We start from the raw sequence: 57671 nt of genomic DNA on the forward strand, positions 1-57671 counted from the left end.
GGCAAGGGCGGCAAGGGGCGGACGTTCACCGGGATCGCGGCCGCGGCCGTGACCACCGTGCTGGCGGTCGTGGTGACCGGGCAGGTCGCCGACCGGGGCGACGCCTCCGCCCTGGGCACCCAGTCGGCCGCGGACCAGGAGCGCGGCGTCCATGACGCCGCCTCGCGCGGGGACGGGCGGCCGACGCCGTCCACGTCGCCGACCGTGGTGCCGCAGCTGACGTACGAGCAGAAGATGGCGAAGAAGTACCCGCTCGACCCGGAGCTCGCCGGGTCCGGGAGGTTCGACGCCATCCCCGGCATCGACAAGGCACCGGGCCGGGGGCAGAAGTTCACCTACCGCGTGGACGTCGAGCAGGGACTCGGGCTGGACGGCGAGCTGTTCGCGCAGGCCGTGCACAAGACGCTGAACGACGACCGCAGTTGGGCGCACGGCGGCGGCCGTACCTTCGAGCGCATCCACTCCGGTCGGCCCGACTTCGTCATCACGCTGGCCAGCCCCGGCACCACCGCCAAGTGGTGCGCCAAGTCCGGCCTGGACACGACCGTCGACAACGTCTCCTGCGACTCCGCCGCCACCGAGCGGGTGATGATCAACGCCTATCGCTGGGCGCAGGGTTCGCGGACGTACGGCGACAAGATCCACGCGTACCGGCAGATGCTGATCAACCACGAGGTCGGCCACCGGCTCGGCTACCACCACGTGACCTGCGACAAGGACGGCGACCTCGCGCCCGTCATGCAGCAGCAGACCAAGTTCCTGGAGCACGACGGCGTGCGCTGCCGGCCCAACCCCTGGGCGTACCCGGAGAGCTGACGCTCCGTGACGTTCCGTAGGGCCATGATCTCATAGCGCGACGGAACGCGGCCCGCGCGGGAAAGTTACGACCGTTCACCCCTTTTGGTGGTGCGACGGACAACCGTCCGCCGCACCACCGCCTTGTCCGCATACGTTCTTCCCGCTGCGAGCCGCCGGGTCAACGGCGGCTCCCTATACGGGAGATCGGGGGTGCACTCGTGCGCATCGGACTGCTTACGGAGGGTGGCTATCCGTATGTGAGCGGTGACGCCAGGCTCTGGTGCGACCGCCTCGTGCGCGGACTCGAGCAGCACGAGTTCCATGTCTACGCGCTCAGCCGTGACGAGCGGCAGGAGGACGCGGGCTGGGTGCCGCTGCCGCCCCAGGTCAGCCGGGTGCGGACGGCATCGCTGTGGGTGGCCGAGGACGACGGGGTGACATACGGCCGCCGCACGCGCCGGCGCTTCGCCGAGGCGTACGGCGAGCTGGTCGCCTCCCTGTGCGCACCCGGCGCTTCGGCACAGCCCCGCGCCCTCGGCGACGCCCTTGAGGCGGACCGTTTCGCCAACGCGCTCCACGCCCTCGCCGAGCTCGCCCGCGACGAGGGCGGACTGGCGTCGGCGCTGCGCTCCGAGACCGCCGTACGCGCCGTTGAGCGCGCCTGTCGTGCGCCGGGCGCCCCGCGCGCCGCCCACGAGGCCGACGTGCCGGATCTGCTCGCCGTGGCCACGCACCTGGAACGCGCCCTGCGCCCCCTGTCCCTCGACTGGTACGAGGACGACGGGCTCGGCGCGGTCGACCTGTGCCACGCGGCGTCCGGCGGCCCCGCCGCGCTGCCCGGCCTCCTCGCGCACCACTTCTGCGGAGTGCCGCTGCTGGTCACCGAGTACGGGGTGCGGCTGCGCAGCCACTACCTCGCCTCCGGCGCACAGGAGGCCCCCGTCGTACGGGCCCTGCTCGCCGCCTTCCACGGCCGGCTCGCCGCCGAGACCTACCGGCGGGCCGCCTACATCACCCACGGCAACGCCCACGCCCGCCGCTGGCAGGAACGGTGCGGCGCCGACCGCGCCAAGCTGCGCACGGTCCCGCCGGGGCTGGACGCGTCCCCGTTCGCCGAGGTGGGGGAGGCGCCCGAGGGGGCGGATCCCGACACGCTGGTGTGGGTCGGGCGGGTCGAGCCGACCAAGGACCTGGTGTCGCTGCTGCACGCCTTCGCGGAGGTCCGCAAGGAGGAGCCGAAGGCGCGGCTGCGGGTGATCGATGCGGGGGGCGCCGGAGGTTCCGGGGGTGTGGGGGCTTCCGGGGGTGCCGGGGCTTCCGCGGCCGCAGGGGGTTCGCGGGGCGCCGAGGGCGCGGCGTATCTCGCCCACTGCCGGGCGCTGGCCGCGCAGCTCTTCCCCGACGAGGCCGACGGGCTGCACGCGGTCGGCGACAACCCCGTCTCCTTCGAGGAGATCGGCGGCCCCGATGTGCCGGACCTCGCGGAGGCGTACGCGTGCGGCGCGGTGGTCGTGCTGTCCAGTGTCGTCGAGGGCTTTCCGCTCGGGCTCGTGCAGGCGATGCTCTGCGGCCGGGCGACCGTCTCGACGGACGTCGGCGCGGTGGTGGAGGTCATCGGCGGTACGGGGCTGGTGGTGCCGCCGCGCAATCCGCGGGCGCTCGCGGAGGCGTGCGTGGCACTGCTGCGCGACCCTGAGCGCCGTGCGCGCCTGGGGGCCGCGGCGCGTGCTCGGGCGCTCGAACTGTTCACCGTCGAGCAGAACATCGCGGCATTTCACGGCATTTACCTGGAGATCGTCGCGCAGTGTCCGGTTCGGCGGGTGCTCGTGGATGACGCCGGTGAGCCGCTGCCGTTCGGGGTGCCGGCGGAGGCGCAGGTGGTGGGGGGATGGGTGGGGGGTCGTGGGGGTGGCCGTGGGGGTGGCGGTGCGGCTGGCCGTGCGGGTAGTGACGGGGGCGGTGCGGCTCGCGGTGCCGGTGGTGGTGTCGGGGGCGGTGCGGTGGGGGTGCCTGGATGGGCGGTTGTTTCTGACGAGGATCCAGGGGCTGACGGGGGTGCCGGTGCTGGAGGGGCGGCGGGGCTGCCTGTGCGGGCCACGGCGGTGGTCGGCGTGCCCGCGCCCGCCGGTTCTGGGACGGAGGCGGGGCGATGAGCGGGGCCGAGGGGCGTCTGGGGGTGCCGATGGGGGCGGGGGCCTGGGACGAGCGGTCGGAGAGGTGGCTGGGGGAGGGGGCGGCTGCCAGAGGATCGGGTTCCGAGGAGGCTGCTGGGCGGGCTGAGGGTTTCGGGGCCGGCGAGAGCGCCGGGGCCGGTGAGAGCGCCGGGGCTGGTGAGGGTGTCGGAGGCCGCGAGGGCGTCGGCGTCACCGACACCGCAGGTGTACGGCGGTCCGCTCCCGCGCCCCGGCGAGGTGCCGCCGATCCGGTGAAGGCCCTGATGCACCGGCACCGGGACCTGTGCGAACGAGCCGTGGACCCGCTGGAGATCGCCGCCGGGCTGGAAGCGCACGGGTTCACCGACCGCACCGCCGCGCGCTTCCGGCACCGGGACGTCTTCTCGCTCGCGGAGGAGATGTTCGCCCGCGTGCCCCGTGACGTGGACACGAAGGCACGGCCCGCTGCCGGGAGCGGGACCGGCGCCGGGGCCGGAAGCGGGGCCGCCGTTCCGCCGGTGCGCGGAGCGGACTGGGCGCTGCGCTCCCTGCTGCCCGGCCTCGCGTGCGGGGCGGCGCTGGCCGGGCTGAGGCTGACCCACGGGCAGACGCGTCTGCTGGTGGCCGTCGCCGGTGTGCTCGCCGTAGGACTGGCGCTGCGCCTCGCCCTCGCCCGCGGCCCGCTGAGCCGGCACCGCGCTCCGTCGGCCGCCCGCCACTCCACCGGCGTCTGGACCGGGTGGCTCCTCGGATACGCCGCCCTCGGCGACGGACTGCTGGAGGCCGCCCTCACCGGAGGCCCCGACACCCTGCCGACCGGCGCCCCGGACGGCCCCTGGCCGCTGGCCGGCGCGTCCCTGCTGGCGCTCGCCCTGGCCTGCGCGCCGGCCGCGCTCAGCGCGCATCTGCTCGCCGCCCGGGCCCGGCGCCGGCTCACCGCCAGCCGCGGCCTGGAGGAGTTCGCCTCCGCCGTACGGCCGTTGCTGCTCGGCTCGTTCGCCCTGTTCCTGGGCGCGCTGGCGGCGCTGCTCACGCTGTGCGCCGCGGTCCTCGGGGAGCACGCCGCGTACGCCCAGACCTTGACGCTGGGGGCCCTGCTGCTGCTCGCCCGGCTGCTGACCGTGCACGGCTTCGCCCACGCGCCCGCGGTCGTCCTCACCGCGTGCGCGACAGCCCAGGGCCTGGCCCTGGCCACCGTCTTCGCCGGCCGACTGCCCGGCTGCGGCTTCCTCTCCGTTCCCGTGGAGGAATGCGTCGCCGTCCTCGGACCGGGCGGTGTCCCGGCCCTGACCTGCGCGGCCGGGGCCGTGACCCTGCTGATCCACGCGGGCCGCACCCTGACCCGCGCCTCGGCCCACGCGCAACCGGCCGCGGCGCGGTGAGCGACCGCGCCGCACCGGGCGACACCGCAACGCGCCGGACCGGCCGGCCACGCGGCCCGAGGCGCCCGTACTCGCACCACCCCTTTGAAGGAGAACACCAGATGACCACCTCCCGAGCAGGAGCACTCGGCGCGCCCGTCGCGTCAGGGGCGTTCGACGCGTCCGGGACGTCAGGAGCGACCGCGACCGGGCTGCTCGGGCCGCTCGCCGCGGCCGCCAGGATCCGCACATCCGGCGTGACCGGAGCCGTCGGAGCCGGCCGCGTGACCGGAACCGCCGGAGCCGGCCGAGTCGCCCGTGCGTACACCCCGGGAGCCGCGCGATGAGGGTTCTGCTGATCGGAGCCAATGGCTACCTCGGCCGGTTCGTGGCCGACCGCCTGCTCGCCGACCCGGCCGTCCAGCTGACCGCGCTGGGCCGCGGGGACGACGCCGACGTCCGTTTCGACCTCGCCTCCGGCAGCCCCGGAGCGCTGACCCGCTTCCTGGACGCCGTACACCCCGGCGTCGTCATCAACTGCGCGGGCGCCACCCGCGGCGGAGCGCGTGAGCTGACCCGGCACAACACCGTCGCCGTCGCCACGGTCTGCGAGGCGCTGCGGCGCAGCGGCTGCGGGGCGCGCCTCGTCCAGATCGGCTGTGCCGCCGAGTACGGCCCCAGCCAGCCCGGCTCCTCCACGGCCGAGGACGCCGTCCCGAGGCCCGGCGGCCCCTACGGCGTCAGCAAGCTCGCCGCCACCGAACTCGTCCTCGGCTCCGGCCTGGACGCGGTCGTGCTGCGCGTCTTCTCGCCGGCCGGCCCCGGCACCCCGGCAGGGTCACCGCTCGGCCGGCTCGCCGAGGCCATGCGGCGGGCCATGCAGTCCGGCGACGGCGAGCTCAAGCTCGGCGGACTGGGCGTCCAGCGCGACTTCGTCGACGTACGCGACGTGGCCCGTGCCGTGCACGCGGCCTCCCTGTCGGCGGCCCAGGGCGTGATCAACATCGGGTCGGGACGTGCCGTGCGGCTGCGCGACGCCGCGGCCGTCCTCGCGCGGGTGGCCGGCTACGGCGGCGCCCTGCACGAACTCGACGGGCCGCCCGGCGCCCTGCGCCCCGCCATCGGGCATCCGCGCGACGCCGACCACAGCGGCCACGCCGCGCCCGTCACCTTCCCCTACCCCGACGGCTGCGGCAGCTGGCAGCAGGCCGATGTGCGCACCGCGCGCGACCGGCTCGGCTGGCGGCCCCGGATCAATCTGGAGGAGTCGCTGGCCGACATCTGGATGGAGGCGGCATGCCGTATCTGACCAGGTCCAAGGCGGGCACGGCGAGCACCGGCGTCCGTACCGGCCTCGGCGCCCCCGGCTATGCGCATCCGCTGCTCGCACCGGCGGAGTGGGCCGAGCTCACCCGGCCGGGCAGGCCCGTGCACTGGGCCGTCCTCGATGTGGCGGACGGGCCCGGCGTACGCCCCGACCCGCACTGCCTCCAGGCCGCGGGCCGGCTGCACGCGGCGGGCGTGCGGGTGCTCGGCCGCGTCGATGCGACGTACGGAGCCCGGCCCTTCGGCGAGGTGATCTCCGACGCGCACCGCTATCTGGAGTGGTACAAGGTCGACGGCTTCCTCCTCGACCGCTGCCCCACCGAACGCGGCGCCCTCCCCGAGACCCGCCGCACGGTCACCACCCTGCGCGCGATCGCCGAGACCCCGCACATCGTCCTCGGCCACGGCACCCACCCCTACCCCGGCTATGCCGAGAGCGCCGACCAGCTGATCACCTTCTCCGGCCACTGGAACGACTACCGCTGGTCACAGGCGCCCGAATGGACCGCCGACTATCCGCCCGACCGCTTCTGCCACCTCGTCCACGGCGTCCCCGGCGTCCATCTGGAGGAGGCGCTGCGCATCGCCCGCTGGCAGGGAGCGGCCACGATCTGGTTCACCGACCGCACGGACCGGGGCGGTGAGGCCGATCCCTGGGAGGCCATGCCCGGCTACTGGGACGAAATCGTCTCGCTGATTGGAACAGGTGTCTCGGAATGAAAAAGCCCATGGCAGTGTTACGGGGAGAACAACCGTAGTGATTGACCGACCAACGGAGTCCCCGTGTCGCTGCCACCCCTGGTCGAGCCGGCTGCCGAGCTCACCGTAGACGAGGTTCGCAGGTACTCCCGCCACCTGATCATCCCCGATGTGGGGATGGACGGGCAGAAGCGGCTGAAGAACGCCAAGGTGCTCTGTGTGGGCGCCGGCGGCCTGGGCTCGCCGGCGCTGATGTACCTGGCCGCCGCGGGCGTGGGCACCCTCGGCATCGTGGAGTTCGACGAGGTCGACGAGTCGAACCTGCAGCGCCAGATCATCCACAGCCAGTCCGACATCGGCCGCTCCAAGGCCGAGTCCGCGCGCGACAGCGTCAAGGGCATCAACCCGTACGTGAACGTGGTCCTGCACGAGGAGCGGCTCGAGGCCGACAACGTGATGGACATCTTCAGCCAGTACGACCTGATCGTCGACGGCACGGACAACTTCGCGACCCGCTACCTGGTCAACGACGCGTGCGTGCTGCTGAACAAGCCGTACGTCTGGGGTTCGATCTACCGCTTCGACGGCCAGGCGTCCGTCTTCTGGTCCGAGCACGGCCCCTGCTACCGCTGCCTCTACCCGGAGCCCCCGCCCCCCGGCATGGTCCCCTCCTGCGCCGAGGGCGGCGTGCTCGGCGTGCTGTGCGCGTCCATCGGCTCCATCCAGGTCAACGAGGCCATCAAGCTCCTCGCCGGCATCGGCGAGCCGCTGGTCGGCCGCCTGATGATCTACGACGCCCTGGAGATGCAGTACCGCCAGGTCAAGGTCCGCAAGGACCCCAACTGCGCCGTCTGCGGCGAGAACCCCACCGTCACCGAACTCATCGACTACGAGGCATTCTGCGGCGTCGTGTCCGAGGAGGCCCAGGAGGCGGCCGCCGGCTCGACGATCACTCCCAAGCAGCTCAAGGAGTGGATCGACGACGGCGAGAACATCGACATCATCGACGTCCGCGAGATCAACGAGTACGAGATCGTCTCGATCCCCGGCGCCCGCCTGATCCCCAAGAACGAGTTCCTCATGGGCACCGCCCTGGAATCCCTCCCCCAGGACAAGAAGATCGTCTTGCATTGCAAGACGGGCGTCCGCAGTGCGGAAGTCCTCGCCGTCCTCAAGTCCGCCGGCTTCTCCGACGCCGTCCACGTCGGCGGCGGCGTCATCGGCTGGGTCAACCAGATCGAGCCCCACAAGCCGGTCTACTAAACGGCCCCCTGGCTGACCAGTACGACTGAAGAAGCCCACGGCTCTGACCAGTTCAGATGCCGTGGGCTTCTGTCGTTGCCGGTCGGTGTCGAGCGACCTCGCACGGCCCGGGGACGGCCCGGCTCAGACCTTGATCCATGGGGTCGCAACTGGTGCGTTGGTGGGACATGTCTTGGGTGTCGCTGGTGGGATGGCGCCCTACAGCTCCGGCCACGTGTGCGGCTCCATGTAGGAGTGCTCCCCTCGAAAGAACCAGTCCGCCAGATCCGTGAGCCGCTCGATGCATGCCGCGTAGTAGCCCGCCGGCTCCGTCCGAGGGAAGGCGGGGTGCGCTGTCATCGCGGGAACGTCCGTAGCGACCACGTAGTAGCCCTCTGCCAACCATCGGGGCAGCTCCTCGGCGTCCTGCAAGCGTTCGCAGACAGTGCGCATGGCTTTCTCCAGAGTGGAGAAGGCGGCTCGGTCCCAGACCCCGTCTATTCGCAGTCCCAGCAGGAAGCTTCCCGGCTCGGAACCGAACTCGCGTTGCAGGGTCTTCAAGGCTTGGTCCATGGGCAAGCATGTTGCCAGGCCGACCATCGCGAACCCTGGTGCATCCATGATGGCGGGTGCGTCGGCCAACTAGTGCGCGTATGCCTCGCCTCATCCAACCGGCTACACCACGCAGTCGGCGTTGTTGACCACCGACACAACTTCACCGACCGCGCCGGCAGTAGCTGGACTCAATGCCAAGAGCCTCACTTCACGACCTGCGCCACACCCCAGGAGCGTGATGTAGGACCCTGATATGGAGAAGAACCTCATGTACGAGCGCGTTAGTCACATGGACGGCTCCCACGTCGCTGTCGGATGCGACGGCGACGCATTGGCAGACTCACCTAACAGTGGGTAGCGGCATTTGATGCTCACCTGGCAGGGCGCGTTTGGTCATTCACCGAACGATTCCTACTCTGTGCCCTCCCCGCGGTGGCCGTGGAGGCGGTAGCCCATCTCGTCCGGATGCCGCATTACGCGAGCAAGGCGCCAGGCAGCGTCATAGGACAAACGGTCGCGCTCTCGCACATGCAGCCGCAGAGCCAACACGCTGGTGACAGGGTCGAGCAACCAGCGCAGCACAGCGCTCCTCACCGTGCCTCGCCCGCGAGGAGGGCGAGACGGTGGGCTGTGCGCTCGTCGCCGAACGCGCGCACAGCATCGGCGAGGAGGGTGAGCAGCTCTTTGCGCCCTTCCTCGGTTAGGCTGGCGACGAAGTCGTGGAGTAATTGCGCGACTGTCACCCATTGCTGTCCCGGCTGCCATTGCTGGACCTCGCGCACCAGGTCATCGAGGTCGGTGCCCATCGGCGGACCGCCGAGTCGGGACCAGTGCTTCGACGCTCCCTCCAACAGTCCGTAGAGGCGGGCGGCGGCCGGGTTGGCGAGGATCTCCTCCCGGAGGAACGTCTCGCGGGCGCGGACCTGTCGCCGTGCCAGCTCGTCCAGCTCATAGTCTCGTCGGATCCGCTCTTGTTGCCGCTGGTACTCCTGACGCAGGCGTTCCGTACGGAGAGCGGCCTCCCGGACGTTGTCCTCCACAGTGACGCGCACGTCCACATCAGTGATCACCACACCGTCAGCGACGAGAGGCAGCTGATCTCGGACGGCGACGGTGATGTCCTGCTCGGCGGCCACGGGGCGGAGGACGTCACAGCGCTGGGCCGTCTTTTCGATCTCCCTCCTCGCGAGGCGCGATGCTGTGTGACGACTCGCTGGCGCGGTGGCATCAGTGCGGCGCCAGGTCACCCGGATCTCAGCGGTGAAGGACAGCACCGGGTCGATGCTCTTGAGACGATCCGTGAAGATGGATGTCCAATTGGCGTTGGATGCTGCCACGGGGGCAGGAGCTTTGGTGATCCGGCGTCTCATGCGGCGGCTTCCGCATCGGCATCGGGCTCGTCACCTGCGGCACCTGACGGCGGGGGCTGAGACGATGCTGGCTGACTGCGCCGAGCGATGAGGTCTTGGTCGAGCAAGGCAGACAGCTCGCGCTTGAGGGCTTCCTTCTCCGCGGAGTATGGACGGTCCTGTCCCTGAACCCACCACTGGGCGGAAGTGCGGAGGTTTTCGCGAAGGATCGGCCCTTCGGCGCCAGGAACGTTCACGGCCTGGCGCAGGGTGTCGAAGACGATGGACTTGAGCTCATTCCGTTCCAGGGCCGCATCGAGCCATGTGAAGACGGCCTTGTCGAGGTCTCGTTCCCCTGTCGGCCCCGCGGCCTGGCGCAGCAGTGTGCGCCACCCTGTTACGAGTCCTTGCACGGTGGGGCGGAAAGCGTCCTCTTCGTCGGGGCTCTCATCGACCATGGCTTGGAGGAGTGGCGGGAGGCCGGCTGCCTCGGGTGAGGCGTTGAGGGCCAGCGCGGTGAACGTGCGGTGCCCAACGGTCTGGGTGGTTGTCTCCGACTTGCACCAATCGACGACGTACCCAAACAGCATCTGCCGTACGGTGCTGTCCTCCCACAGGACGCGTACTGCCTCGCGCAACGTGTCGATCACGTCAGGATGACCTTGCGCGGCCACATTCCTGAGTCGCCGCAGCGCCTTGGCGGTATGCCGGCGGCCGAACACGCCCGTACACACCTCTACCACGGCTCTTTGCAGGTGGGGCTGGCTCCGGCTCGACCAAGCCAGCAGCATGGAATGGATGTACGGCGCGCTGGCAGCGTGAATGGCCGCGGAATCCAGGAGTTTAACGGCCATAGGCCACAGTTCCTTGGCCGTTCCATGCTTGTACCACTCCTCGACGATCCGCTCCAGCGGCGTCTGGCGTCGATGGCGAACGGCCCATCGCACTGCGAACTGCCCCACGCGTTCTGCCAAGGCAAGTCGACCATCCCTGCTGATGATCTCCAGTGCTTCCCTGCTCGTGCTTGTGTCGGCGACAGGCGCCTGTGCGAGCCAGTTGAGGAACGTCGTACGAGCCAGGGGACGGTCGTTCCAGAAGTACTCGATGACGGCGTCGTCCCAGTGCGGGCGGGTGAAGGTGAGGGTGCCGTCCTCCTCGCGCCGTGCTTCGATGGCCCTCGTCATGGCGATGACCCCAGGTTCCCGCTGGCCGTCCACCTCGACTGCTACGCTGTCGAGCTGCTTGGTCAGCTCCGCCGCCCTGGCGTAGACGTGCCCGACCGGGTCGCCGCGCAGAACAGCTGCGGCCAGCAGGAAGTTGCGCTGAAAGCTGGTGCGGGAGCGCCCTTCGGGTTCGTGCCAGAGGTAGAGCGCTTCTTCCCAGTTGCTGTGGGCAGCCACAACGTAGGCCACTTGTTCCTCGAACGTCCGGCGAGGAGAACCGTCTCGCTGATGCGCGAGCTCCTGGTCTGGGGCGGACGCATCTGCCGCTGCGGACTGGCCTGCCCGGTGCTCGTCCAGCATGAGGTACACGAGGTTGAGCACATCGGTCGGGGCTTGGCGGGCAAGGAGGGGCTTGATGTCATGGTGATCAAGCCACTGGTCTACTGGAAAGTCAGGCTCCTGCCCGACCAGCCACCGTTCGGCGATGTCGCGCGAACTCACCGTGCCCAGCTCCGGGGCGACTCCGCCCGGTGCCCCGTGGCTAATACGCCTCCACTGCTCGGGTCGGGTGAGGACGATGAGTCGGCAGTCCCGTCGCTGGAGGCGCTCGACGAGCTTGTTCAGGTTGCCTCCGAAGGAGTCGTCGACTGCGAAGTCATCCTCGTCGGGCGGGAGTTCCAACAAGTAGCCGCATTGGCGGTCGTGCGGCAGACGCCTGGTCGGGAAGTGCTTGGAGCCGCCGAAGGATAGCGGGCGCACTTCGGTGATGAGGCCGTCGTCCAAGAGATGGGCGAAAAACGCGTATGCGGTGAAGGTCCGGCTGCTGTTCGGCGGGCGGCTGATAACCAGTACAGAGCCTGCCGCACGCAGGGCTTCAAGAGCCTGCTTGAAGGGGCTAGGCGTCAGTCGATCCTCACGGCGGGGCTCGGCGTACACCTCGCGCACTACGGACAGGTACTCGGGCGAGATCGGGGCGTGCGAGTCGAGCGTCTGCTCGTAGACGTACTTGGTACCGATCTGCTCGCCGTAGTTGTTGAAGGCTCGTTGCAACACGGCGGCCTGCCCGACTGCCTCCACCACGTCTCGCGTCGGTACCCCTGCTGGAGACCGTCGCCGGAACTGGTCGTCGGAGGCATCCTTGGCGGCTCCAGCCTCGGCCGACCTTCCAAGGGCTGGTGCGGTTGATGCAGGGATGCTGGGCGGCACAGGAGGTGGCGGGGGCAGCGCTGGTAGGCTGTTCGGCTCGGGATCAGAGGTCTGCGAGGCCGGCGCGGGCTGAGCGTGATCTGCTGGCTGCTCGTCCCTCTGCTTCCCATTTCCCTTGGAAGTGGGGGGTGTCTGCGGTAGACGGTCTCCGGTACGGCTGTCATCGAAGCTCATGTTGTTGTCGCCCTGCCTCAGCCGATGCTGCCCTCTACCTCGATGCCGACCTGTTCACCTGTTTCTTCGATGGTCCCGGCATTCTGGTCGACTCGCGCCCGACCACCTTCTGTGACGTCGCCGCCGACGCGCACACCGACCTGCCTGCCATGGAGGGAGTCGGCCCGCTGGGAGACCTCCACCCCAGGCCGGTCTTTCTCCTGCTCGTCACCGAAGGGCAGGCGGCGCCCGTATACCTCCTCCAAGTCCCGGCGTAGGCGTCCCAGGACGTTCCTCAATTCAGTGTCATCGCCCTGGAGAAACTCGGGCCGCGATAGGTAGACGCGCAGCGCGCCGTGGGCCCCAGTGATGCGTGCGACGCGCTCGTCGGTGAGTGCTGGGGCCATGACCCGCAGGGGCTGTGTCTGACCCGGCACTTGCTCCGGCTCTTCCACCGGCACACGACCCGCGCGCCGGTCCAACACTGCACTTGCTCGGTCGAAGAGAAACCTGACCGCTTCGGTCAGCAGCGTTCCGGCAAGTACGGGAAATGCCAACGGATCCATGTGTGTGTTTCCTCCCCCTGAGCCCGCACGACCGCCGCATTTCCCATCGGTAGGTGCGACCAGCAAGTACACGGGCAAAACGGGATCCACCGTACGTAGGTGATCAAGGGTGCGGACAGAGGGGAAACCGGTCGCTCGCAGACGTGGCCGAAGAGTGATTATTGACAGTGCGTAACAGATCCGTCTTGCCTGAGTGATGAGCTGGCGGCTTCAGGCGCATGTCAGGGCAGTTCTCGGCCTCGGCTGGAACCGCACGATGTTCGATCTGTGTTCGTACGGGGTCGGTGTCCGATTCAGGATGCCTGGTGCCCATACTGCTGGCGTCGCCCCTGACAAGGATGAGCTGGATCAGTTTGAGCAGAGCGATCCGCCCCGCTCGACAGGTCTGGATGGCGTTACCGAGGACCGCCGAAGAGCGGTCACGAGCTGTCAGCAGGATTGCACCCCGAGGCGTGGTGGCCCAGACTTCCGAACTCGGCACCCACACGGCCTCCAAGGTGACCCCTGGGCACGTCAGCGGCCTGATCCGTTCGCGCGGAGCAGGCTTCTGACGGGGTGTTTCAGCTGTTTGCTGCGGCGGGATTGAACCCGCGACTTCTTCCTCCCAAAGCAACATGAGTAAGGCCATGACCAGGAGCCGGTGTGCCTCTCCGCTGCTGTGATGGTCCACAGAAGTGCGTAGGTGTCCCCCGCTGTCCGTCGGCGTTGTCACGCAGTCAGACACTCACTGCGTATCGCCAGAAGGTGTCTCCGTGTCTGTCGGCAGCTCCCTGCTGTCCTCCATGGCTTGGCCGAAGCTCTTGCAGAACTCGGTGAAGCCCGACTGGGCGCTGGGGGCTGGAGCGAACGAGGCGAAATCCAACCTGCTCGCCACTCACGGCTTGTCCAACGTGCCTTGCTCGCCGATGCGCGCACCCGGACACTCTCGAAGATCTTGCGCGAATATGGGGCTGGTCTGTCTGCCCTGTCCTAGCCAAGCACCCCAGTAGATAGTCCGGTCCGTGAGGAAGAGGACTCCATCCTGATGTCCGTCCCACAGGTTCCGTGCGGGCGCACTGGCAATCTTGCGCTCTCCAGGCTCAAGCAGGGGCTCAAGGCTCTGCCAGTACTCCGCCTGAGCTTTGTCGTAACGCCGCTGTGCGCACCGTCGCAACATCGTCTATAGCCCCTCTCCCTCAGCTGCGCTCAGTATCGTGCGCTGTCCAGGACCCAGCGCTCTGTTCGGGTGATGTCGCATCGGGAGGGCGCATGACTGCCAAGTAGCCGCGGCCGCCGACAGGGGCAGGCACTTAGAAAGCGCTTCGGGGCTGCGTGCCGACCTCCTCTTGACCTTTCACTCTTCCCCAGCTGAGCCGCTTGCCGGTAGAACTTCGACACGGATTCGACACGCAGTGTCCTGGTGGCTCTGTACGGTGCCAACGACACACGCTGAGTATCAACTGTTGGGGGCGGGCATGACGGAGTATCTGTCTGAGGTTGATCCGCGATGGGGTGAGCACTCGGGCGAAGCGGGGCACTACGACGCCCCGGAATGGGGTCCAGAGGACTTGCAGCGCGCCGCAGTCTTCTCGGCTGAACTGGCACCGCAGGCCCGGCAGGTGCTCGAGTACCTCGCGCGCAACCCTGGGCGGAGGATCCACTGCACGGAGCTGGTGGACAAGGCCTTGGGCGGGCCGAACGAGAGTGATCCGGCGCGGCGCGTGGCAGGGGTGCTGTCCGGGATGGGCAAGGGACACAGCAACAGTGGGCGGCGGCTTCCGTTCTATTGGTGGGAGGCACCCGAGGGGAGCGCCGGCGCGACGTACGCAGTCCGCCCCTCGGTGGCAGCGGTTTTTCTCGCCGCTCAGCTCGGCTATGGGTGATCTGCACAACCACAACTGATCGTCGGCGGCCGTGACTGCGGCCGCCTTATCGATCAACATCCTGACCTGCTGCTGAGCTGTCGGCAGTTGTCAGCGTTGGTCATCGCTGAGCGCCCCTCCACGGCCCGAGGACGGCCCGGGAGGGCGCTGATGTGTGTGCTCCGAGGCATGCCCACCTGTCAATGCTCAGCAGCCGCCTGTGCGGAGTTTGCCCAACCGCTGGTCGTCGTCGGTGCGGGGTAACTACAGTGGATGCGTGCTTAAGAAGCTCCGCCTGTCTCATTTCAAGGGTTTCGCCGAGTTCGAAATCACCTTCGGTCAGCAAGTGGTTCTCGTCGGCCCCAATAACGCCGGTAAGAGCACCATTATCTCTGCACTCCGGCTTGCAGCCGAAGAGGTTTCCTTTGCGCGGCGCCGGAATTGCCGAGACCGTTTTAATCTAGATGGGAATAGGTGGGCTCTCGGGCATCAGCTTACTGGCAGCATTGGAAATCCGTCCGGTTTCGTCGGTGAGAATATCCGACATGAATTCCGTGAATCGGAAACGCGGCTTGAGCTGACATTCAGCTCCGGTGCGACCCTCAAATCAGTTTGGCCGGTGGAGGAGACGGCATTCTTCTGCTTGCTGAATGATGATGGGTCACTCGTGAGCACAAGTGCTGTCGCTCGATCTGTCACACCGTCAATCGGGGTGGTGCCGACGCTGACTCCGGTTCAGCATCGGGAGCTCTTGCTGACGGAGAGATATGTCAAGGAAAGCCAGACTACACGCCTGTCGAGTAGTCACTTTAGGAACCAGCTTTACTATCTTAAAAGGGAAGATGCTGACGCTTATTTCGATCTGACCTCCTTTATTCTGGAGAATACACCTGAGATTCAGGATCTCAGTATCGAGGTCAGTTCGACGGGCGACGCTGCTGAACTTGATTTGTACTTCACCGAAACTGCCACAAGGTCAGTCAAGGAGCTATTCTGGGCTGGTGATGGTCTGCAGATTTGGCTCCAATTCTTGCTTCACCTCTTCCGGCATAGGACCGCGAGGGCTCTTGTCCTAGACGAGCCGGACGTCTTCCTGCACCCCGACCTCCAGCGCAGGTTGGTTAATGTTTTAGAAGAGAGGAATCAGCAGTGGATCCTGGCTACTCATGCACCTGAGATTCTTGCTGAGGCTCGACGGGACTCGGTGATCCTTGTAGATCGGACCCGTAAGCGTGCTCGACACCTGCGCGACTCCAAGTCGCTGGAGCAGGCTAGCCAATCCCTCGGAACGGGCTTCAACTTGGGTCTTGCCCGAGCCCTTCGGTCTAAGGTGGCCCTCTTTGTCGAGGGGCAAGATATGAAGATCCTGAGGAATGTAGCTCGCGGAATCGGGGCTAAGAGGCTAGCCGGAGAAAAAGGCGTTGCGGTTATCCCGCTTGGTGGTTTCGATAAGTGGGCTCAAGCGGGATCATTCGCTACGTTGAGCGAAAGCCTGCTCGGTGACTCGGTGAAGGTGTACGTCATTCTAGACCGTGATAATCGAACGGAAGGTCAGGCATTCGATGTAACTAGCGCGCTATCGCGATCGGGAGTGCAGTGCCATGTCTGGCAGAAGAAGGAGCTTGAGAGCTATTTCTTGCTCCCAGGCGTCATTTCCCGACTATCGGGTGCGGACCTGTCTGTAGTTCGTTCGCTTCTGGACGAGGCGATCGAGGAGCAGAAAGTCGACACGCAAGCGCAGTTCCTTTATCGCCGCCAGACTGATCTCGTGAGTGCGAGTGCTCATGCCATGGAAGTTACGCGTGCTGCCATCCCTGAATTCGAGGCGTGGTGGAACGACAAGGAGACCAGGGCAGGAATGGTACCTCCTAAAAAAGTGCTCTCATCCCTGAATGTCAAGTTGGTGGCTGGGGGATACAAGACTGTTAGCGTGCGTGCGATTTCAAATAATATGAGAGCCGAAGAAGTCGTTCCTGAGCTCAGAGATCTGCTCCTGAAGATTGAGTCAGCTATCGTCGGTTACTAAAGGAGCGCACTGCTGCAGTAATTGCGTAAAGGTCGGCCGCCGGTGCGGCACCGCTCCTCCGACCGCTTCCGGCGTTCCCTCCGGCAAGGCGGCAAGGCTGCCTACCTTGCGGAGTCTGCCCAGTCCGTGCCACGGCAAAGGTGAGCGTCCTCTTCATCGGTCCCCCAGGGAGAGGCATGACGACGGAAACCAGCAGGTCACTGGGCGCATCGCCTGACTTGCCCGTCTACTAAACGGTCCCTCGGCTGACCAGCACGACGGAAGAAGCCCGCGGCTCTGACCAGTTCAGAGGCCGTGGGCTTCTGTCGTTGCCGGTTGGCGCCGGATGACCTCGCACGGGCCGGGGACGGCGGACGACTCCCTCTACTTCTGGCGAGCCGTGGGGTGAGGGGTGATGGTCAGGGCGTTGTAGTCGTAACCGTCCTGCTTGAAGTCGAGGGGCTGCCAGGTGAGGTTGACGCGTTGGCCCGGGGTGAGGGTGCGGTAGCCGGGCATCTCGATGGCGGAGTAGTGGCCGAAGCAGCCGCCGGGGGTCTCGGGGGAGTCGAGGACGCCCCAGCCTTCCTCTTCGTGCCACTCGCGGACGATCGCAGTCACCATGACCGCACTCTAGGGGCCGTGCGCGTGCCGCCGTCAGGCGGGTCTGCCGGTGTCATGAGCAGACCTTGCCGTCCTGTGGGACCTCGCCGTCCAGGAGGTAGGCGTCCACCGTGGAGTCGACGCAGTCGCTGCCGCTGCCGTAGGCGCCGTGGCCCTCGCCCTTCCAGGTGAGGAGGACTCCGACGTCCTTGCCCAGTTCGTCGGCCATGATGCGGGCGCCCTCGTAGGGGGTGGCCGGGTCGCCGGTGTTGCCGACCGTGAGGATCGGGGGCGCGCCGGGGGCGCTGACCTCGGGGGTGTCGTGCTGTCCGGGTACCGGCCACTCGTGGCACCAGCCGGCCGTGTCCCAACCGAGGAAGGCGCCGAAGACGGGGGATATGCGCTCGAACTTCGGCAGGGCCCGCCTCGCCTGCTCCGGTGTCGGGCGCTGCCGGTCGTCGAGGCACGATATGACGCGCTGGGAGTGGGTCGAGGTGCCGTAGCGACCGGAGTCGTCCCGGTCGTTGTAGGCGTCGGCCAGGACGAGGAGCTCGGATCCGTCGCCGTCCCGCGCCGCCTCGAGCGCGCTGGTCAGGCTGGGCCAGCTGGACTCGCTGTACAGCGCCAGCGCGATGCCGGTGAGGGCGAGGGACTGGGTGAGCTCGCGGCCGGAGGACGCCGGCAGCGGCTCGGCGTCGAGCTGGTCGAGCAGATCCACGATCCGCGCCGTGCCCTGCTCGGGGTCCTCGCCGGTGGAGGTGAGGTAGTCGTCGAGCGCGCGCTGGAAGCCGCGGGTCTGGTTCTCGGCGTGGCCCACGGCGTCGGCGGACGGGTCGACCACCGCGTCGAGGACCATGCGGCCCACATGACGCGGGAACAGATGGGCGTAGACGCCGCCGAGTTCTGTGCCGTAGGAGAAGCCCAGGTAGTGCAGCTTGGCGTCGCCGAGCACATGCCGCATCAGGTCCATGTCCCGCGCGGTGTCGGTGGTCGACACATGGGACATCAGCTTTCCTGTCGTCCGCGCGCAGTCCTTGCCGAAGTCGGCGGCGTCCGCCAGATAGGCGCGCTCCTCGTCCGGGGTGTCCGGGGTGACGTCGATGGTCTCGGCGGCCTGGATCTCCTCGTCCTCACGGCAGCGGATGCCTTCGCTGGCGCCCACCCCGCGCGGGTCGAAGCTGACCAGGTCGTAGCGCTTGTGAAGGGAGGAGAAGGTCGAGGCGTACGACGGGATCGTGGCGACCCCGGAGCCGCCCGGTCCGCCGAAGTTGACCACCAGCGAGCCGATGCGGTCGTCACCGGTGGCCTCGGCGCGGATCAGCGCCAGGTCGATCGTCTCGCCCTCGGGCTCCGCCCAGTCCAGGGGCACCTTGAGCGTCGCGCAGCTCCAGTCGTCACCCGGCGCGGGGGAATCGGCGGTCTCCTCGCACTTGCCCCAGTCCGGCTTCTGCGCCGTCAGCGAGGAGGGCAGCCCGGCCATGGAAGGCAGCGCCCGGTCGGGTCCCTTCCTGTCGTCCGCGCCGCCCGAACCGTCGGTGCAGCCCGTCGCCAGCAGGGCACCGACGGCACCCGTGGCCGCCCAGCGCATCCATCGCCGCATGTCGCATCCCCCTCCTGGCCGTCCGCGCTCCGCGGGCGAACGGCGGTCAGGCCATCGTAGGACGGCCGCACCAAGTCCGCTCCAGCCTGTGGATAACCTTCTGACCTGCGCCTTTGTCAAGCTTAAGGGCTGGTCACGGCTGGTCATGGGCCGGTCAGCAGTTGATCAAGGGGCGCATGAGGGGCAGTCGAGGGCGGAGCGAGCGGTGACCGCGGGGCGGTCGAGGTCCGATCGACGCCCGGTCGATGCCCAGCCGATGCCCGATCGACGCCCGGTCGATGCCCGATCGGCCTCCGGTCGACTTCCCAGCGTGACCGTCACGAGCACACCGTGCCGTCCTTCGGCAGCTTCCCCTCCAGCAGATAACCGTTCACCGCGCCGTGAACGCACTTGTTCTTGCTGTCGTAGGCCCCGTGACCCTGCCCCTTGTACGTCACCTCCACCCCGACGCCCTCGCCCAGCGCCTGCGCCATCCGGCGCGCCCCCTCGTACGGTGTCGCCGGATCACCGGTGTTGCCCACGACGACGATCGGCGCCGAGCCGGGCGCGCTCACGTCGGGATGGTCCGCTGCGCCCGGCACCGGCCAGCCGGTGCAGCTGATCATGGACCAGGCCAGCGACTCGCCGAAGAGAGGCGAGGCGGCGCGGAACTCCGGCAGCTTGCGCTGGACGTGGGCCGCGTCGTAGCGGGCCTTGTCGTCGGCGCAGTTGATGGCGATGTTCGCCGGGGTGATGTTGCTGTACTCGCCGTTCGGGCTGCGGCCGTTCATCGAGTCGGCGAGCACCATCAGCAGCTGACCGTCACCGTCGTATGCCTGCTCCAGCCCTTCGGTGAGGTACTGCCACAGGTCCTTGGAGTACAGGGCCTGGAGGATGCCGGTGACGGCAGCGGACTGGGTGAGCTCGCGGGGGAAGGCGCCGGGGATGGGCTTCGCGTCGAGGTCCTTGAGCAGCTTGGCGATACGGTTCTGCACGTCCTGGACGCTGTCGCCGACCGGGCAGTCCTCGACCTTCGACACACAGTCCTCGGCGAAGTTCTCCAGGGCCAGCTGGAAGCCCTCGGCCTGTCCGAGGGCGCCTCGTTCGGCGTTCTCCGTCGGGTCGACCACCGCGTCGAAGACGGCACGGCCCACCTTCTTCGGGAAGAGATGGGCGTAGACGCCGCCGAGTTCGGTGCCGTAGGAGATGCCGAAGTAGTGCAGCTTGTCGTCGCCGAGCACCTGGCGCATCAGATCCAGGTCGCGGGCGGCGTCCGTGGTGCGGACGTGGGGCAGGATCCGCCGGGAGTTCTTCTCGCAGGCCGCGTTGAACCGCTCGGTGCCCTCCAGGAGCTCCGTGCGCTCCGTGGCGTCGTCGGGGGTGGCGTCCTGCTGGAACCAGGCGTCCAGCTGCCGGTCGTTCAGGCAGGTGACGGGGGAGCTGCGGCCAACGCCGCGCGGGTCGAAGCTGACCAGGTCGTAGCGGGTGCGCAGTTTGGCGTAGTCCGGGCCGAAGGCGGGGAGCGTGTAGACGCCGGAGCCGCCGGGGCCTCCGAAGTTGAAGATCAGCGAGCCGATCCGGTCGCGGTCCGGCCCGCTGGCCTCGGCCCGGATCAACGCCAGGTCGATCGTGTCGCCCTTGGGGTCGTCCCAGTCGAGCGGCGCCTTCATGGTGGCGCACTCCCACTCGTCGCCGTCGGGCAGGGGGGACGGGGCGCCACCGCCGCCCTCGGCCTGCGAGGGCGCCGGGCAGTCCTCCCAGTTCAGTTCCTGTGCCGTCAGGTCCTCGTCCTTGTCCTCTCCGTCGTCGCCGCAACCGGCCAGGGCGGTGGAGAGCAGGACGACGGTGGCGGCCAGGGCGGCGGCACGCAGGCGGGAGGGCTTCGGCATGATCCCATCGTGCGTCCGGGCGCCGTCACCCGCGCGGGGCGCGGGCCGTACGAGGGACGGGGCGTGCGAGGGACGGGCGTACGCGGGGGACGCGTACGCGGGGCGGGGCGGGGCGACGCGTACGCGGGGCAGGGCGTACGCGGGGCGGGGCGGCGGCGTACGCGGGCCCGGACCCGCGCGCCGGTCGGCGGGGGCGGGAGGCGGCGCGGCGCTTCGGGGCCGCCCTCCGACGCACCCCGCACAGACGCCCGCGCCCGTTCGCGAGACGCGCGCCCCTACAGCGCGCCCTTCCGCGTGAGGTGGTTGAACGCCAGCCACCCCGGTAGCACCGGCAGCCACAACGTCAGCAGCCGGAACAGCAGTACGGCGGGTGCGGCGACCTCCTTGGGCAGGCCCACCGCGATCAGGCCGACCGTGAGGGTCGCCTCGACCGCGCCGACACCGCCCGGCGTCGGCGCGGCGGAGCCGAGCGCGTTGCCGGCCAGGAAGACGACCGCGACGCTGGCGAGGCTGATCGACGTCGTCTCGTCGCCGAAGGCGCGGATGGAGGCGTCCAGGCACATCACGAAGCAGGCGGTGAGCAGCAGCATGCCGCCGATGCCGGTGATCAGCTTCTGCGGCCGCTGGAGCACGTCCAGCATGCGCGGCACGACACCGGCGAACAGCGAACGCACGCGCGTGACGACGAATTTCCGCAGGAACGGCACCGAGGTGACCACCAGCACGAGCACCGCCACCGTCAGCAGACCCGCGATGACGGTCCGGGACGGCGACAGCGAGGGCGTCTTCTCGGTGCCGGTCAGATAGCCGAAGGCCAGCAGCATCAGGATGTGGCAGCCGAGCCCGAACAGCTGGGACGCGCCGACGCTGGCCACCGCGAGCCCGGGCCGTACGCCCGCCCGCTGCAGGAACCGGGTGTTGAGGGCCACGCCGCCGACCGCGGCCGGCGCCACGATCTTCACGAACGACCCCGCGACCTGCGCCGCCACCGTCCGCGGGAACGGCACCCGCTCCGGGACGAACCCCAGCAGGCTCATCGCGGCCGCGACATAGCTCAGCGCCGAGAACAGCACGGCGGCGATGACCCAGCCCCACTCGGCGTTGGCGAAGAGCGTGCCGAACTCGATGTGGGTGAGCTGGGACAGCAGGAAATACGCGCCGATGGCGCCGGCGATGAAGCTGATCAGCGTCCGCGGGCGCACCCGCTCCAGACGGGCCGGTTCGACCGGCGCCTGCGGGCGGATGCGCAGCACCTCGTGGCGGATCTGGGTGAGCAGATCGTCCTCGCGCGCCTCCTCCAGCGCCTCGTCGATGGCCCGCTTCTCGGCCCGCGCCTCCGCGCGCACGGCCTTCTTGCCGGCCTTGTCGAGCGGTACGGCCCTGCCGGCGGGTGCGGGCTTCTCGAGCGATACGGCCTTGCCCGCCTCGTCGCGCGATACGGCCTTCCCCGCCTCGTCGCGCGATACGGCCTTGCCCGCCGCGTCGCGCCCTGCGGTCCTGTCCGCCTCGTCGCGCGCCAGGGCGCTGCCCTCCGCGTCAGCCGCCACGGCCCTGCCCGCCTCGTCGAGCGGTACGCCCCCGGCGTCCGCCTCCGCGGCCTCCAGACGGGCCTGCTTGGCGTGCCGGGACGCCTCCAGCACGGCTTCGCGTTCGCGTTCCGCCCGCTCGCGGTTGAGGCGGCGCAGCGTCGCGCGCGTGGAGCGGGTCAGCGCGATGGGCTGGAGCATGGGCAGACAGTCGGCGACGGTGTCGGGGCCCAGTACCTCCACCGCCGAGGCCACGGCCCGCTCGGCGCCGACCCGCAGCGCGAGCGTGGTCATCAGCTGGGCGACGTCCATGCGCAGCAGCAGATCGCCCGCCGCGATCTCGCCGCCGCGCAGATCGGTGAGGATCACCTTGCCGGAACGATCCACCAGAATCGCGTCACCCGCGAGCCTGCGGTGGGCGATGCGCCGCGACTGCAGCGCCTTCACCTGGCGCCAGGTGCTGCGCAGCAGCCCGTCGGTGATCTCCTCGTCCGCCAGCGAGTCCAGGGTGCGCCCACCGGTGTGCTCGTAGACGAGCATCACGGCGTCGGGACCGAGCTCGGAGGTGGCGATGAGCTTGGGCGCGTTGGCGCCCGCGGCGATGGCGGCGTACGCCAGCAGCGCCTCCTGCTCCAGCGCCTGACGCAGCGACTGCAGGCTGCGGCGGGTGGCGAAGCCGCGCAGGGTCAGATTGCGCCAGACCCGGTAGAAGAAGCCCTGGGCCTGTTGTTCCCGGTCGACGACGGTGACGTCGAGGGGGCGGCCGTCCTCCAGGGTGACGAAATAGCGGCGGCCCCGGTCGGTGCCGTCGGAGACCTCCGAGGTGTCCTCGCGCGAGGCGCCCACCGGGTGGAAGCCGACCGTCCGCAGGCCGGCCATCAGCGTCTGGCCGGTGGGGCGGACATTGGGCGAGCCGACGGCGTAGAGCGTCCCGTAGGCCACGCTCCAGCCGATGAGCACGGTCAGGATGATCGAGAACGGTGTGGTGTAGCCGGTCACCAGCATCGAGAAGGCGTCCAGCAGGAGCACGATCCACAGCACCGCGCGCCAGCGGGGTCTGCGGGACATGCCGACGGCCGTCATGTACGCGATGACCGGGGCCAGATAGCCGTGCACCGGATCGGTCAGGGCGTTGATGTCACCGGGGGAGGGCTGGGTGAGCGCCTCCTGGATGGAGTCGGGGGCGGCGCGGGCGACCCACAGATCGGTGGCGAGCGTCACCCCGTGCGCGAGGACGGCCGCGAGGACGCCGTCGGCGATGCGCAGTCCGTCGCGTTTGATCAGACGTTCGATCGCGAAGGCGACGGGGACCAGCAGGATCGCGATGCTGGACGCCAGTCCCGCGATCTTGATCAGCAGATCGGGCGCCTGTCCGGTGCCCTTGTTGATGTCCTGTTCCAGACCCGAGGTGGTGCCGTGCGCGAAGGCGGCGATCGCCAGCAGCACGGCGACGGCGAGCACGCCCACCAGGAGCCGCATGAGGTCGGAGGGGCGGTGCACGCGCGCGGGGAGCAGCGGCTCGTCGCCCTCGACCTCGTCCGCGCGCAACTCGTCACCGGGGTCCGGGCGCGACGCAGCGCCAGAGGTGCCCTCCGCGTCGTCGGGGTGCACACCCTGCTGCTTCATCGTCTCTTCTTGATCTCGTATCAACGGTCACCGCCCGCAAGATGGTGGCATGCCGCACCGACACACGGGGGCATCAGGGTGCAAACGCGGGGGCGCACAGTCTGCCGGAAGCGCCGCTCCCGGGCGAGGTGCACCCACGGTGGCGGGCCGCTCACATTGTCGGTGGGGTGGTGCAGGATGGGGCGAATGAGCGAGGAGAGCCTGCCGCACGACGCCCGCGCGGAGTACGCGGACGAGCTGCCCGAGTACGCCGAGCGGGTCCTTGAGGTGGCGGAACTGATCCCGCCGGGGCGCGTCATGACGTACGGGGACGTCGCCGAGTGGCTCCAGGAGGGCGGGCCGCGTCAGGTGGGGCGGGTGATGGCCCTGTACGGCAGCGCGGTGCCCTGGTGGCGGGTCACCCGCGCGGACGGCGTGCTGCTGCCCGGCCATGAGCTGCGTGCGCTCGCTCACTACCGCGCGGAGGGCACCCCGCTGAAGGAGGCGGGCAGAGCGGCCGAGGGCCATCTGCCCCGCATCGACATGCGGAGGGCGCGATGGGACGGCGGTGAGCACGCACAGGGTCACATCTGACAGCTTCCGCCATCGGCCGCGACCGTGGGGGACACGTGATCCGTACGGGGGAAGCGGGGCACGCGCGTGACATGACGTACGTTCGTGGGGTGAGGGACGTACGTGGCGCACGAGCCCGGAGGGAAGAAGCGGAAGCCCTGCTTCCGGCCTTGTCGTCGGCGTAGCGTCGGCTGCGCGCGTCCCCCTCACCTCCCGGCCACCGCCCTTCCCCCGCGGCGGCCCGGCAACCAGCACACCCACCAGGACCGGCGAACCACGTGAGCTCCTCTTCCTCCACCAGGCGCCTGTCGCACCCCACGGTGCGACAGGGGAGCCGTGGCGCTTACCGTCTGGTCCGCACGCCCGCGGGCCGACCGGATCCCCCTGGTCTGGACGCCGCACAGCGCGCCGTGGTTGACCATGCCCAAGGCCCGCTGCTCGTCCTCGCGGGACCCGGCACCGGCAAGACCACCACCCTCGTGGAGTCCGTGGCGGCCCGCATCGCGCGCGGCGGGGACCCCCGGCGGATCCTCGTGCTCACCTTCAGCCGCAAGGCCGCCGTCGCACTGCGCGACCGCATGGCCGTGCGCATAGGGGCGGCCCGCGCGCCCCAGGCGACCACCTTCCACTCGTTCTGCTACGCCCTGGTCCGCGCCCACCAGGACAGCGACCTGTTCGCCGAACCACTGCGGCTGCTGTCCGGCCCCGAGCAGGACGTGACCGTGCGCGAGCTGCTCGCCGGCCAGAGCGACCTGGAGCGGTCCGGCCTCGCCCATGTGCGCTGGCCCGACGAACTGCGCGCCTGTCTGACCACCCGAGGCTTCGCCGACGAGGTCCGCGCGGTCCTCGCCCGCAGCCGCGAGCTGGGCCTCGACCCCGCCGCCCTGGACGCCTTCGCCCGCCGCATCGGCCGCCCCGACTGGCGGGCCGCCGCCGCCTTCCTCGCCGAGTACCTGGACGTGCTCGACCTCCAGGGTGTGCTCGACTACGCCGAACTCGTCCACCGCGCGGTGCTCCTCGCCCGCCGCCCCGAGACCGCCGAGCGGCTCGCCGCCCAGTACGACGCCGTCTACGTCGACGAGTACCAGGACACCGACCCCGCCCAGGTACGGCTGCTGCACGCACTGGCCGGCGGCGGCCGCACCCTGGTCGCCTTCGGCGACCCCGACCAGTCGATCTACGCCTTCCGGGGCGCCGACGTGAACGGCATCCTGGACTTCCCGCGCGTCTTCACGCGCGCGGACGGCAGTCCGGCACCCGTCGAGGTGCTGCGCACCTCCCGCCGCTCCGGCGCCCAGCTGCTCGCCGCGACCCGTCTGCTCACCCAGCGCATGCCGCTCACCCGCCTCCCGGCGGACAAGGTCCGCGCGCACCGCGAACTGACACCCGCGCGCGCGGGCGGCCGCGTCGAGGTCTTCACCTACCCGACGCCGGGCACCGAACTGGACAACATCGCCGACATCCTGCGCCGCGCCCACCTCGAGGACGGCGTCCCCTGGAGCGACATGGCCGTCCTCGTACGCGCCGGCTCCCGCACCATCCCCGCCGTCCGCCGCGCCCTCACCGCCGCCGGCGTGCCCCTCGACATCGACGGCGACGACCTGCCCCTGCGCCACGAACCGGCGGTGGCCCCCCTGCTGACGGCACTGCGGGCGGTGGCCCAGGCGGAGGCGACGGAGGCGCGCGCGGGGGGCGCGGCCGGGGACGGGCGTACGGGGGGCGCGGCCGCGGAGGGGCGTACGGGGGGCGGGGGCGCCGACACGGAGGCCGTGGACGGGCGTACGGCGGACGAGGGGGCCGACGCAGAGGCGGGCGACGGGCGCTCCGAGGACGAGCGGACTGCCGCCGAGGCCGCCGACGGGCGATCCGAGGCCACCGACGAGCCCCCCTGCTGGCTCGACACCGAGACCGCGCTCACCCTGCTCACCTCCCCCCTCGCCGGCATGGACGCCGCCGATCTGCGCCGTCTCGGACGCGCCCTGCGCGAGGAGGAGCGGGCCGCCGGCAACCCCGTACCGCCGCCCTCCGACGAACTGCTCGCGCGGGCGCTGGCCGAGCCGGAGCGGCTGGCGGTGCACGACCCGGCGTACGCGCGCGGGGCGCAGCGCCTGGGCGCGCTGCTGCGCAAGGCCCGTGAGCGCCTGGCCGGCGGCGGTACGGCCGAGGAGGCGCTGTGGGACCTGTGGGAGGGCACACCGTGGCCCGCGCGGCTGGAGCGGACCGCTCGGCGCGGAGGAGCGGCGGGCCGCAACGCCGACCGCGATCTGGACGCCGTCTGCGCGCTGTTCGCGACGGCCGCGCGCGCGGAGGAGCGCACCGGAGGGCGGGGCGCGCTGAACTTCCTGGAGCAGATCGACGCCGAGGACATCGCCGCCGACACGCTCACCCGGCGCGCCCTGCGCCCCGACGCCGTGCGCCTGATGACCGCGCACCGCGCCAAGGGCCTGGAGTGGCGCCTGGTCGTCGTGGCCGGCGTCCAGGAGGGCCTGTGGCCCGACCTGCGCCGCCGCGGCTCCCTGCTGGAGGCCGACCGCATCGGCCGCGACGGACTCGCCGAACCGCTCACTCCGGGGGCCCTGCTCGCCGAGGAGCGGCGCCTGTTCTACGTGGCCGCCACGCGCGCGCGTGAGCGCCTTGTCGTCACCGCGGTGAAGGCGCCCGCCGACGACGGCGACCAGCCCTCCCGCTTCCTCACCGAGCTCGGCGTCGAACCCAAGGACGTCACCGGCCGCCCGAGGCGCCCCCTGTCGGTCGCCGCGCTCGTCGCCGAGCTGCGCGCCACCACCGTCGACCCGCGCGTGTCCGACGCCCTCCGGGAGGCCGCCGCCCGCCGCCTGGCCCGGCTCGCCGCGCTCACCGACGACGACGGCCGCCCGCTCGTGCCGTCCGCGCATCCCTACCGCTGGTGGGGCATGTTCGAGCCGACCGAGTCCAAGGTGCCGCTGCGCGACCGCGACCAGCCCGTCGTGCTGTCCGGCAGCGCCCTCGACCAGCTCGCCAACACCTGCGCCCTGCAGTGGTTCCTGGGCCGCGAGGTGAAGGCCGACGCACCCGCGACCGCCGCCCAGGGCTTCGGCAACGTCGTGCACGTCCTCGCCGACGAGGTCGCCTCCGGGCACACCCCCGCCGACCTCGACGTCCTCATGGAACGTCTCGACTCGGTGTGGAACGCGCTCGCCTTCGACGCGCCCTGGAAGTCGGCCCAGGAGAAGGAGCACGCGCGCGTGGCGCTCGAACGCTTCCTGAAGTGGCACGTCATGGACCGCACCGGCCGCACCCCCGTGGCCAGCGAGCACGACTTCGACGTCACCCTCGAAGCGGGCGAGTACCAGGTGCGCATCCGCGGCCAGATGGACCGCGTCGAGGCCGACGGCCAGGGCCGGGCCTACGTCGTCGACTTCAAGACCGGCAAACAGGCCCCCACCGCGCGCGAGGTCGAACGCCACCCGCAGCTCGCCGTCTACCAGCTCGCCGTCCGCGAGGGCGCCGTCGACGACGCCTTCGACGGGGTACGGCCCGAGCCGGGCGGCGCCGAACTCGTCCACCTCCGCCAGGGCGCGGCCAAGCGGGACGGCGGCGACACCCTGCCCAAGGTGCAGGGCCAGGAAGCCCTCGAGGGTGCGGCCGGCGAGTGGGTCGGCGATCTGCTGGCCACGGCCGCGGGCAAGGTCCTCGACGAGCGCTTCACCCCCACGACCGGCCAGCACTGCACCCACTGCGCCTTCCGCGCCTCGTGCAGCGCCCGGCCGGAGGGACGGCACGTCGTGGAGTAGCCGCACGTCAGCACGTGACGGATCGCACCACTCCCGCCGACCTGCGCTTCTTCCGCCCATGACGGCCGACGCGGCCTGCGCTGTCAGTGCCCGCCGCTAGCCTCTTCTCTCATGCCCGCCCGCATCACCGACCCCGAGCAGCTCAAGGAGCTCCTCGGCATCCCGTTCACCCCGGAGCAGATGGCCTGCATCGTCGCGCCGCCCGCTCCGCAGGTCATCGTGGCCGGAGCCGGGTCGGGCAAGACGACGGTCATGGCGGCGCGCGTGGTGTGGCTGGTCGGCACCGGCCAGGTCGCCCCCGAACAGGTCCTCGGCCTGACCTTCACCAACAAGGCCGCCGGCGAACTCGCCGAGCGCGTCCGCAAGGCGCTCGTGCGCGCGGGCGTGACCGACCCCGATGTCATCGACCCGGACAACCCGCCCGGCGAGCCGGTGATCTCGACGTACCACGCCTTCGCGGGCCGCCTGCTGACCGACCACGGCCTGCGCATCGGCCTGGAGCCCAGCTCCCGCCTCCTCGCCGACGCCACCCGCTACCAGCTCGCCGCGCGGGTGCTGCGCGAGGCCCCCGGCCCCTACCCGGCGCTCACCCGCTCCTTCGCCGACCTCGTCGCCGACCTCCTCGCCCTCGACTCCGAGCTGTCCGAGCACCTCGTACGCCCCGAGAGCCTGCGCGCGTGGGACGCCGAGCTGCTGCTCGCCCTCGACGGCGCCAAGCTCACCAACGCCGACCTGCGCAAGGTCCCCGAGGCCGCCGCCGCCCGCCGCGATCTCGCCGGACTGGTCCTGCGCTACCGGGCCGCCAAACGCGAGCGGGACCTGCTGGACTTCGGCGACCAGATCGCCCTCGCCGCCCACCTCGCCCAGCTCCCGGAGGTGGGCCGCCTGCTGCGCGAGGAGTTCCGGGTGGTGCTGCTCGACGAGTACCAGGACACCTCCGTCGCCCAGCGGGTACTGCTCGCGGGCCTGTTCGGCGGCGGCACCGGCCACCCCGTGACCGCCGTCGGCGACCCCTGCCAGGCCATCTACGGCTGGCGCGGCGCCTCCGTGGCCAACCTCGACGACTTCCCCGAGCACTTCGCGCACGCCGACGGCCGCCCCGCCACCCGCCAGGCGCTCAGCGAGAACCGCCGCAGCGGCGGCCGCCTCCTCGACCTCGCCAACGGCCTCGCCGAGCCCCTGCGCGCCCTGCACGCGGGCGTGGAGGCCCTGCGCCCCGCGCCCGGCGCCGAACGCGACGGCCTGGTCCGCTGCGCGCTGCTGCCCACCCACGCCGACGAGATGGACTGGATCGCCGACTCCATCGCCCACCTCGTACGCACCGGCACGGCGCCCGGCGAGATCGCCGTCCTGTGCCGTACGGCGACCGACTTCGCCGAGATCCAGGGAGCGCTCGTCGCCCGCGACGTGCCCGTCGAGGTCGTCGGCCTGTCCGGGCTGCTGCACCTGCCCGAGGTCGCCGACCTGGTCGCCGTCTGCGAAGTGCTCCAGGACCCCGGCGCCAACGCCTCGCTGGTGCGGCTGCTGACCGGCCCGCGGTGGCGCATCGGCCCGCGCGACCTGGCCCTGCTCGGCCGCCGCGCCCGGCTGCTGGTGTCCCACGCGCGCGGGGGCGACGAGGACGACCCCGACCGCCGGCTCGCCGCGGCCGTCGAAGGGGTCGACCCGGCCGAGGTGATATCGCTCGCGGACGCCCTCGACACGTTCCTGGAATCGCCCCCGGAGGACGACGACGGACTGCCCTTCTCGCCGGACGCGCGCGTGCGCTTCGCCCGCCTCGCCGCCGAACTGCGCGACCTGCGCCGCTCCCTGTCCGACCCGCTCATGGACGTCCTGCACCGCGTCCTGGCGGTCACCGGCCTGGAGGTCGAGCTCTCGGCGTCCCCGCACGCGCTGGCCGCCCGCCGCCGCGAGACCCTGTCGAACTTCCTGGACGTCGCCGCGTCCTTCGCCGCCTCCGACGGCGAGGCCACCCTGCTGGCCTTCCTCGGCTTCCTGCGCACCGCCGCGCAGTACGAGAAGGGCCTGGACAACGCCCTGCCCGGTGGCGAGAACACCGTCAAGGTGCTCACCGCGCACAAGTCCAAGGGCCTGGAGTGGGACGTCGTCGCCGTACCGGGACTGGTGAGCGGGAACTTCCCCAGCGCCCAGGGCCGCGAGAAGTGGACGGCCCAGGCGAAGGTGCTGCCGCACGAGCTGCGCGGCGACGCGGACACGCTGCCCGACGTCGAGGCATGGGACTCGCGCGGGATGAAGGCGTTCCACGAGGCCATGAAGGAGCACCAGCGCACCGAGGAACTCCGCCTCGGCTACGTCACCTTCACCCGCCCCCGCTCCCTCCTGCTCGGCTCGGGCCACTGGTGGGGGCCTTCGCAGAAGAAGCAGCGCGGGCCGTCCGAGTTCCTGCTGGCGCTGCACGACCACTGCGTCGCCGGTTTCGGCGAGATCGAGGTCTGGGCGCAGGAGCCGGAGGAGGACGCCGAGAACCCCGCCCTGCACCGGCAGACCGCGGAACAGGTCTGGCCGCTCCCCCTGGACGAGACGGCCCTGGCCCGCCGCCGCGCGGCCGCCGAGACGGTCCTGGCCCACCTGGATTCCCTCACCGAGGCCCCGTACGACCCGGAGAACCACGAGGACCCGGACTGGCCCCCGCCGCCGCAGGACGACGAACCGCCCTACGAGGAGGAGCCGCCCTACGCGGACGGTGAGCCCTTCGCGGACGGTGAGCCCTTCGCCGAGGACGATCCCGACGACTGGGGCTCCTGGAGCCCGGCCCGCCCGCACGACCCCGACCGCCCGCACGGCCCCGACCGCCCGCGCGATCCCAACCACCCGGAGGGCTCAGCCCACCCGGAGAGCCAGGCCCGTCCGCACGGCCAGGCCCGCCCCACCGTCCCCCACCAGGCGAGCGCACCCGAGCCCCCGCTCCTCCGGGAACCGGAACCCCCGCTCCCCCCGGAGCCGGACTCCCTCACCCCCGAAGAGGCCCGCACCATCGCCTCCTGGGACCGCGACCTCGACGCCCTCACCGGTGAGCTCCTGCGTGCCCGCCGGTCCGTCACGGAGGTGCCGCTCCCGGCCGCCCTGACCGCGTCCCAGCTGCTGCACCTGGCCGCCGACCCGGACGGCTTCGCGCAGGAGCTGGCCCGGCCCATGCCGCGCCCGCCGCAGCCCGCCGCCCGCCGGGGCACCCGGTTCCACGCCTGGGTCGAGGCCCGCTTCGAGGCGCTGACCCTGCCCATGCTGGAGCCGGACGAGCTGCCCGGCGCGGACGCCGAGATCGAGGACGAGCGCGACCTGGAGGCCCTCAAGGAGGCATTCGAACGCACCGAGTACGCGCACCGCACGCCCTACCGCGTGGAGGCGCCCTTCCAGCTCTCCCTCGCCGGACGCGTGATCCGGGGCCGTATCGACGCCGTCTACAAGGACGGGGACGGCGAGACGGCGACGTACGAGATCGTCGACTGGAAGACGGGCCGCGAGGGCGGCGCCGACCCCCTCCAGCTCGCCCTGTACCGGCTGGCGTGGGCCCAGCAGCAGGGCGTGCCCCTGGAGTCGGTCACGGCGGCGTTCCTGTTCGTGCGCACCGGAGAGGTCGTCCGTCCGAGAGACCTGCCGGACCGGGTGGCGATCGAGCGGCTGCTGCGGGAGGAGACGGCCGGGGAGGACGTCGTCATGTGACGAACCGCCCAACAGCGGGCGTCCGTATGTGACGAACCGCCCAAGAAGGATGTCGGTGCGGGCCGATAGGCTCGTGACCATGAGCCAGACCCCGGACAGCGCCGTCCGCCAGTACATCCAGCAGCACCGCGCGGCCTTCCTCGACGACCTCGCCGAGTGGCTGCGCATCCCGTCGGTGTCCGCCCAGCCCGACCACGCCTGCGACGTCCGGCGCAGCGCCGACTGGCTCGCCGCCAAGCTCACCGGGACCGGCTTCCCCACCGTCGAGGTCTGGGAGACCCCGGGCGCCCCGGCCGTGTTCGCCGAGTGGCCCTCCGGCGACCCCGAGGCGCCCACGGTCCTGGTCTACGGCCATCACGACGTGCAGCCCGCCGCCCGCGAGGACGGCTGGGACAGCGAGCCCTTCGAGCCGGTGATCCGGGAGAACCGCCTCTACGCGCGCGGGGCGGCCGACGACAAGGGCCAGGTCTTCTTCCACACCCTGGGCGTCCGCGCCCACCTCGCCGCGACCGGCCGCACGGCCCCCGCGGTCAACCTGAAGCTGCTGATCGAGGGCGAGGAGGAGTCCGGCTCCCCGCACTTCCGCGCCCTGGTCGAGGAGCGCGCCGAGCGGCTGGCCGCCGACGCGGTGATCGTCTCCGACACCGGTATGTGGTCCGAGGACACCCCGACGGTGTGCACGGGCATGCGCGGCCTCGCCGAGTGCGAGATCCGCCTGTACGGCCCGGATCAGGACATCCACTCCGGTTCCTTCGGCGGCGCCGTGCCCAACCCGGCCACCGCCGCCGCCCGCCTGGTGGCCGCCCTGCACGACGAGCACGCGCGCGTGGCGATCCCCGGCTTCTACGACGGCATCGTGGAGCTCACCGACCGCGAGCGCGAGCTCTTCGCCGAGCTGCCCTTCGACGAGCAGCGCTGGCTGCGCACCGCGAAGTCGTACGCCACCCACGGCGAGGCCGGGCACACCACCCTGGAGCGGATCTGGGCCCGCCCCACCGCCGAGGTCAACGGCATCGGCGGCGGCTACCAGGGCCCCGGCAGCAAGACGATCATCCCGGCCTCGGCGATGGTGAAGCTCTCCTTCCGGATGGTCGCGGGCCAGGACCCCGATCACATCGAGAAGGCCGTCCGCGCCTGGGTCGCCGAGCAGGTGCCCGCGGGCATCCGCTGCGAGATCGAGTTCGGCGGGGCCACCCGCCCGTGCCTGACCCCGCTGGACCACCCGGCCCTGCAGTCGGTGGTGCGCGCGATGAGCCGCGCCTTCGAGGGGCCCGTCCGCTACACGCGCGAGGGCGGCTCCGGACCGGCCGCCGACCTCCAGGAGGTGCTCGGCGCTCCCGTGCTCTTCCTGGGCATCTCGGTGCCCTCCGACGGCTGGCACGCGCCCAATGAGAAGGTCGAGCTGGACCTGCTCGTCAAGGGTGTGGAGACCAGCGCCTATCTGTGGGGCGACCTGGCCGAGACCTGGCGCCATGCCGACTGACCGGCCGACGCCGTCCGGGGCGCCCCCGCACACGGGGCGCACGGTGGGAACCGGCGGCGATCCCCACCCGCACCACCGGGACGCGCACGCGCGCGGGGCACACTGGAAGGGCAGCCCCGCACCGCGAAGCCCCGCCGGACCCGGTCACCTCCTGCCGCACGTCCCGCTGAACCGCCGCCGAACCCAACCGCTGCACCCGGGGGAGTAGGAAGCACCCGTGACCACCTGGACCGATCACACCGCCGACCGACCCATCTCGCTCACCGCCCCGAGCGGCATCGACCGCGCCGCCCACCACCGGCTCGACGAGGCATGGCTCGCGGCGGCGTGGAGCCACCCCACGACCCGCTGCTTCGTGGTCTCCGGCGGTCAGGTCCTCATCGACGAGACGCCCGAGGGCACCACCGAGCTCGTCATGACCCCGTCCTTCGAAGCCCCGCTCACCGAGGCGCACCGCTACTTCCTGGGCACGGACGCGGACGGCGTCAGCTACTTCGCCCTCCAGAAGGACTCGCTGCCCGGCCGTATCGACCAGTCCGCCCGCCCGGCGGGCCTGCGCGAGGCCGGACTGCTGCTGTCCCCGCGCGACGCGGGCCTGATGGTGCACGCGGTCGGTCTGGAGAACTGGCAGCGCACCCACCGCTTCTGCTCCCGCTGCGGCGAACGCACGGTCATCGCCGCCGCCGGCCACATCCGCCGCTGCCCCGCCTGCGGCGCCGAGCACTACCCGCGCACCGACCCGGCCGTCATCATGGCCGTCACCGACGAGGACGACCGCATCCTCCTCGGCCGCCAGGTGCACTGGCCCGAGGGCCGCTTCTCCACGCTCGCCGGTTTCGTCGAGCCCGGAGAGTCCATCGAGCAGGCGGTGCGCCGCGAGGTGTACGAGGAGGCCGGGGTCACCGTCGGCCAGGTCGAGTACGTCGCCAGCCAGCCCTGGCCGTTCCCGTCCAGCCTGATGCTGGGCTTCATGGCCCGGGCCACGGCGACCGAGATCAACGTCGACGGCGACGAGATCCACGAGGCCCGCTGGTTCTCCCGCGACGAGCTGGGCGCCGCCTTCGACTCCGGCGAGGTGCTCCCGCCCTACGGCATCTCCATCGCGGCCCGCCTCATCGAGCTCTGGTACGGCAAGCCGCTGCCGACCCGGAGCGTGCTCTGAGCAGCCGCACCGCGCTCCTGGGCCCCGGCTAGGATTCCGGCCGGGGCGGAGCCGTAGCGCAGAGGTCGTCGCGCGCGGTCTCCAAAACCGCGAGGACGCCGGTTCGAATCCGGCCGGTTCCGCCTCGCCCACATGCCGAAAGGGCGGCCACCCCAGCCGGGGCGGCCGCCCTTCACGCGTACGTCGCTCAGACGCCGATCTTCTGCTTCACCTGGGCCAGCGACGGGTTGGTGAGCGTCGAGCCGTCCGCGAAGAGAACGGTCGGCACCGTCTGGTTCCCGCCGTTCGCCTTCTCCACGAACGCGGCGGACTCGGGGTCCTGCTCGATGTTGATCTCGGTGTACGCGATGCCTTCGCGCTCCAGCTGCTTCTTCAGCCGCTGGCAGTAGCCGCACCACGTCGTGCTGTACATCGTCACAGTGCCCTGCATGTCTCGCGCGCTCCCTTGGTCGCTCGGGGGTGGGGTCGTCCGAAGAGGGAACATACGCGACGGGGCCGCCATTCCCGCCGGGGGTATGCGCGCCGGGGTGACTCCTGTCGCACCGGTCCGCGGCCACCCGTCGCGTCCGCGTGACGCCTGTCGCATTAGTACGACTGCGAGCCCCGGCCTGTGGACAACCGGCTCGGGCGTCTCCGGCGACCTGGCAGCATGGCTGTGTGACAGCAGCAACGCACTCCACTCTCTTCCCGCCCGTACCGGACTCGGCCGACGCGGTGCTCGAAGGGCTCGACCCGGAGCAGCGCGAGGTGGCCACCTCCCTGCACGGTCCGGTGTGCGTGCTGGCCGGCGCCGGCACCGGCAAGACCCGGGCGATCACCCACCGGATCGCCTACGGGGTACGGGCGGGCATCCTCCAGCCCTCCAGCGTCCTCGCCGTCACCTTCACCAACCGGGCCGCGGGCGAGATGCGCGGCCGGCTGCGCCAGCTCGGCGCGACCGGCGTCCAGGCCCGCACCTTCCACTCCGCCGCGCTCCGCCAGCTCCAGTACTTCTGGCCGAAAGCCATCGGTGGCGCCATGCCCCGGATCGTCGACCGCAAGGTCCAGCTCGTCGTCGACGCCGCCGCCGCGTGCGGTCTGCGTCTCGACCGGGGGGAGCTGAGAGACGCCACCGCCGAGATCGAGTGGTCCAAGGTGACCCAGACCGCGCCCGCCGACTACCCGCTCGCAGCCGCGAAGGCCGGACGCGTGCCACCCCGCAGCCCCGCCGAGATCGCCCAGCTGTACGCGGCCTACGAGGACGTCAAACGGGAGCGCGCCGTCATCGACTTCGAGGACGTCCTGCTCCTCACCGTCGCCGTCCTGCAGGACCGGCACGACATCGCCGATCAGGTACGTGCCCAGTACCAGCACTTCGTCGTCGACGAGTACCAGGACGTCAGCCCCCTCCAGCAGCGGCTGCTGGAGCTGTGGCTGGGGGAGCGCGACAGCCTCTGCGTGGTCGGTGACGCCAGCCAGACGATCTACTCGTTCACGGGCGCAACCCCGGACCACCTCCTGGACTTCCGGCTGCGCCATCCGGGCGCCACGGTCGTCAAGCTGGTCCGCGACTACCGCTCCACACCGCAGGTGGTACGGCTGGCCAACGGCCTGCTCGCCCAGGCCCACGGCCGCGCCGCCGACCACCGGCTGGAACTCGTCTCCCAGCGCGCCCCCGGACCCGAACCCGTCTTCACCGAGTACACGGACGAGCCGGCCGAGGCCGAAGGCGCCGCCCGGCGCATCCGCGAGCTGCTCGACGCGGGCGTCGCGGCCAGCGAGATCGCCGTGCTGTTCCGCACCAACGCCCAGTCCGAGCTCTACGAGCAGGCCCTCGCCGACGCCGGGGTGCCCTACCAGCTGCGGGGCGCCGAGCGGTTCTTCGACCGTCCCGAGGTGCGCAAGGCGGGCCGCGCCCTGGTCGCGGCGGCCCGCTTCGGCGGCAACGACTCCCTGCTGGACGATGTCGTGGACCTGCCCTCACAGGTGCGCGCGGTGCTGTCCGGCGAGGGCTGGACACCGCGGCCGCCCGCCGGCTCCGGTGCGGTCAGAGAGAGCTGGGAGTCGCTCGCGGCGCTGGTCAACCTCGCGCAGGACTTCGCCGCCGCCCACCCCGGCGCGGGCCTCCCCGAGTTCGTGGCCGAGCTCGACGAGCGGGCCGGCGCCCAGCACGCCCCGACCGTGCAGGGCGTCACCCTGGCCTCCCTGCACTCGGCGAAGGGCCTGGAGTGGGACGTGGTGTTCCTGGTCGGCGTCACCGAGGGCATGATGCCGATCACCTACGCGCGCACCGACGAGCAGATAGAGGAGGAGCGCCGCCTGCTCTACGTCGGCATCACCCGCGCCCGTGAGCGGCTGCACGTCTCCTGGGCGCTGGCCCGCTCGCCCGGCCTCCGCCCCAGCCGCAGGCCCAGCCGCTTCCTCGACGGCCTGCGCCCCGGCACGAGCGGCACCACAGGCCGCGCGGGCACCGCCGGCTCCGGCGGCGTCGAGCGGGGCTTCACCGGAGCGGCGGAGGCGGCACCCAGACGCGTCCGGCGCAGCCCGGCCCGCTGCCGGGTGTGCGGACGCACGCTCACCGACGCCGGCGACATGAAGCTGATGCGCTGCGAGGACTGCCCCTCCGACATGGACGAGGGGCTGTACGAGCGGCTGCACGAGTGGCGGGAGGCGGTGGCCGGCCGCAGCGGGCAGCCGGCGTTCTGCATCTTCACGGACAAGACGCTGATGGCGATCGCCGAGGCCGCCCCCGCCGACCCGGTGGAACTCGCTCGAATCCCAGGCGTCCTCACCCGTAAGCTCAACCGCTACGGGGCCGATGTCCTGGCCATCTGCGCCGGTCAGGAGGTCGCCGCGGAGGCGGCCGACGACTGATACGAACTCGTCGAAAAAATAGTTTGCGCATGCCCCAGGAATCCCCATAGGTTCTTAGGCGTGGGAACGGCGGCCTTCTCCAGGCCCCCGCTTCCATGGTGTACTTGCATATCCGTCGGACTGGTTCACCCCAGTCCCCCGAGACGCCGAGAGGAGGCGAGTCCAGTGATCAGCATCAAGGCCAGCACCACCGTCAGCACCGTCAAAATGACCGATCGCTCGGTCGTCGCCTCCCTGTGCATGCTCGGCGCCTCGGACCAGGGCACCGGTCTGTCCGGCATTCGTGCCGTCCGTCCGGCCGCCTCCCTGTCCCTTGCGGGCCTTCCCGTCCGCGAGCGCAATGAGCGACCGACCAAGGCACTGGAAGCGGCAGTAACGGCACAGGCGCAGGCCTATGCCTTTACGGCGACCGGTGCCGGATTCCGGAAGCAGACGACGCAGCACCACCTGATGTGGGCCTTCCGTGGGCCAGAACCCTGGAGTGATCCAGCCTGATCGTCGATCAGGCCGGCGCCTTCAGGGCCGCGGAACCCCATCCGGGATCCGCGGCCCTTCTGTTTTCCCCGAACGGGGACGACAGAGCGAAGGAGCCTCGGGACAAGAAAAGAACCCGGTACCAGCCGCCCCCGGCCCAACAGGGCCGGAACGACCAGACGAGGAAGACGAACCGTGCAACTCGAAGCGCACGCCCCGTCCGTACCGCCTTCCGAAACGATCCCCCCGCCCGGCCTCACGAAGGACTCCACCTTGACCCCCCTGACCGCGCTCACCGCGCTCGACGACGCGATCGAGAACCTCGGCGTACCCGTCCCCTGCCGCTCCTACGACCCCGAGGTCTTCTTCGCGGAGTCCCCGGCGGACGTCGAGTACGCCAAGTCCCTGTGCCGTACCTGCCCGCTGATGGATGCCTGCCTCGCCGGCGCCAAGGAGCGGCGTGAGCCCTGGGGCGTCTGGGGTGGCGAGCTGTTCGTCCAGGGTGTCGTCGTCGCCCGGAAGCGGCCGCGTGGCCGCCCGCGCAAGAACCCGGTCACAGCATGAACACCGCAGGAACGATCGACCGCCCCCTCACGCACGACCCCAAGAAGCAGGCCCCGATGAAGCCGTCCACCAGCGAGCCCACCGGCTCCATGATCGAAGACATCACCACCACCGGCGCGACCGACTCGCGTCAGAACAGGACCCGCGAGATGCAACTCATTCCAGAAGCCCTGGCACGTGCGCATATGCACGACCGCCTGCGTGACGCGCAGCAGGAGCGCCGCGCGCTGAGCGTGGCGGCCGCCCGCCGCATGCAGCGCCGGGCCGAGCGCGCCTCGCTGCGCGCCCGCCGCGCGCTGGCGCTCGCCGTCATGCAGTAACCCGACCACCTTCAAGCGGTGGCCTCCCGGCCGGGAGGAGAGAGCTTGCCCGCGGGGGCCGGTCCGTCCGAACGGACCGGCCCCCGCGGTGCGTTGCGACCGGTGATCGCACTGCACGGCGATATCGTCGGCGGGTGACGAGTCTTCCCGCGGAAGGGGACGACGGCGGCTCCGCCGCGCCACCCCAGACCCTCGTGTGCGCCCGCTGCGGTACAACGGCCAAGGGCCCGCAGCCGACCTGGACCTGTTCCGTGGAGCACGGCGTACGCCGCTACTTCTGCGACCGGTGCTCGCGGGAGAACCTCCGGGCGATCGAAGGGCGGCTGGACTCGGCCTGGTGGTAGGCCGGGACGGCGCGCACGTCCCAGCACCGCACGCCCTCGGCTTCGAAGGCCGGGCTCGGGTCTCGGGTGGGCGGCCTCCTTCTCCTTGACCTCAGGCTTCGACGGCCGCGGCCGGTTCCTCCCCGCCGTCACCGTCCTGCGGGACGTCCTCGTCGAAGCCCTCGCCGAGATCGTCCGCGAACCCCGGAAGCCACTCCTGCAGCTCCTCCCGCAGCCGTACGGTGGCGCCCAGCTGGCACAGGACGCCGATGGTGCTGAGGGTGACCCGGTGTATCAGCAGGTACGCCGGGGGCAGGTTGAGCTGCTTGCCCAGCTGGTACGCGGGGGAGCGGGGGTCGGCGACCCGGGCCGCCTGGCTGCGCATCCAGCCGCGGGTGAAGGTGAACTCCTCCAGCTGCGCCGGTTCGATGATCGGCAGCAGGTAGTCCATGACGGCGTCGGGGTCGAGGTCGATCGACTCCTTGACGAACCCCTCCGTGCACAGCAGTTCGTAGACCGCTTCCGCCTCGCCGTCCAGGGTCATGCGCAGCGAGTGGCCGATCGGGGTGGGCAGCCCGCCCGGCAGGCGGTCGACCGTGCCGAAGTCGAGCACACCCAGCCGCCAGTCGTCCTCGCCCTGCGGGCCGCCGGGCAGAAGGCGGAAGTTGCCCGGATGCGGATCGGCGTGCAGCAGGCCGGTGCGGGCCGGGCCGGAGAAGAGGAAGCGCGCCAGCAGCTGGCCGGCCCGGTCGCGCTGGGCCTGGGTGCCGTCGGAGATCACCTCGGACAGCGGCACGCCCTCCATCCACTCGGTGACCAGCACCTGCTCGCCCTGGTGGACCACCGCGGGCACGACGACGTCCGGGTCGCCGGCGAACTCCTCGGCGTGCACCTGCTGGGCCTGCGCCTCCAGGGCGTAGTCGAGCTCCTCCGTGACCCGGTCGCGCAGCTCCGTGATCAGCGGCTTGATGTCCATCCCCGGGACCAGCGGCCCCAACAGTCGGGCGAAGCGGCCCAGTTGGTTCAGGTCGGACAGCAGGGCCTCGCCCGCACCCGGATACTGCACCTTGACCGCGACCTCGCGGCCGTCGTGCCAGATCGCCCGGTGCACCTGGCCGATGGAGGCGGCCGCGGCCGGCTTGTCCTCGAACTCCAGGAACAGCGAGCGCCAGTCCTCGCCCAGCCGCTCCTCCAGCACGGCGTGCACGGTGCGCGTCGGCATCGGAGGCGCCGCCTCCTGGAGCTTGGTCAGGGCCGCGCGGTAGGGGCCGGCGACCTCCTCGGGCAGGGCCGACTCGAAGACGGACAGCGCCTGCCCGAACTTCATCGCACCGCCCTTGAGCTCGCCGAGCACCTTGAACAGCTGCTCCGCGGTGCGCTGCTGCAGCTCGCGGCCGACGATCTCCGCGGACTCGCCGACGATGCGCTTGCCCAGGCCCCAGGTGGCCCGTCCGGCGAAGCCGAGCGGAAGCGCGGCGAGCTTGGCGGTCCGGGTGACCGCCTTCCGGGGAAGATCAGACATGCGCCCTCCAAGTGCCGGCGGGCCGTGCCGCGCCTGCCGTTCGGCCCGACTTCGCTGACGACCCTTGCTCCCCCATTGTCGCGTGCCCGCTCCCGGTCTCCGAGGGGTGTTCCTCATTACCTTCCCGCGCGCCCCGCGCGGCGGCCCCGCAGGGGCATTCCGGGTGGGGCCACACGGGGCGGGCGTGCCACTGGAGGGTGGGCAGCGAGACCTCCCAGCGCGCCCCGGCACTGGACGGGGTGCGGCCGTCCAGGAAGGCCAGCGCATGGGCCGCGGCCAGTCCGGCGACGGTCGTGGCCAGGGCGAGGTCGCAGGCGCGCCCCCGGTGGGGCCGGCCGGAGTGCCACTGCGCGACCAGACGGGGCCAGGTCGGATCGCGGTCGGTGCGGGCCTCGTGCAGACAGCCGGCGCAGCCGGTGTCGCCGGGCAGTACCAGGGGGCCGACGATTCCTGTGGCCTCCACCACACCGGCGTACAGATGAGGGGTGCCGGAGGCCATCAGGTGCTGTGCCGCGGAGGGGAGGGGCGCGTGGACGGCGGCGTCGTCGCGCGGGGCGAGGAGCACCAGGGACAGACCCCGCTCCGGTTCCTCCAGGGGTGAGCGGGGGCCGCGGCGCGCTCGGCGGTCCGGGGCGGCCTCGCGCACGGCTCGTCGCGCGGCGTCCTCTCTGCGCTCGCCCACCGTGTCGGCGGGCAGGCCGCCGGGAGCGATGTCATCCGGTTCGACCAGGCCGACGTCGCGCACCTCGACCTCGCCGACGCCCGCGCCGGACAGCAGCGTGGCGAGCAGACCGCCGACCCGGCCGGCGCCGACCACTCTGACCCGCAGCGAGCCGCGGGCCGCCAGCAGGTCCATGGCCTCGCCCGGCGCGGAGGTGGTCACCGACAGCGAGGCCAGGTCGGGCCGGAGCCGGTCGAGCACCGGCTTCCTCGCACGCAGCGCCTGGGCCGCCGGTCCGCCGCCCTGGCTGTCGTCCAGCAGTCCGGCCCGGGCCAGGCCCTCGACCAGGGCGTCGACCTGGCCGTCGCGCAGGTCCATACGGCGGCCCTCCTCGCGCAGCAGCGGCAGACCGCGCGTGCCGTCGAGCAGGTCCAGGAAACTTCCCGACGCCGTGTCCATCGGACCCAGTGTCATCGCGTGCGCCGGCGTCATGCCGAACTGCACGGTGTTGAGATCGCGCCAACCGCGCCGCAGCGCGGGCTTCACCATCGGATGCACGACAGGCCCCCGTCTTCCTGAGCGTTGCAGAGCGCCGGCGGAGCGGGGTGGGCGGAGGTCGTCCCGCTCCACCGGCTCTGCCAGCATGCCGGGGACGGCTCGGGGAGCCGTGGAGTTTTCCACAGGCGACAGAGAGTCACCGTACAAGGTGATTGTCGTACGAATTGAGGGCGGTGTCGGGCGGTGGCCCGACCGGTCAGGCACGCAAGGGAGGCCGTATCAGGCGGCCGAGCCGGGCCCGACGTGCCGGATCCGTGCGGAAACGGCCCGCGGTCGGGACTTCCGCCGTGTGCAGCGGGTAACGTCGGGGCGTGTCCGCCGACCCACTGAACCGCGCCGGAACACCGCAGCGCAGCTCGAAGAACCAGCCGCCCACCGGCTCGGCGGCCGGTGCCATCGAGGTGCGCCGCAGCGCCCGCCGACGAAGGACGGTCTCCGCGTACCGCGAGGGCGATCGCACCGTCGTGCTGATCCCCGCCCGGATGTCCGAGGCCGAGGAGCGACGGTGGGTGAACGTCATGCTCGACAAGCTCGCCGCCCAGGAGAGCCGCAAGCTCCTCGGGGACGCCGAGCTGGCCGAGCGCGCCGAGCGGCTCTCGGCGCAGTACCTCGACGGGCGCGCCCGCCCCGCCTCGGTGCGCTGGGTCACCAACCAGAACACCCGCTGGGGCTCGTGCACCCCGGCGGAGGGCAGTATCCGCCTGTCGCACCGGTTGCAGGGCATGCCGGAGTACGTCGTCGACTACGTCCTGCTGCACGAGCTCGCGCATCTGCTCGTACCCGGGCACGGCCCGCGTTTCTGGCGGCTGCTGGAGTCCTATCCGCGCACCGAGCGGGCGCGTGGCTACCTCGAAGGGGTGGTGGCGGCCGACCGGCTGCCGCATCTGCCCGGCGCGCGCGGCGAGTGAGCGCGCCCGGCGCACTCACCTCGGAACGCGCCCCGCGCACGGGCCCCGCCGTGCGCTCTGCGCGCGAGCCCCGGCCACGCGCTGCGCGCACGAGCCCCGCAGCCCTCCGGTCGGCCCACCGCGGCGCTCTGCGAACGCGCTCGGTGAACGCCTGATTCCGGGCTGCGCCGACGCGCGTGGTACGGCTGGGCTGTGGTTGTGTACCGGGTCTGTACCGACATCGTCCGCTGTCAGAGTTTGCCGTTAGCCTGGCGCGACGCACTCACTTCGGGATGGGGGACGGTCGTAACGCATGGCCAGGGAATTCCAACGCGGCCACAAGGCCAGGATCAGTGACCTCACCGCGGGCACGGATCTGTACGTAGGCGTGCAGATCTCGGGCCCGGGGATGACCTTCGACATCAGCTGCTTCGGGCTGGACGCCGACGAACGGCTGTCGGACGACCGGTACTTCGTCTTCTTCAACCAGCCGAAGTCCCCCGAGGAGTCGATCCAGCTCCTCGGTGCGCAGGCGGGCGACACGGAGTCCTTCCGGGTCACGCTCGACCGGATCCCGCCGCACATCCAGAAGCTGTCCTTCACGGCGACGATCGACGGCGCCGGCCAGATGTCGCAGGTCGCTCCCGGATACATCCGTATCGTCGCGGGCGGCGAGGAAGTGGCCCGCTACTCCTTCAACGGCTCGGAGTTCTCCACCGAGCGGGCCGTGATGCTGGGCGACTTCTACCTGAAGGACGTCTGGCGGTTCGCCGCCGTCGGACAGGGCTTCGACGGCGGACTCGAAGCCCTGCTGCGGAACTTCGGCGGCGAGGTCCTGGAGGAGGAGACGCCCGCGCCGCAGGCCGCCCAGGCCCCCCAGTCCCCCCAGGCACCGCAGGCCACGCCCGGCTTCGCGCCGCCCGCCCAGGCCGCCGCGCCGCCCGCGTTCGGCGCCCCGGCACCGGCGGCGGCACCCGCCCCGGCCCCGGCACCCGCACCCGCCCCGGCCCCCCAGCCCGCAGCGCAGAACTTCGCGCCGCCGCCGGGAGCCACCCCGCCGCCGGGGGCCACCCCGCCCCCCGCGCCCGCCCCGCAGATGCACACCGCGCCCACCGTGGTCGCGCCCCTGACCCCGCCCGGCGGCACCGTCCCGCCGCCCGCGCCCCAGGCGCCCTACGGCCAGCCGCCCCAGCCGCAGCAGCCCTACGGCCAGCCCCCGCAGCAGCAGGGCTACGGCCAGACCGCGCCGCCGCCCCCCGGCTACCCCCAGGCACCGACCCCGCCTCCGGGATACGGCCAGCAACCCACCCCGCCTCCGGGATACGGCCAGCAACCCACCCCGCCTCCGGGCTACGGGCAGCCCACCGCGCCTCCGGGATACGGCCAGCAGGCCCCCTACGGAGCCCCCCAGGGCATGCCCCAGGGCACGGGCGCCCCGCAGGCCCCTGGCGTGGCCGGCGCGCTGCAGCAGTTCAAGGAGACGCCCACCGGGCAGCGCTGGACTCCGCAGAGCAAGAAGATGGTCCGCGTCGACCTCGGCGTCGGCGGCCAGCCGGTGCTGGCCCGCCAGGGCAGCATGGTCCTGTACCAGGGCAAGGTCGACTTCAGCTACAAGGGCGCGGGCTTCGCCGGCCGGATCGTCGGCAACGCCACCGGCCAGGAGATGCAGCTGATGCGCTGCACCGGCCAGGGCCAGGTGTTCCTCGCCGAGAACTCCACGATGCTGCACCCGATCGAGCTCCAGGGCGACGGCATCTGCGTCTCCGCGGAGAACGTCCTCGCCTTCGACGAGAGCCTGCAGTACGAGGTCCGCCGCATCGAGGGCCACGGCATCCCCGGCGGCGCGCTGTTCACGATGCAGTTCACCGGCACCGGCACGATCGTCGTCAAGACCCACGGCACGCCCGTCGTGCTGCCGGTGACGCCCACGACCTTCGCCGACTGCAACGCGGTCGTCGCCTGGTCGTCGGCGGCCCAGGTGGTCGTCTCCAGCCAGGTCCGCATGCGCCGCAACGCCTACCCCGGCGACACCGGCGAGAGCGTCAACCTGCAGTTCCGGGGCGCGCCCGGCAACTTCATCGTCGTCCAGCCGTACGAGATCTGAGGGAGTGCCCGTCATGAACCAGCCGCTCGCGGGCTTCGCCCCCGCACCCGTCACCGCCCGCATGGAGAACCACGGCAACCACATGCTGAAGGTCGCCATGCAGACCGGGAACGACCTTCTCGCGCGCGTGGGCTCGATGGTCGCCTACGAGGGCTTCGTGCAGTACGAGCCCAACCCGCCCGCCGTCCGCCAGATCGCCCGCGACTGGGCCACCGGCGAGGGCGCCCCGCTGATGAAGTGCTCCGGCGACGGCCTGCTCTACCTGGCCGACTACGGCGCCAACGTCGTCGTGATCAACCTCAACGGCGACGGGATCTCCGTCAACGCCACCAACCTGCTCGCCTTCGACGCGCACCTGACCTGGGGTGTGGAGCGGGTCAAGGGGCTGGCGAAGTTCGCCGGCCAGGGCCTGTGGAACACCAAGATCTCCGGTCAGGGATGGGTCGCCCTCACCTCCCGCGGCAAGCCGATCGTCGTCGACTGCGGCGGTGGCGAGGACGAGACCTACGTCGACCCGGACGCGCTCGTGGCCTGGTCCCCGAACCTGAAGGTGAAGGGCAAGCGCAGCTTCAAGGCGCAGTCGCTGATCGGCCGGGGCAGCGGCGAGGCATACCAGATGGCCTTCTCCGGTCAGGGCATCGTCGTCGTCCAGCCCAGCGAGGACAGCACCGACCGTCTCCGGATCCGGGGCTGAGGGGGAGCACCACCATGCAGAGTCCGCTTTTCGCCTACAACGACCAGCAGACCCAGGAACGCTGGGCACTGCAGAACAAGCAGATGCTCCGCGTCACCCTGGAGGGCCACGACGACATCCTCGCCCGCAAGGGCACGATGGTCGCCTACCAGGGCATGGTCGAGTTCGACGCCGAGTACCAGGCCGACGGCGCCTCACGCGCGCGTGCCCACACCGGCGAGGGCCTGGACCTCATGCGCTGCCACGGGCAGGGCACGGTCTACCTGGCCAACCTCAAGCAGCACGTCCACATCATGGAGGTGGACCAGGACGGTCTCACCGTCGACAGCAGCTATGTGCTGGCGATGGACTCCACGCTGCACTACGACGTGATCGCCGTCGACAGCCTCTACGGCATCTCCGGCTCCGGGAAGTACCAGCTCAACATCACCGGCCGCGGCAAGGTCGCCCTGATGACCTCCGGCATGCCGCTGCTGATGCAGGTCACCCCGGACAAGTACGTCAACTGCGACGCCGACGCCATCGTCGCCTGGTCCACCGCGCTGCGCGTGCAGATGCAGGCCCAGACGCACTCCTCCGGCGTGTGGCGCCGCCGCGGCAACACCGGCGAGGGCTGGGAGCTCAGCTTCATGGGCACCGGTTACGCGCTGGTCCAGCCCAGCGAGCTGCTGCCGCCGCAGAACGCGCAGATCGGCTCCGGCCTCGCCGCGCAGTACGGCATGGGCCAGCAGGGCGTGCGCCAGCAGAACCAGGGCAACGTCTGGAGCTGAGCTCCAGCACCACGGGTAAGGGGCGACCACCAGTGGTGGTCGCCCCTTACCCGTTCGGCCGGTTCCGCGCGTTCACAGACGCGCGCGGGTCGCTTCCAGCAGTCGTACGACCGACGCGTCGGCGACGCCGGCCACCTCGTCGTAGGCGAACCAGCGCAGGTCGAGGGACTCGTCGCTGATGGCCTCGGCGGCTCCGGCGGGCGCCAGGGCGGCGTACTGGACGTCGAGGTGCCAGTGGCAGGGCGCCGGGATGGGGTGCCGGTCCAGGCGCACCGGTCCGCCCGGAAGCAGGGTCAGGCCCGCGACGCCGGACTCCTCGGTGGCCTCGCGCAGGGCGGCGGCCTCCAGGGAGGCGTCCTGCGGTTCGCAGTGACCCCCCATCTGGAGCCACATCCGCAGCTTGCGGTGCAGGGTGAGCAGGACACGGCCCCGCTCATGGTCGATCACCAGGGCGCTCGCGGTCAGATGGCCCGCCTGGCATGCCTTCCACATGCCGTCCGGGTGGGCGGCGAGGTGGTCCAGGTACGTCTGGCGCAGGTCGGGCTGGTCCTCGTAGCCCTTGAGCACGAGGACCGCGTCGTCGTGCAGGCTCACTCGGTGTCGTCGCCCTTGCCGTCGCCGCCCTTGCTGTCGTCGGCCTCGGTGTCCGCGTCCTTCTTGCGCAGGTCGGGCTTGTCGCCGGTGCCGCCCGCGGCCTCGCCGAGCATCTTGTCCAGCTCGGAGAAGTCCAGGTGCTCACGGTGCACGAAGCCGTCCGGGTCGTCCAGGTCGGAGGCGGTCGGCAGCATGTCCGGGTGGGCCCACAGGGCGTCCCGGCCGTCCACCCCGCGCGCGTCCGTGAGGGACGCCCACAGGCGGGAGGCGTCGCGCAGGCGGCGGGGGCGCAGCTCCAGGCCGATGAGCGTGGCGAAGGTCTGCTCGGCGGGGCCGCCGGTGGCGCGGCGCCGGCGCAGGGTCTCGCGCAGCGCGTCCGCGGCCGCCAGACGCGGCTTGGCGGCCGCGTGGACCACCGCGTCCACCCAGCCCTCCACGAGCGCCAGAGCGGTCTCCAGACGGGCCAGGGCGGCCTTCTGCTCCGGAGTGTCCTCCGGCTGGAACATGCCCTGCTGAAGGGCGCGCTGCAGCTCCTCGGGGTTCTGCGGGTCGAACTGGCCGACCACGTCCTCCAGCTTGGCCGTGTCGACCTTGATCCCGCGCGCGTAGCCCTCGACTGCGCCGAACAGGTGCGAGCGCAGCCACGGGACGTGCGTGAACAGGCGCTGGTGGGCGGCCTCGCGCAGGGCGAGGTACAGCCGCACCTCGTCCATGGCGATGCCCAGGTCCTTGCCGAACGTCTCGACGTTCACCGGCAGCAGCGCGGCCTTGCCGGCCGGGCCCAGCGGCAGACCGACGTCGGTGGAGCCGACGACCTCGCCCGCCAGCACGCCCACGGCCTGCCCGATCTGCGTGCCGAACATCGCGCCGCCCATCGAGCGCATCATGCCGATCAGCGGGCCGGCCATGGCCTGCATCTCCTCCGGCAGGATGTCGCCCATGGCGCCGCCCACGCGCTCGGCGACCGGGTCGACGAGCTCCTTCCAGGCGGGCAGGGTGGCCTCGACCCACTCGGCACGGCTCCACGCCACGGCGGTGCCCGCGCCGGACGGCAGCGAGGTGGCGTCGTCCAGCCACAGGTCGGCCAGGCGGACGGCCTCCTGGACGGCGGTCCGCTCGGCGGGGCCGACGCTGGAGTCCTTCACGCCGTCCGCGGTGCCCTGGGAGACCGTCTGGCGGGCGATCTGCTTGGCCATGTCCCAGTTCACCGGGCCGCCCTCGTAGGAGAGCATCTGGCCCAGCTGCTGGAACGCGGCCCCCAGGTCGGTGGGGTTCAGGGAACCGAACATGGCAGCGAGCGGATTGTCCGCACCGGGGCCGCCGAAGCCTCCGGCGCCGGGCAGCGACCCGAAACCGAACGGGTTGGCCGGTCCCTGCCCACCACCGCTCTGCTGGTCCTTCTTCTTGCCCTCGTCGCCGTTCTCCGGCTCCTCCGGCGGAAGGCCGAATCCGAATGGGGTGTCACTCACGGGATTCCTCGGCTGGTAAGGCCGCCGGTTCTTTCCCGACGGCACGACTGCCCGACAACACCACCCAGCGTAGACACCGCGGGCGGTTGGGGCCTCGGTGCTTCGCCGACAGAGGGCCTGCGGCAGGATGGATGCCACCTGGTACGTACGCGTCACTCGCGCCCGTACTGAAGACAACCGCTGGAGACGCCCGGTGAGTTCCCCAGACCCGCAGGTTCGCGCAGCGCGAAACCCGTCAACCTCTCCCGCCATGCGCGGGCCCGTCGTAGCGGTCACCGGTGCCGCGTCCGGCGTGGGCGCGCTGCTCACCGAGCGGCTCGCCGCGTCGGAGGAGATCAAGCAGGTCGTCGCGATCGACGAGCGGCGCGGGCCGTGCGCGGACGCGCAGTGGCACATCCTCGACGTGCGCGATCCGGCGATCGCCGAGAAGCTGCGGGGGGCCGATGTCGTGGTGCATCTGGCCCTCGACCTGGATCTGGAGACGGATCCCGCCGCCCGGACGGCCTACAACGTGCGCGGCACCCAGACCGTGCTGACCGCGGCCGCGGCGGCCGGGGTGCACCGCGTGGTGCTGTGCACGTCGTCCATGGTCTACGGCGCCCTTCCGGACAACGAGCTGCCGCTGTCCGAGGACGCCGAGCTGCGCGCCACGGCCGAGGCCACCGGTGTGGGTGACCTGCTGGAGATCGAACGGCTCGCCCGGCGGGCACCTCGCGCGCATCCCGGCCTGAACGTCACCGTGGTCCGCCCCGCGATCCTCGTCGGCGGCACCGACACCGCGCTGACCAGGTACTTCGAGTCGCCTCGGCTGCTTGTGGTGGCCGGGTCGCGGCCGGTGTGGCAGTTCTGCCACGTGGAGGACCTGTGCAGCGCTCTGGAGTACGCCGTCCTGGAGAAGGTCGACGGGGAGCTCGCCGTCGGGTGTGACGGGTGGCTGGAGCAGGAGGAGGTCGAGGAGCTCAGCGGGATCCGGCGGATGGAGCTGCCGTCGGCGGTCGCGCTGGGCGCGGCGGCCCGGCTTCACCGGATCGGGCTGACCCCGTCGCCGGCGGGTGACCTCGCGTACACGATGTACCCCTGGGTGGTGAGCGTGAGCCGGCTGCATGACGCCGGCTGGCGGCCCCGCTGGACCAACGAGGAGGTTCTCGCGGAGCTGCTGGAGGAGGTGTCCGGGAGGCATACGGTCGCCGGGCGGCGGCTCGGGCGCAAGGACGCGACCGCCGCGGGGGCGGCCGGCGCGACGGTCGCCCTGCTGGGCGCGGCGGCGGTCGTACGGCGGGCCCGGAAGGCGCGGCGCCGGATCTGAGCCGAGCGGCGTGGTGGCTGGGGTCACGGCGTGGCGCAACCCGGCGCTGCGGGGTGCCGCTGCGCCCACCCGTGCCGCCCTGCGGCACGACTGCCCGCAACGGCGGCAAGGGCAGGGACCAGCGACGCCGCCCGCACCCGCCCCGCCGGGCCGGCCGCCCCGTAGGTACCTCCAAGCCCCCGCACCTCCCCGCCGGGCGATAGCGCTATTCCCCCTCCTCGCGCGCGTGGGGCACGATGGGCGTATGGCACCCACGTACGATCACCCCGGCGAGCAGGCCGCGCAGGATCCGATCAAGCTGATCGGCATCAGGGAGACCCCGCTGTCGCTGGACGAGGTCTTCGCGGCCGTGGGCGACGACGCCGCGGGCGGGACGGCCCTGTTCGTGGGGACCGTGCGCAATCACGACGGCGGGGCGGACGTCGACGAGCTCGGGTACTCCTGCCACCCCTCCGCGGAGGCGGAGATGCGGCGGATCGCCGAGAAGGTGGCCGCCGAGTTCCCCGTACGGGCCCTGGCCGCCGTGCACCGGGTGGGTGATCTCAAGGTCGGCGATCTCGCCGTCGTCGTCGGCGTGTCGTGCCCGCACCGCGGGGAGGCGTTCGAGGCGTGCCGGAAGCTGATCGACGACCTCAAGCACGAGGTGCCGATCTGGAAGCACCAGAGGTTCTCCGACGGCACCGAGGAGTGGGTCGGCGCCTGCTGAACACCGGCACCACGCGTAGTCACCGGCCCCTCCGGTTGCGTAACCGCACCCCTGGCGTGAGCGTTGTCAGTGCGGATGATTAATCTGCTGATCAGTCAGTTGCGGACGCTCAAGGGGTTGGGAGGTCGGCATGGCGGCGCTCGCCTGGTTGCTGATTCCGCTGGTGGCTGCGATCGGCGCGGGTCTGTGGGGCAGTTGGGCCAACCGGACGCGCAGAACCCGCAGCGACGGCCCGGAGCTGGACGGGTACGCCCGCTTCCGCGCGGCCATGGAGAAGTCCCGCACCAGCGGTTGATCGCCGCCCTGACGGTGTTCCGACAGACTCGTCCCGTACTGTCGAGACATGCCACGCCGCACCGCGACGATGCTCGCCTCCACCCTGATGCTGATCGCGCTCCTGTGCGCGGGAGTGCTCATCAAAGTGCCGTACTCGGAGATGTCCCCGGGCCCCACGGTGAACACCCTGGGTGAGCACGACGGCGAGCCGGTGCTGCAGATCTCGGGCCGCAAGACGTACCCGACGAGCGGTCATCTGAACATGACCACGGTCCGCGTGACCAGCGCCGACTACCGGATGAACCTCGTCGAGGCGGTCTACGGCTGGCTGGCGCACGACAACAAGGTCGTGCCGCACGACACGCTGTACCCGGACGGCAAGACCGAGGAGGAGTCGACCCAGGAGAACGCGGAGGAGTTCAGCCAGTCCCAGGAGAGCGCCAAGGTCGCCGCCCTGAAGGAGCTGGGCGTCCCCGTGAAGTCCTGGGTGGTCGTCTCCACGGTCGTGAAGGACTCGCCGGCCGAGGGCGCGCTGCACGCCGGTGATGTGATCAAGGCGGTCGACGGTACGGCGGTGAAGGAGCCGTCCGACGTCGCCGAGCTGGTGACGAAGCACAAGCCCGGCGAGGACGTGGTGTTCACCATCGTGCCCGCCAAGGAGCAGGCCGAGGCCGAGAAGGAGCGCCGCGCGACGACGTTCACCAGGAAGGTCACGATCACCACGGCGACCTCCGACGACGAGGGCGAGAAGCGGGCCATCGTCGGCATCTCCGCCGGGACCGACCACACCTTCCCGTTCACCATCGACATCAAGCTCGCGGACGTGGGCGGGCCGAGCGCGGGTCTGATGTTCGCGCTCGGCATCTACGACAAGCTCACCCCGGGCAGCCTCACCGGCGGCGCGTTCGTGGCCGGCACCGGCACGATCGACGACGCGGGCGAGGTCGGTCCGATCGGCGGCATCGAGATGAAGACGGTCGGCGCCCGCGACAAGGGCGCGCAGTACTTCCTGACGCCCGCCGACAACTGCGCGGCCGCCGCCAAGGACACCCCGGCCGGGCTGCGGCTGGTCAAGGTCGACACCATCGGCGACGCGCTGGACGCCCTCGCGGACATCCGCGAGGGGAACACCGCCGACCTGCCGAAGTGCACCACCGGCTGACAGCGGCGACGCGGCACGCACGGGCGGGGGCGCCCCCGAGCAGGGGCGCCCCCGTTGCCGTACCGGAATGCGGACTCAGTCCTCGAACGTCGCCTTCAGCGCCTCCGCCAGCCCCGGCACCAGGTCAGGACCGGTGAGCACCTCGGTCGGCGAGTCCTTCTCACGCAGCCGCAGCGCGGACTCGCGCGTCCCGTCGCGCAGCACCGCGACCGTCATACGGACCTCCTGACGCTCGGGGTGCTGTGCCACCCACTTGGTCAGCTGGGCCTCGCTCAGATCCTTCGGAACCTGTGCCTCCGCCGACGGCGGCAGCATCAGCCGCTCCACGGTGAGCGCGCAGCCGGCCACCGCGTCGGGCCAGGCGATGGTGCCGAGGAACTCGTCGAGCGCCTTGTCCGTTGGCACTTCGTCCTGCTCGATCGGGGTGAGTCCGGTGGTCTCGGGCTCGTCGCCCAGGCCGAGCTGCGCCGCCAGCGCGGGTTCCTGGGCCCGCAGCTGCGCGGTGTCTACGAGGGCGAAAAGGCGGGCGGGCTGGTCCCAGCCGAGGCCGGAGGCGTACTCGTCGATCTCGAGCACGGCCCGGGTGAGCGGGCTCGCCGCCATGGGAGTGTTGGACATGGTCACAATCCTGCCTGGTTCCCGCCCCGAATCGGGAACCGAGTAAAGCGTGAGTAAGTTGCATAGGTGTGGGCCTACGATCACGGGGCCCGACCGAGGGCCCGCGAACCCGGGGGCCTGACGGACCAACAGCGAACTTCGAGGTGCGCACCTTGGCTTTCCAGATGCCGGACCGCGGCGGAGGCCCGACGGGGCCACGGATCAGAGTGGGCCGCCCGTCCCGGCGTGTCCGGACCCTGCTCATGACACTGGGCGTGCTTGCCGTCCTCGGCATGGCGTTCACCATGTTCGCGGGCTTCTGGACGGACTGGCTCTGGTACCGGTCGGTGAACTACTCGTCGGTCTTCACCACCACTCTGTCCACCAAGATCGGACTGTTCTTCGTCTTCGGCCTGCTCATGGCCCTCGCGGTCGGCCTCAACATCTGGCTGGCCCACCGGCTGCGTCCGCCGCTGAGCGCGATGTCGATGGAGCAGCAGAGCCTGGACCGCTACCGGATGGGCATCGCGCCCTACAAGAAGTGGCTGCTGCTGGCGATCACCTCCCTGGTGGGCCTGATCGCCGGCGCGTCCGCGTCCGGTCAGTGGCGGACCTGGCTGATGTGGGTCAACGGCGTCTCCTTCGGCCAGAAGGACCCGCAGTTCGGTCTCGACGTCTCCTTCTTCGCCTTCGACCTGCCCTGGTACCGCTTCCTGCTCGGCTTCGGCTTCGCCGCGACGATCCTGTCGCTGATCGCCGCCACGCTGACGCACTACCTGTACGGCGGGCTGCGCATCACCAGCCCCGGCGCCCGCGCCACGTCCGCGGCCACCGGCCATCTGTCGGTGCTGCTGGGCATCTTCGTGGCGCTGAAGGCGGTCGCGTACTGGCTCGACCGGTACGGCCTGGCGGTGAAGTCCAGCGACTTCAAGGCGACGGACAACTGGACGGGCCTGCGGTACGTCGACGCCAACGCCTATCTGCCGGCCAAGACGATCCTGTTCTGCATCGCCGTCATCTGCGCCCTGCTGTTCTTCGCCACCCTGTGGCGGCGCACCTGGCAGCTGCCGGTCATCGGCTTCGGCCTGATGGTCCTCTCGGCGATCCTCATCGGCGGCCTGTACCCGGCGATCGTCCAGAAGTTCCAGGTCCAGCCGAACGAGCAGGCCAAGGAAGCGCCGTACGTCGAGAAGAACCTCAAGGCGACGCGCGAGGCGTACGGCATCGACGACGCCCAGGTCACCGACTACTCGGGCCAGAGCTCGACCACGGACAAGGCGAAGCTGCGGGCCGCCGCGGACGCCACCGCCAGCATCCGCATCCTGGACCCGAACATCGTCTCGCCGACGTTCCAGCAGCTCCAGCAGATCAGGAAGTACTACGCCTTCCCGACCAACCTGGACGTGGACCGCTACAGCGAGAACGGCAAGGACCAGGACACCGTCATCGGTCTGCGTGAGCTGAACCTCGGCGGAGTGGACAAGCAGAACTGGATCAACAACCACTTCCGCTACACCCACGGCTACGGCGTGGTCGCCGCCAAGGGCACCACCGCCGACTCCGAGGGCCGCCCGCTCTTCACCGAGTCCGACCTGCCGTCCAAGGGCCAGCTGCCGCGGTACCAGCAGCGGATCTACTACGGCGAGAAGACCACCACGTACTCCATCGTCGGCGGTCCCCAGAAGGAGATCGACTACTCCGACGACAGCGGCGAGAAGACCTACAGCTACGAGGGCAAGAGCGGCGTCAACCTCTCCAACCCGCTCAACCGCGCCGCGTACGCGGTGGCGTTCAGCGAGCCGCAGATCCTCTACTCGGGTGCCATCGGCGAGGGTTCGCGGATCCTGTACAACCGCACCCCGAAGGAGCGCGTCGAGGCGGTCGCCCCGTGGCTGACCATCGACGGCGACGCCTACCCGGCGGTCGTGGACGGCAAGATCCAGTGGATCGTCGACGCCTACACCACCACCAACGGCTACCCGTACGCCTCGCGTACGACCCTCGGTGACACCACGGCCGACTCGCTGACCGCGACGAACAACTCCCGCGCGGTGGTGGCCCAGCAGAACCAGGTCAACTACATCCGCAACTCGGTGAAGGCGACCGTCGACGCGTACACCGGCGAGGTCAAGCTCTACACCTGGGACGAGCAGGACCCGGTCCTGAAGACCTGGAAGAAGGCGTTCCCCGGCACGGTCGAGCCGAAGAGCGCCATCTCCGAGTCGCTGATGGCCCATCTGCGGTACCCGCAGGACCTGTTCAAGGTCCAGCGCGAGCTGCTGGCCCGCTACCACGTCAAGGACGCCAACACCTTCCTCAGCGGCAGCGAGGTGTGGCAGGTGCCGGACGACCCGACGAACCGGTCGGGCAACGCGGTGCCGCCGTACTACCTCAGCATGAAGATGCCGGACCAGAAGGAACAGGCGTTCTCGCTGACGACGACGTTCACGCCCAACGGACGTGACAACCTCAGCGCGTTCATGGCGGTCGACGCCGAGGCGGGCACCAGCGGCTACGGCAAGATCAGAGTCCTGAAACTGCCGACGAGCACGACGGTCAACGGACCCAAACAGGTACAGAGCCAGTTCAACTCCGAGCAGGACATCGCGGAGACGATCAGGCTGCTGCGCGGTGGGGACTCCGACGTCGAGTACGGCAACCTGCTGACGGTGCCGCTGGAAGGCGGACTGCTCTACGTCGAACCCGTCTACGTCCGCGGTGGCGGCCTGAAGTACCCGCTGCTGCGCAAGGTGTTGGTGACCTACGGCGGTCAGACGGCGTTCGAGGACACCCTCGAGAAGGCCCTCGACAAGGTCTTCGGCACGGAGGGCGCGAGGCCCGAGCCGCCGGACCGGGGTGACGACGACGGCCCGACCAAGCCGCCGACCTCCGACAACCCGACGGCCCAGCAGGCGCTGGACGACGCCCAGAAGGCATTCGACGCGGGCCAGGAGGCCCTGAAGAACGGCGACTGGGAGGCGTACGGCCGGGCGCAGAAGGACCTGGAGGACGCCCTGCGGCGTGCCGAGGAGGCGCAGAGCCGCGCCGGCTCGGCCACCGGCGGTGGCGGCGGTGGCGGCGGTGGCGGTGGTGGCGGCGCCACGACCAGCCCCAGCCCCAGCCCCACCCCGAGCCCGAGAACCTGACCGGCGGGCTCCCCCCGCGTCGTGATACGGTTGCCGAACAACGACGCGGGGTGGAGCAGCTCGGTAGCTCGCTGGGCTCATAACCCAGAGGTCGCAGGTTCAAATCCTGTCCCCGCTACTGAAGTCGACGGCACGCCGTACGACGGGCGAAGGCCCGGATCCGCACAGGATCCGGGCCTTCGTGGTGTGCGCACATCTGTGCTGACAGGGGTGGGATCGCCGCGCCGCCGTGGGGAGTTGGGAGATCTGTGTTTGACTTGTCTCTCTGTGGGCATGTCGACAAAACGCTGAAGTGACCTCACGGGCTGCGGTATACCGGGTGTACCCAGGTTGCAGGTGGTGCGACGATGGACGTTATGGGGGACAAGGCAACTCTGTTGGAGACAGGGCGTTTTGTGCAGCCTTCCGGCCGCGAGGAACCCAGCACGGACCGGGACGAAACGGGCGAGGCGGCCGAGGAGGCACGGCACCGGGCCGCCGCGGAGGCCGGCGACGTGGAGGCCATGAGCGTCCTCGGAGCCATGCTGCTGCGCCGTGGTGACCTCGACGGAGCCGAGCCCCATCTGCGCGCCGCCACCGCCGCCGGCGACCGCGCCGCCGCCAACAACCTGGGTGTCCTTCTGCATCAGCGCGGGTACGCCGAGGAGGCCGCCGGCTGGTGGCGGATCGCCGCCGTCGCCGGGTCCGCGCCCGCCGCGCACGCCCTCGGCCGCCACCACCGCGAGCGCGGGGACGAGCCCGCCGCCGAGTACTGGCTGCGCCAGGCCGCCGAGCAGGGCCACACCCTCGGCGCGTACGCGCTCGCCGATCTGCTGGAGCACCGGGGGGACGCCGGGGCCGAGCAGTGGATGCGGGTGGCCGCCGAGCGCGGGCACCGGGAGGCGGCGTACCGGCTGGCCAGGGCACTCGATCGCAAGGGCGCCGCCGAGGACGGGGCCGGGTCTGACAACGGTGTCGCGGCCGGGGCGGCAGGATCGGCCTCCGCCGCCGCGAGACCCGGTCCGGCGGCGGAGGCGGAGCAGTGGTACCGGCAGGCCGCCGCGCGCGGACACCGGCGGGCCGCGCTGCAGCTCGGCGCGATCCTGGAGCGGCGCGGCGAGCTGAAGGAGGCGGGGCGCTGGTACCTCACCTCCGCCAAGGACGGCGAGCCGCGGGCCGCGTGCGCGCTGGGGTTCCTGCTGCGGGACGCCGGGGACACCGAGAGCGCCGCCGTGTGGTGGCTGCGGGCCGCGCAGGACGGCGACGGTAACGCGGCCAACGCGCTGGGCGCGCTGCACGCCGAGCGCGGGGAGACGCAGTCGGCCGAGCGGTGGTACCGGGCCGCGATGGACGCGGGCGATGTGAACGGCGCGTACAACCTCGGGCTGCTCTGCGCCGAGCAGGGGCGGATCGCGCAGGCCGAGCAGTGGTACCGGCGCGCGGCCTACGCAGGGCACCGGGAGGCGGCGAACGCGCTGGCCGTCCTGCTGCTCCAGGGCAGCGACCCGACGGGAGCCGAGCCGTGGTTCTCCAAGGCCGCCGAGGCCGGAAGCGTGGACGCCGCGTTCAACCTGGGGATCCTGTACGCCGGGCGCGGCGAGGACACGATGGCGCTGCGCTGGTACGAGCGGGCGGCCGCCGCCGGGCACACCGAGGCGGCGCTCCAGGTCGGGATCGCGCGGCTGCGCGAGGGCGACGAGCAGGAGGCCGAGCGGCATCTGCGGTGTGCGGCGGGCGGGGGCAGTGCGGAGGGGGCGTACCGGCTGGCGACGCTGCTGGACGCGCGGCGGCCGCCGGTGTCGGCGCATGAGCTGGGGGAGCCGGTCCGGGAGAAGACCGAGTGCGAGGAGTGGTACGAGCGGGCCGCCTCCCAGGGGCATCGGCGGGCGCAGGTGCGGGTGGGCATGCTGGCCGCCGCGCGGGGCGATGTGGTGGAGGCGGCGCGGTGGTATCGGGCCGCGGCGGAGGCCGGGTCGCGGAACGGGGCGTTCAATCTCGGGCTGCTGCTGGCCAGGGAGGGCAGTGAGCCCGAGGCCGCTGTCTGGTGGACCCGTGCGGCCGACGCCGGTCATGGACGGGCGGCTCTACGCCTCGCCCTTGTCTACGCGCGTCGCGGTGAGCTCGCGGAGGGGCAGCGGTGGGCCGACCGTGCGGTGTCGCTGGGGCCGGGGGAGGTCGCGGAGCGGGCGGCGCGGCTGAGGGATGCGCTGCGGGAGGAACTGTCCGCCTAGCGGCTGTCGGCCTGGAGGCACGGGTGGACCGGGCCGGCCGGGGGTGGGTTGCTTGGTTGCGCAGCCGGCGGCGCATCGGCTGCGCCGGCGCATCGGCTGCGTCGGCGCGCGGGCGACTGCACGTCCCTGAGGGGCGCGGGGAACCGCGCGACCGGCCCGCGGCAGGGTCCGCACACGCCTGGTGGCC

General features: G+C 71.2%; 42 protein-coding genes, 2 tRNA genes and 1 pseudogene (1 of these 45 running past the window's edge). 31 read left to right on the forward strand and 14 right to left on the reverse strand.

Going from position 1 to position 57671, the window contains the following annotated elements; all coding sequences use genetic code 11:
- From ACSU6M_RS22485 to moeZ, 6 genes are all read left to right on the forward strand, one after another.
- Positions 1–816, forward strand: partial view of a DUF3152 domain-containing protein gene (locus ACSU6M_RS22485; protein WP_437071762.1) — the end only. It extends 888 nt beyond the left edge of the window; only the last 816 of its 1704 coding nucleotides appear in the window; its start codon lies off the left edge, out of view; its stop codon occupies positions 814–816.
- A 200-nt stretch (positions 817–1016) separates the two neighbouring features.
- Positions 1017–2951 (forward strand): DUF3492 domain-containing protein, encoded by a 1935-nt coding sequence (locus ACSU6M_RS22490; RefSeq protein ID WP_437071764.1) that lies wholly within the window; start codon positions 1017–1019, stop codon positions 2949–2951.
- Positions 2952–3223: 272 nt separating this feature from the next.
- The gene (locus ACSU6M_RS22495; protein WP_437071766.1) at positions 3224–4333 is read left to right on the forward strand and encodes a hypothetical protein; all 1110 of its coding nucleotides are present in this window, start codon (positions 3224–3226) and stop codon (positions 4331–4333) included.
- A gap of 322 nt (positions 4334–4655) precedes the next feature.
- Positions 4656–5621, forward strand: a complete 966-nt coding sequence (locus tag ACSU6M_RS22500; protein WP_437071768.1) for an NAD-dependent epimerase/dehydratase family protein — start codon at positions 4656–4658, stop codon at positions 5619–5621.
- Entirely contained in the window at positions 5609–6358 is a 750-nt protein-coding gene (locus ACSU6M_RS22505; RefSeq protein WP_437071769.1) for a spherulation-specific family 4 protein, read from the forward strand. The genes ACSU6M_RS22500 and ACSU6M_RS22505 overlap by 13 nt, the downstream gene beginning before the upstream one ends.
- A gap of 63 nt (positions 6359–6421) precedes the next feature.
- A complete protein-coding gene (moeZ, locus tag ACSU6M_RS22510) occupies positions 6422–7600 on the forward strand; it encodes an adenylyltransferase/sulfurtransferase MoeZ (RefSeq protein WP_437071771.1) in 1179 nt (392 codons plus the stop codon).
- 198 nt (positions 7601–7798) lie between these two features.
- Here the strand turns inward: moeZ and ACSU6M_RS22515 are convergent, their stop codons facing one another.
- From ACSU6M_RS22515 to ACSU6M_RS22530, 4 genes are all read right to left on the reverse strand, one after another.
- Positions 7799–8152, reverse strand: a complete 354-nt coding sequence (locus ACSU6M_RS22515) for a hypothetical protein (RefSeq protein WP_437071773.1) — start codon at positions 8150–8152, stop codon at positions 7799–7801.
- Between the two features lie 572 nt (positions 8153–8724).
- Positions 8725–9471: a hypothetical protein gene (locus ACSU6M_RS22520; protein WP_437071774.1), complete on the reverse strand. Its 747-nt coding sequence runs from the start codon at positions 9469–9471 to the stop codon at positions 8725–8727.
- A 29-nt stretch (positions 9472–9500) separates the two neighbouring features.
- Positions 9501–11726, reverse strand: coding sequence for a hypothetical protein (locus ACSU6M_RS22525; RefSeq protein WP_437071776.1), 2226 nt, complete (start codon positions 11724–11726; stop codon positions 9501–9503).
- A gap of 317 nt (positions 11727–12043) precedes the next feature.
- Positions 12044–12571, reverse strand: coding sequence for a hypothetical protein (locus ACSU6M_RS22530; protein ID WP_437071777.1), 528 nt, complete (start codon positions 12569–12571; stop codon positions 12044–12046).
- A gap of 1454 nt (positions 12572–14025) precedes the next feature.
- On the opposite strand from ACSU6M_RS22530, the gene ACSU6M_RS22535 reads away from it, so the two are divergent.
- From ACSU6M_RS22535 to ACSU6M_RS22545, 3 genes and pseudogenes are all read left to right on the forward strand, one after another.
- A complete protein-coding gene (locus ACSU6M_RS22535) occupies positions 14026–14433 on the forward strand; it encodes a DUF6416 domain-containing protein (RefSeq protein WP_437071779.1) in 408 nt (135 codons plus the stop codon).
- Positions 14434–14689: 256 nt separating this feature from the next.
- Positions 14690–16438: an ATP-dependent nuclease gene (locus ACSU6M_RS22540; RefSeq protein ID WP_437071780.1), complete on the forward strand. Its 1749-nt coding sequence runs from the start codon at positions 14690–14692 to the stop codon at positions 16436–16438.
- Between the two features lie 27 nt (positions 16439–16465).
- A pseudogene (locus ACSU6M_RS22545) lies at positions 16466–16602 on the forward strand (GntR family transcriptional regulator); the annotation flags it as partial.
- A gap of 199 nt (positions 16603–16801) precedes the next feature.
- Here the strand turns inward: ACSU6M_RS22545 and ACSU6M_RS22550 are convergent.
- The 4 genes from ACSU6M_RS22550 to ACSU6M_RS22565 form a co-directional block, all read right to left on the reverse strand.
- Complete coding sequence (locus ACSU6M_RS22550) at positions 16802–17038, reverse strand: cold-shock protein (RefSeq protein WP_437071782.1); 237 nt, start codon at positions 17036–17038, stop codon at positions 16802–16804.
- Between the two features lie 52 nt (positions 17039–17090).
- The gene (locus ACSU6M_RS22555; protein ID WP_437071783.1) at positions 17091–18617 is read right to left on the reverse strand and encodes an alpha/beta hydrolase; all 1527 of its coding nucleotides are present in this window, start codon (positions 18615–18617) and stop codon (positions 17091–17093) included.
- 317 nt (positions 18618–18934) lie between these two features.
- On the reverse strand, positions 18935–20485 hold the full coding sequence (locus tag ACSU6M_RS22560; protein ID WP_437071785.1) for an alpha/beta hydrolase: 1551 nt from the start codon (positions 20483–20485) through the stop codon (positions 18935–18937).
- A gap of 275 nt (positions 20486–20760) precedes the next feature.
- Positions 20761–23637: a lysylphosphatidylglycerol synthase domain-containing protein gene (locus ACSU6M_RS22565; protein WP_437071786.1), complete on the reverse strand. Its 2877-nt coding sequence runs from the start codon at positions 23635–23637 to the stop codon at positions 20761–20763.
- A 186-nt stretch (positions 23638–23823) separates the two neighbouring features.
- Here ACSU6M_RS22565 and ACSU6M_RS22570 point away from each other — a divergent pair, with 186 nt between their 5' ends.
- From ACSU6M_RS22570 to ACSU6M_RS22595, 6 genes are all read left to right on the forward strand, one after another.
- Entirely contained in the window at positions 23824–24210 is a 387-nt protein-coding gene (locus ACSU6M_RS22570) for an MGMT family protein (RefSeq protein WP_437071788.1), read from the forward strand.
- 257 nt (positions 24211–24467) lie between these two features.
- On the forward strand, positions 24468–27962 hold the full coding sequence (locus ACSU6M_RS22575; protein WP_437071789.1) for an ATP-dependent helicase: 3495 nt from the start codon (positions 24468–24470) through the stop codon (positions 27960–27962).
- A gap of 111 nt (positions 27963–28073) precedes the next feature.
- Positions 28074–31643, forward strand: a complete 3570-nt coding sequence (locus ACSU6M_RS22580; protein ID WP_437071791.1) for a UvrD-helicase domain-containing protein — start codon at positions 28074–28076, stop codon at positions 31641–31643.
- 79 nt (positions 31644–31722) lie between these two features.
- Positions 31723–33126 (forward strand): dipeptidase, encoded by a 1404-nt coding sequence (locus tag ACSU6M_RS22585; protein WP_437071792.1) that lies wholly within the window; start codon positions 31723–31725, stop codon positions 33124–33126.
- A 217-nt stretch (positions 33127–33343) separates the two neighbouring features.
- Positions 33344–34288, forward strand: a complete 945-nt coding sequence (nudC, locus tag ACSU6M_RS22590) for an NAD(+) diphosphatase (RefSeq protein ID WP_437071794.1) — start codon at positions 33344–33346, stop codon at positions 34286–34288.
- 47 nt (positions 34289–34335) lie between these two features.
- Positions 34336–34410, forward strand: a tRNA-Trp gene (locus ACSU6M_RS22595).
- A 65-nt stretch (positions 34411–34475) separates the two neighbouring features.
- Here the strand turns inward: ACSU6M_RS22595 and ACSU6M_RS22600 are convergent.
- Positions 34476–34718 carry a mycoredoxin gene (locus ACSU6M_RS22600; RefSeq protein ID WP_128434519.1) on the reverse strand — a complete coding sequence of 81 codons (243 nt, stop codon included), beginning with the start codon at positions 34716–34718 and terminating at the stop codon, positions 34476–34478.
- Between the two features lie 227 nt (positions 34719–34945).
- Here ACSU6M_RS22600 and ACSU6M_RS22605 point away from each other — a divergent pair, with 227 nt between their 5' ends.
- The 5 genes from ACSU6M_RS22605 to ACSU6M_RS22625 all read left to right on the forward strand — a co-directional run bounded on the left by ACSU6M_RS22605 (position 34946) and on the right by ACSU6M_RS22625 (position 38843).
- Positions 34946–37141, forward strand: a complete 2196-nt coding sequence (locus ACSU6M_RS22605; RefSeq protein ID WP_437071795.1) for an ATP-dependent DNA helicase UvrD2 — start codon at positions 34946–34948, stop codon at positions 37139–37141.
- A gap of 165 nt (positions 37142–37306) precedes the next feature.
- Positions 37307–37636, forward strand: a complete 330-nt coding sequence (locus ACSU6M_RS22610; RefSeq protein ID WP_437071797.1) for a hypothetical protein — start codon at positions 37307–37309, stop codon at positions 37634–37636.
- A 174-nt stretch (positions 37637–37810) separates the two neighbouring features.
- Positions 37811–38179, forward strand: a complete 369-nt coding sequence (locus ACSU6M_RS22615; RefSeq protein WP_437071798.1) for a WhiB family transcriptional regulator — start codon at positions 37811–37813, stop codon at positions 38177–38179.
- Positions 38176–38499, forward strand: coding sequence for a hypothetical protein (locus ACSU6M_RS22620; protein ID WP_437071799.1), 324 nt, complete (start codon positions 38176–38178; stop codon positions 38497–38499). Before ACSU6M_RS22615 ends, ACSU6M_RS22620 begins: the two co-directional genes overlap by 4 nt.
- 134 nt (positions 38500–38633) lie before the next feature.
- On the forward strand, positions 38634–38843 hold the full coding sequence (locus ACSU6M_RS22625) for a hypothetical protein (protein WP_437071801.1): 210 nt from the start codon (positions 38634–38636) through the stop codon (positions 38841–38843).
- Positions 38844–38934: 91 nt separating this feature from the next.
- Here the strand turns inward: ACSU6M_RS22625 and ACSU6M_RS22630 are convergent, their stop codons facing one another.
- A complete protein-coding gene (locus tag ACSU6M_RS22630) occupies positions 38935–40344 on the reverse strand; it encodes an ABC1 kinase family protein (RefSeq protein WP_437071802.1) in 1410 nt (469 codons plus the stop codon).
- Entirely contained in the window at positions 40337–41563 is a 1227-nt protein-coding gene (locus ACSU6M_RS22635) for a TOMM precursor leader peptide-binding protein (RefSeq protein ID WP_437071804.1), read from the reverse strand. The genes ACSU6M_RS22630 and ACSU6M_RS22635 overlap by 8 nt, the downstream gene beginning before the upstream one ends.
- 311 nt (positions 41564–41874) lie before the next feature.
- Here ACSU6M_RS22635 and ACSU6M_RS22640 point away from each other — a divergent pair, with 311 nt between their 5' ends.
- From ACSU6M_RS22640 to ACSU6M_RS22655, 4 genes are all read left to right on the forward strand, one after another.
- Positions 41875–42471: a M48 metallopeptidase family protein gene (locus ACSU6M_RS22640; protein ID WP_437071806.1), complete on the forward strand. Its 597-nt coding sequence runs from the start codon at positions 41875–41877 to the stop codon at positions 42469–42471.
- Between the two features lie 292 nt (positions 42472–42763).
- Positions 42764–44554: a TerD family protein gene (locus tag ACSU6M_RS22645; protein ID WP_437071808.1), complete on the forward strand. Its 1791-nt coding sequence runs from the start codon at positions 42764–42766 to the stop codon at positions 44552–44554.
- A gap of 13 nt (positions 44555–44567) precedes the next feature.
- Complete coding sequence (locus tag ACSU6M_RS22650) at positions 44568–45248, forward strand: AIM24 family protein (protein WP_437071809.1); 681 nt, start codon at positions 44568–44570, stop codon at positions 45246–45248.
- Positions 45249–45262: 14 nt separating this feature from the next.
- The gene (locus tag ACSU6M_RS22655; RefSeq protein WP_437071811.1) at positions 45263–46018 is read left to right on the forward strand and encodes an AIM24 family protein; all 756 of its coding nucleotides are present in this window, start codon (positions 45263–45265) and stop codon (positions 46016–46018) included.
- A 72-nt stretch (positions 46019–46090) separates the two neighbouring features.
- Here the strand turns inward: ACSU6M_RS22655 and ACSU6M_RS22660 are convergent, their stop codons facing one another.
- On the reverse strand, positions 46091–46612 hold the full coding sequence (locus tag ACSU6M_RS22660; protein ID WP_437071812.1) for an NUDIX hydrolase: 522 nt from the start codon (positions 46610–46612) through the stop codon (positions 46091–46093).
- Positions 46609–48081, reverse strand: coding sequence for a zinc-dependent metalloprotease (locus ACSU6M_RS22665; protein WP_437071814.1), 1473 nt, complete (start codon positions 48079–48081; stop codon positions 46609–46611). The genes ACSU6M_RS22660 and ACSU6M_RS22665 overlap by 4 nt, the downstream gene beginning before the upstream one ends.
- Before the next feature lie 193 nt (positions 48082–48274).
- Here ACSU6M_RS22665 and ACSU6M_RS22670 point away from each other — a divergent pair, with 193 nt between their 5' ends.
- The 4 genes from ACSU6M_RS22670 (at position 48275) to ACSU6M_RS22685 (ending at position 51531) form a co-directional block, all read left to right on the forward strand.
- On the forward strand, positions 48275–49387 hold the full coding sequence (locus tag ACSU6M_RS22670; protein ID WP_437071816.1) for an SDR family oxidoreductase: 1113 nt from the start codon (positions 48275–48277) through the stop codon (positions 49385–49387).
- A 244-nt stretch (positions 49388–49631) separates the two neighbouring features.
- Positions 49632–50093 (forward strand): molybdenum cofactor biosynthesis protein MoaE, encoded by a 462-nt coding sequence (locus ACSU6M_RS22675; protein ID WP_437071818.1) that lies wholly within the window; start codon positions 49632–49634, stop codon positions 50091–50093.
- A gap of 130 nt (positions 50094–50223) precedes the next feature.
- Complete coding sequence (locus ACSU6M_RS22680) at positions 50224–50388, forward strand: hypothetical protein (RefSeq protein WP_437071820.1); 165 nt, start codon at positions 50224–50226, stop codon at positions 50386–50388.
- 48 nt (positions 50389–50436) lie between these two features.
- The gene (locus tag ACSU6M_RS22685; RefSeq protein ID WP_437071821.1) at positions 50437–51531 is read left to right on the forward strand and encodes a YlbL family protein; all 1095 of its coding nucleotides are present in this window, start codon (positions 50437–50439) and stop codon (positions 51529–51531) included.
- Positions 51532–51606: 75 nt separating this feature from the next.
- On the opposite strand, the gene ACSU6M_RS22690 is transcribed toward ACSU6M_RS22685, so the two are convergent.
- Positions 51607–52149 carry a PPA1309 family protein gene (locus tag ACSU6M_RS22690; RefSeq protein ID WP_437071822.1) on the reverse strand — a complete coding sequence of 181 codons (543 nt, stop codon included), beginning with the start codon at positions 52147–52149 and terminating at the stop codon, positions 51607–51609.
- A 143-nt stretch (positions 52150–52292) separates the two neighbouring features.
- On the opposite strand from ACSU6M_RS22690, the gene ACSU6M_RS22695 reads away from it, so the two are divergent.
- From ACSU6M_RS22695 to ACSU6M_RS22705, 3 genes are all read left to right on the forward strand, one after another.
- Positions 52293–55274 (forward strand): UPF0182 family membrane protein, encoded by a 2982-nt coding sequence (locus tag ACSU6M_RS22695; protein WP_437071824.1) that lies wholly within the window; start codon positions 52293–52295, stop codon positions 55272–55274.
- A gap of 44 nt (positions 55275–55318) precedes the next feature.
- A tRNA-Met gene (locus tag ACSU6M_RS22700) sits at positions 55319–55392 on the forward strand.
- Positions 55393–55621: 229 nt separating this feature from the next.
- Positions 55622–57484, forward strand: a complete 1863-nt coding sequence (locus ACSU6M_RS22705; protein WP_437071825.1) for a sel1 repeat family protein — start codon at positions 55622–55624, stop codon at positions 57482–57484.
- The last annotated feature ends 187 nt before the right edge of the window (positions 57485–57671 follow it).

The organism is Streptomyces sp. enrichment culture (assembly GCF_964272895.1).
Lineage (GTDB): Bacteria > Actinomycetota > Actinomycetes > Streptomycetales > Streptomycetaceae > Streptomyces.

What these genes read in the sequence shown, in the direction of transcription:
- ACSU6M_RS22645 (WP_437071808.1), top strand. Translation starts at nt 42,764, where the DNA reads ATGGCCAGGGAATTCCAACGCGGCCACAAGGCCAGGATCAGTGACCTC.
- ACSU6M_RS22650 (WP_437071809.1), top strand. Translation starts at nt 44,568, where the DNA reads ATGAACCAGCCGCTCGCGGGCTTCGCCCCCGCACCCGTCACCGCCCGC.
- ACSU6M_RS22500 (WP_437071768.1), top strand. Translation starts at nt 4,656, where the DNA reads ATGAGGGTTCTGCTGATCGGAGCCAATGGCTACCTCGGCCGGTTCGTG.
- ACSU6M_RS22680 (WP_437071820.1), top strand. Translation starts at nt 50,224, where the DNA reads ATGGCGGCGCTCGCCTGGTTGCTGATTCCGCTGGTGGCTGCGATCGGC.
- ACSU6M_RS22690 (WP_437071822.1), bottom strand. Translation starts at nt 52,149, where the DNA reads ATGTCCAACACTCCCATGGCGGCGAGCCCGCTCACCCGGGCCGTGCTC.
- ACSU6M_RS22570 (WP_437071788.1), top strand. Translation starts at nt 23,824, where the DNA reads ATGAGCGAGGAGAGCCTGCCGCACGACGCCCGCGCGGAGTACGCGGAC.
- ACSU6M_RS22565 (WP_437071786.1), bottom strand. Translation starts at nt 23,637, where the DNA reads ATGAAGCAGCAGGGTGTGCACCCCGACGACGCGGAGGGCACCTCTGGC.
- ACSU6M_RS22705 (WP_437071825.1), top strand. Translation starts at nt 55,622, where the DNA reads ATGGACGTTATGGGGGACAAGGCAACTCTGTTGGAGACAGGGCGTTTT.
- ACSU6M_RS22530 (WP_437071777.1), bottom strand. Translation starts at nt 12,571, where the DNA reads ATGGATCCGTTGGCATTTCCCGTACTTGCCGGAACGCTGCTGACCGAA.
- ACSU6M_RS22515 (WP_437071773.1), bottom strand. Translation starts at nt 8,152, where the DNA reads ATGGACCAAGCCTTGAAGACCCTGCAACGCGAGTTCGGTTCCGAGCCG.
- ACSU6M_RS22550 (WP_437071782.1), bottom strand. Translation starts at nt 17,038, where the DNA reads ATGGTGACTGCGATCGTCCGCGAGTGGCACGAAGAGGAAGGCTGGGGC.
- ACSU6M_RS22685 (WP_437071821.1), top strand. Translation starts at nt 50,437, where the DNA reads ATGCCACGCCGCACCGCGACGATGCTCGCCTCCACCCTGATGCTGATC.
- ACSU6M_RS22655 (WP_437071811.1), top strand. Translation starts at nt 45,263, where the DNA reads ATGCAGAGTCCGCTTTTCGCCTACAACGACCAGCAGACCCAGGAACGC.
- ACSU6M_RS22620 (WP_437071799.1), top strand. Translation starts at nt 38,176, where the DNA reads ATGAACACCGCAGGAACGATCGACCGCCCCCTCACGCACGACCCCAAG.
- ACSU6M_RS22585 (WP_437071792.1), top strand. Translation starts at nt 31,723, where the DNA reads ATGAGCCAGACCCCGGACAGCGCCGTCCGCCAGTACATCCAGCAGCAC.
- ACSU6M_RS22555 (WP_437071783.1), bottom strand. Translation starts at nt 18,617, where the DNA reads ATGCGGCGATGGATGCGCTGGGCGGCCACGGGTGCCGTCGGTGCCCTG.
- ACSU6M_RS22675 (WP_437071818.1), top strand. Translation starts at nt 49,632, where the DNA reads ATGGCACCCACGTACGATCACCCCGGCGAGCAGGCCGCGCAGGATCCG.
- ACSU6M_RS22535 (WP_437071779.1), top strand. Translation starts at nt 14,026, where the DNA reads ATGACGGAGTATCTGTCTGAGGTTGATCCGCGATGGGGTGAGCACTCG.
- ACSU6M_RS22600 (WP_128434519.1), bottom strand. Translation starts at nt 34,718, where the DNA reads ATGCAGGGCACTGTGACGATGTACAGCACGACGTGGTGCGGCTACTGC.
- ACSU6M_RS22505 (WP_437071769.1), top strand. Translation starts at nt 5,609, where the DNA reads ATGCCGTATCTGACCAGGTCCAAGGCGGGCACGGCGAGCACCGGCGTC.
- ACSU6M_RS22560 (WP_437071785.1), bottom strand. Translation starts at nt 20,485, where the DNA reads ATGCCGAAGCCCTCCCGCCTGCGTGCCGCCGCCCTGGCCGCCACCGTC.
- ACSU6M_RS22630 (WP_437071802.1), bottom strand. Translation starts at nt 40,344, where the DNA reads ATGTCTGATCTTCCCCGGAAGGCGGTCACCCGGACCGCCAAGCTCGCC.
- ACSU6M_RS22580 (WP_437071791.1), top strand. Translation starts at nt 28,074, where the DNA reads ATGCCCGCCCGCATCACCGACCCCGAGCAGCTCAAGGAGCTCCTCGGC.